At 67.2% G+C, this 56134-nt stretch carries 52 protein-coding genes, 2 tRNA genes and 4 pseudogenes (1 of these 58 running past the window's edge); 37 read left to right on the forward strand and 21 right to left on the reverse strand.

Features of this window, described 5'->3' with window-relative positions:
- The 7 genes from NTY77_03085 to NTY77_03115 all read right to left on the reverse strand — a co-directional run.
- Positions 1–3631, reverse strand: a 3631-nt coding sequence (locus NTY77_03085) for a hypothetical protein (GenBank protein MCX5794468.1), incomplete at its 3' end; no start/stop codon positions are given.
- Between the two features lie 25 nt (positions 3632–3656).
- Positions 3657–4814 carry a PorV/PorQ family protein gene (locus tag NTY77_03090; protein MCX5794469.1) on the reverse strand — a complete coding sequence of 386 codons (1158 nt, stop codon included), beginning with the start codon at positions 4812–4814 and terminating at the stop codon, positions 3657–3659.
- 57 nt (positions 4815–4871) lie between these two features.
- The gene (locus NTY77_03095; protein ID MCX5794470.1) at positions 4872–5198 is read right to left on the reverse strand and encodes a hypothetical protein; all 327 of its coding nucleotides are present in this window, start codon (positions 5196–5198) and stop codon (positions 4872–4874) included.
- Positions 5191–6210 carry a fumarylacetoacetate hydrolase family protein gene (locus NTY77_03100; GenBank protein ID MCX5794471.1) on the reverse strand — a complete coding sequence of 340 codons (1020 nt, stop codon included), beginning with the start codon at positions 6208–6210 and terminating at the stop codon, positions 5191–5193. The genes NTY77_03095 and NTY77_03100 overlap by 8 nt, the downstream gene beginning before the upstream one ends.
- A 1-nt stretch (position 6211) precedes the next feature.
- A complete protein-coding gene (locus NTY77_03105) occupies positions 6212–7360 on the reverse strand; it encodes a branched-chain amino acid ABC transporter substrate-binding protein (protein MCX5794472.1) in 1149 nt (382 codons plus the stop codon).
- A gap of 31 nt (positions 7361–7391) precedes the next feature.
- Positions 7392–8393, reverse strand: a complete 1002-nt coding sequence (locus NTY77_03110) for an A/G-specific adenine glycosylase (GenBank protein ID MCX5794473.1) — start codon at positions 8391–8393, stop codon at positions 7392–7394.
- The gene (locus tag NTY77_03115) at positions 8390–8686 is read right to left on the reverse strand and encodes a BON domain-containing protein (GenBank protein ID MCX5794474.1); all 297 of its coding nucleotides are present in this window, start codon (positions 8684–8686) and stop codon (positions 8390–8392) included. Before NTY77_03115 ends, NTY77_03110 begins: the two co-directional genes overlap by 4 nt.
- A gap of 38 nt (positions 8687–8724) precedes the next feature.
- Between NTY77_03115 and rdgB the strand changes: the two are divergent.
- From rdgB to NTY77_03140, 5 genes and pseudogenes are all read left to right on the forward strand, one after another.
- Positions 8725–9282: pseudogene (gene rdgB, locus NTY77_03120) on the forward strand (RdgB/HAM1 family non-canonical purine NTP pyrophosphatase).
- 120 nt (positions 9283–9402) lie between these two features.
- Positions 9403–11046, forward strand: coding sequence for a tetratricopeptide repeat protein (locus tag NTY77_03125; protein ID MCX5794475.1), 1644 nt, complete (start codon positions 9403–9405; stop codon positions 11044–11046).
- 20 nt (positions 11047–11066) lie between these two features.
- Positions 11067–12443 carry a UDP-N-acetylmuramate--L-alanine ligase gene (gene murC / locus NTY77_03130; GenBank protein MCX5794476.1) on the forward strand — a complete coding sequence of 459 codons (1377 nt, stop codon included), beginning with the start codon at positions 11067–11069 and terminating at the stop codon, positions 12441–12443.
- Positions 12443–13255 carry a 16S rRNA (adenine(1518)-N(6)/adenine(1519)-N(6))-dimethyltransferase RsmA gene (rsmA, locus tag NTY77_03135; protein ID MCX5794477.1) on the forward strand — a complete coding sequence of 271 codons (813 nt, stop codon included), beginning with the start codon at positions 12443–12445 and terminating at the stop codon, positions 13253–13255. The genes murC and rsmA overlap by 1 nt, the downstream gene beginning before the upstream one ends.
- A gap of 45 nt (positions 13256–13300) precedes the next feature.
- Positions 13301–14830 (forward strand): glycosyltransferase family 39 protein, encoded by a 1530-nt coding sequence (locus NTY77_03140; GenBank protein MCX5794478.1) that lies wholly within the window; start codon positions 13301–13303, stop codon positions 14828–14830.
- Here NTY77_03140 and mnmA read toward each other — a convergent pair.
- On the reverse strand, positions 14770–15885 hold the full coding sequence (gene mnmA, locus NTY77_03145; protein ID MCX5794479.1) for a tRNA 2-thiouridine(34) synthase MnmA: 1116 nt from the start codon (positions 15883–15885) through the stop codon (positions 14770–14772). The two genes, NTY77_03140 and mnmA, sit on opposite strands and share 61 nt — an antisense overlap.
- A 45-nt stretch (positions 15886–15930) precedes the next feature.
- Here mnmA and efp point away from each other — a divergent pair, with 45 nt between their 5' ends.
- The 11 genes from efp to NTY77_03200 are packed head-to-tail and all read left to right on the forward strand — an operon-like array spanning position 15931 to position 27332.
- A complete protein-coding gene (efp, locus tag NTY77_03150) occupies positions 15931–16494 on the forward strand; it encodes an elongation factor P (GenBank protein MCX5794480.1) in 564 nt (187 codons plus the stop codon).
- 14 nt (positions 16495–16508) lie between these two features.
- Positions 16509–17195, forward strand: coding sequence for an HAD-IA family hydrolase (locus NTY77_03155; GenBank protein ID MCX5794481.1), 687 nt, complete (start codon positions 16509–16511; stop codon positions 17193–17195).
- Positions 17192–18775, forward strand: coding sequence for a S8 family serine peptidase (locus tag NTY77_03160; GenBank protein ID MCX5794482.1), 1584 nt, complete (start codon positions 17192–17194; stop codon positions 18773–18775). Before NTY77_03155 ends, NTY77_03160 begins: the two co-directional genes overlap by 4 nt.
- Complete coding sequence (locus NTY77_03165; GenBank protein MCX5794483.1) at positions 18776–19129, forward strand: DUF192 domain-containing protein; 354 nt, start codon at positions 18776–18778, stop codon at positions 19127–19129.
- A gap of 12 nt (positions 19130–19141) precedes the next feature.
- Entirely contained in the window at positions 19142–20944 is a 1803-nt protein-coding gene (locus NTY77_03170) for an ATPase, T2SS/T4P/T4SS family (protein ID MCX5794484.1), read from the forward strand.
- A gap of 3 nt (positions 20945–20947) precedes the next feature.
- Positions 20948–22060 carry a GAF domain-containing protein gene (locus tag NTY77_03175; protein ID MCX5794485.1) on the forward strand — a complete coding sequence of 371 codons (1113 nt, stop codon included), beginning with the start codon at positions 20948–20950 and terminating at the stop codon, positions 22058–22060.
- Between the two features lies 1 nt (position 22061).
- Positions 22062–23624 (forward strand): acyl-CoA carboxylase subunit beta, encoded by a 1563-nt coding sequence (locus tag NTY77_03180; protein MCX5794486.1) that lies wholly within the window; start codon positions 22062–22064, stop codon positions 23622–23624.
- Positions 23624–24415, forward strand: a complete 792-nt coding sequence (locus tag NTY77_03185) for a hypothetical protein (GenBank protein ID MCX5794487.1) — start codon at positions 23624–23626, stop codon at positions 24413–24415. Before NTY77_03180 ends, NTY77_03185 begins: the two co-directional genes overlap by 1 nt.
- Complete coding sequence (locus tag NTY77_03190; GenBank protein MCX5794488.1) at positions 24412–25185, forward strand: hypothetical protein; 774 nt, start codon at positions 24412–24414, stop codon at positions 25183–25185. The genes NTY77_03185 and NTY77_03190 overlap by 4 nt, the downstream gene beginning before the upstream one ends.
- 16 nt (positions 25186–25201) lie before the next feature.
- Entirely contained in the window at positions 25202–25690 is a 489-nt protein-coding gene (locus tag NTY77_03195) for a PaaI family thioesterase (protein ID MCX5794489.1), read from the forward strand.
- A complete protein-coding gene (locus tag NTY77_03200; GenBank protein ID MCX5794490.1) occupies positions 25677–27332 on the forward strand; it encodes a hypothetical protein in 1656 nt (551 codons plus the stop codon). Before NTY77_03195 ends, NTY77_03200 begins: the two co-directional genes overlap by 14 nt.
- Here the strand turns inward: NTY77_03200 and smpB are convergent.
- Entirely contained in the window at positions 27329–27817 is a 489-nt protein-coding gene (smpB, locus tag NTY77_03205) for an SsrA-binding protein SmpB (protein MCX5794491.1), read from the reverse strand. The genes NTY77_03200 and smpB overlap by 4 nt on opposite strands.
- Before the next feature lie 60 nt (positions 27818–27877).
- Here smpB and NTY77_03210 point away from each other — a divergent pair.
- From NTY77_03210 to NTY77_03220, 3 genes and pseudogenes are all read left to right on the forward strand, one after another.
- Positions 27878–27964: transfer RNA gene (locus tag NTY77_03210), tRNA-Leu, on the forward strand.
- A gap of 150 nt (positions 27965–28114) precedes the next feature.
- Positions 28115–28240 (forward strand): annotated as a pseudogene (locus NTY77_03215) (prepilin-type N-terminal cleavage/methylation domain-containing protein).
- A 393-nt stretch (positions 28241–28633) separates the two neighbouring features.
- On the forward strand, positions 28634–29416 hold the full coding sequence (locus NTY77_03220) for a prepilin peptidase (protein ID MCX5794492.1): 783 nt from the start codon (positions 28634–28636) through the stop codon (positions 29414–29416).
- A gap of 1396 nt (positions 29417–30812) precedes the next feature.
- Here NTY77_03220 and NTY77_03225 read toward each other — a convergent pair.
- The 7 genes and pseudogenes from NTY77_03225 to NTY77_03255 form a co-directional block, all read right to left on the reverse strand.
- On the reverse strand, positions 30813–32489 hold the full coding sequence (locus NTY77_03225) for a tetratricopeptide repeat protein (protein ID MCX5794493.1): 1677 nt from the start codon (positions 32487–32489) through the stop codon (positions 30813–30815).
- On the reverse strand, positions 32476–33897 hold the full coding sequence (locus NTY77_03230) for a hypothetical protein (protein MCX5794494.1): 1422 nt from the start codon (positions 33895–33897) through the stop codon (positions 32476–32478). The genes NTY77_03225 and NTY77_03230 overlap by 14 nt, the downstream gene beginning before the upstream one ends.
- Before the next feature lie 25 nt (positions 33898–33922).
- Positions 33923–34009: transfer RNA gene (locus NTY77_03235), tRNA-Ser, on the reverse strand.
- A 24-nt stretch (positions 34010–34033) separates the two neighbouring features.
- A pseudogene (locus NTY77_03240) lies at positions 34034–34552 on the reverse strand (DUF4254 domain-containing protein).
- A 1-nt stretch (position 34553) separates the two neighbouring features.
- Positions 34554–35600 carry a glycosyltransferase family 9 protein gene (locus NTY77_03245; protein ID MCX5794495.1) on the reverse strand — a complete coding sequence of 349 codons (1047 nt, stop codon included), beginning with the start codon at positions 35598–35600 and terminating at the stop codon, positions 34554–34556.
- Positions 35597–36595 (reverse strand): GDP-mannose 4,6-dehydratase, encoded by a 999-nt coding sequence (gene gmd, locus NTY77_03250; GenBank protein MCX5794496.1) that lies wholly within the window; start codon positions 36593–36595, stop codon positions 35597–35599. Before gmd ends, NTY77_03245 begins: the two co-directional genes overlap by 4 nt.
- Positions 36596–36612: 17 nt before the next feature.
- Positions 36613–37200, reverse strand: coding sequence for a YbhB/YbcL family Raf kinase inhibitor-like protein (locus NTY77_03255; GenBank protein ID MCX5794497.1), 588 nt, complete (start codon positions 37198–37200; stop codon positions 36613–36615).
- A 176-nt stretch (positions 37201–37376) separates the two neighbouring features.
- Here NTY77_03255 and NTY77_03260 point away from each other — a divergent pair, with 176 nt between their 5' ends.
- From NTY77_03260 to NTY77_03295, 8 genes are all read left to right on the forward strand, one after another.
- Positions 37377–37724 carry a hypothetical protein gene (locus NTY77_03260; protein MCX5794498.1) on the forward strand — a complete coding sequence of 116 codons (348 nt, stop codon included), beginning with the start codon at positions 37377–37379 and terminating at the stop codon, positions 37722–37724.
- 188 nt (positions 37725–37912) lie between these two features.
- A complete protein-coding gene (locus NTY77_03265) occupies positions 37913–38197 on the forward strand; it encodes a BrnT family toxin (protein ID MCX5794499.1) in 285 nt (94 codons plus the stop codon).
- A gap of 4 nt (positions 38198–38201) precedes the next feature.
- The gene (locus NTY77_03270) at positions 38202–38423 is read left to right on the forward strand and encodes an antitoxin (protein ID MCX5794500.1); all 222 of its coding nucleotides are present in this window, start codon (positions 38202–38204) and stop codon (positions 38421–38423) included.
- 139 nt (positions 38424–38562) lie between these two features.
- Entirely contained in the window at positions 38563–38805 is a 243-nt protein-coding gene (locus NTY77_03275; protein MCX5794501.1) for a type II toxin-antitoxin system Phd/YefM family antitoxin, read from the forward strand.
- A complete protein-coding gene (locus NTY77_03280) occupies positions 38802–39065 on the forward strand; it encodes a Txe/YoeB family addiction module toxin (GenBank protein MCX5794502.1) in 264 nt (87 codons plus the stop codon). The genes NTY77_03275 and NTY77_03280 overlap by 4 nt, the downstream gene beginning before the upstream one ends.
- Positions 39066–39328: 263 nt before the next feature.
- Positions 39329–39769 carry a hypothetical protein gene (locus NTY77_03285; protein ID MCX5794503.1) on the forward strand — a complete coding sequence of 147 codons (441 nt, stop codon included), beginning with the start codon at positions 39329–39331 and terminating at the stop codon, positions 39767–39769.
- Between the two features lie 530 nt (positions 39770–40299).
- Positions 40300–40746, forward strand: coding sequence for an SgcJ/EcaC family oxidoreductase (locus NTY77_03290; protein MCX5794504.1), 447 nt, complete (start codon positions 40300–40302; stop codon positions 40744–40746).
- Positions 40733–41137 (forward strand): hypothetical protein, encoded by a 405-nt coding sequence (locus NTY77_03295; GenBank protein ID MCX5794505.1) that lies wholly within the window; start codon positions 40733–40735, stop codon positions 41135–41137. The genes NTY77_03290 and NTY77_03295 overlap by 14 nt, the downstream gene beginning before the upstream one ends.
- On the opposite strand, the gene NTY77_03300 is transcribed toward NTY77_03295, so the two are convergent.
- Positions 41049–42647 (reverse strand): hypothetical protein, encoded by a 1599-nt coding sequence (locus NTY77_03300; GenBank protein MCX5794506.1) that lies wholly within the window; start codon positions 42645–42647, stop codon positions 41049–41051. The two genes, NTY77_03295 and NTY77_03300, sit on opposite strands and share 89 nt — an antisense overlap.
- Position 42648: 1 nt before the next feature.
- Positions 42649–43878 carry a response regulator gene (locus NTY77_03305; protein MCX5794507.1) on the reverse strand — a complete coding sequence of 410 codons (1230 nt, stop codon included), beginning with the start codon at positions 43876–43878 and terminating at the stop codon, positions 42649–42651.
- A 105-nt stretch (positions 43879–43983) separates the two neighbouring features.
- Here NTY77_03305 and NTY77_03310 point away from each other — a divergent pair, with 105 nt between their 5' ends.
- From NTY77_03310 to NTY77_03345, 8 genes and pseudogenes are all read left to right on the forward strand, one after another.
- Positions 43984–45102, forward strand: a complete 1119-nt coding sequence (locus NTY77_03310; protein MCX5794508.1) for a lysylphosphatidylglycerol synthase transmembrane domain-containing protein — start codon at positions 43984–43986, stop codon at positions 45100–45102.
- 4 nt (positions 45103–45106) lie between these two features.
- Positions 45107–46411, forward strand: a complete 1305-nt coding sequence (locus NTY77_03315) for a TolC family protein (protein ID MCX5794509.1) — start codon at positions 45107–45109, stop codon at positions 46409–46411.
- The gene (locus NTY77_03320) at positions 46402–47352 is read left to right on the forward strand and encodes an efflux RND transporter periplasmic adaptor subunit (GenBank protein ID MCX5794510.1); all 951 of its coding nucleotides are present in this window, start codon (positions 46402–46404) and stop codon (positions 47350–47352) included. Before NTY77_03315 ends, NTY77_03320 begins: the two co-directional genes overlap by 10 nt.
- Positions 47349–48011, forward strand: a complete 663-nt coding sequence (locus tag NTY77_03325; protein ID MCX5794511.1) for an ABC transporter ATP-binding protein — start codon at positions 47349–47351, stop codon at positions 48009–48011. The genes NTY77_03320 and NTY77_03325 overlap by 4 nt, the downstream gene beginning before the upstream one ends.
- Entirely contained in the window at positions 48008–49282 is a 1275-nt protein-coding gene (locus NTY77_03330; GenBank protein ID MCX5794512.1) for an ABC transporter permease, read from the forward strand. The genes NTY77_03325 and NTY77_03330 overlap by 4 nt, the downstream gene beginning before the upstream one ends.
- A gap of 4 nt (positions 49283–49286) precedes the next feature.
- Positions 49287–50570 (forward strand): ABC transporter permease, encoded by a 1284-nt coding sequence (locus tag NTY77_03335; protein ID MCX5794513.1) that lies wholly within the window; start codon positions 49287–49289, stop codon positions 50568–50570.
- A gap of 21 nt (positions 50571–50591) precedes the next feature.
- Positions 50592–51041: pseudogene (locus tag NTY77_03340) on the forward strand (Fic family protein).
- Between the two features lie 160 nt (positions 51042–51201).
- Positions 51202–51849 (forward strand): hypothetical protein, encoded by a 648-nt coding sequence (locus NTY77_03345; GenBank protein ID MCX5794514.1) that lies wholly within the window; start codon positions 51202–51204, stop codon positions 51847–51849.
- A 50-nt stretch (positions 51850–51899) separates the two neighbouring features.
- Here the strand turns inward: NTY77_03345 and NTY77_03350 are convergent, their stop codons facing one another.
- Positions 51900–53147: a hypothetical protein gene (locus NTY77_03350; GenBank protein MCX5794515.1), complete on the reverse strand. Its 1248-nt coding sequence runs from the start codon at positions 53145–53147 to the stop codon at positions 51900–51902.
- 128 nt (positions 53148–53275) lie between these two features.
- Between NTY77_03350 and NTY77_03355 the strand changes: the two genes are divergently transcribed.
- Complete coding sequence (locus NTY77_03355) at positions 53276–53989, forward strand: hypothetical protein (protein MCX5794516.1); 714 nt, start codon at positions 53276–53278, stop codon at positions 53987–53989.
- Between the two features lie 5 nt (positions 53990–53994).
- On the opposite strand, the gene NTY77_03360 is transcribed toward NTY77_03355, so the two are convergent.
- Positions 53995–54318: a hypothetical protein gene (locus NTY77_03360; GenBank protein ID MCX5794517.1), complete on the reverse strand. Its 324-nt coding sequence runs from the start codon at positions 54316–54318 to the stop codon at positions 53995–53997.
- A gap of 91 nt (positions 54319–54409) precedes the next feature.
- Positions 54410–55312: a hypothetical protein gene (locus NTY77_03365; protein MCX5794518.1), complete on the reverse strand. Its 903-nt coding sequence runs from the start codon at positions 55310–55312 to the stop codon at positions 54410–54412.
- A 276-nt stretch (positions 55313–55588) separates the two neighbouring features.
- On the opposite strand from NTY77_03365, the gene NTY77_03370 reads away from it, so the two are divergent.
- A protein-coding gene (locus NTY77_03370; GenBank protein MCX5794519.1) for a hypothetical protein crosses the window boundary here: on the forward strand, positions 55589–56134 show its 5' portion. It continues 342 nt past the right edge of the window; 546 of the gene's 888 nt are visible here — the first part of the coding sequence; its start codon is at positions 55589–55591; the stop codon falls past the right edge of the window.

The raw sequence follows: 56134 nt of genomic DNA on the forward strand, positions 1-56134 counted from the left end.
CGTTGGTCGCGTTCAGCCCGCCGCTCGATAAGGAGACGTACGGCGTCGCCGCGAGGGTGTTGGCATCCGACCAATAGGCAAGGTAATTCGCCGTGCCGGTCATGGCAGAGGGCGCGCCGGCGCCGTTGCCCTTGAGCACGCCGGTCAGGGCCGAGGTGGCTACGACGCTGGAGCCGGCCATGTAGAACAAGGCCCCCGGGGCCGCGCCGGCGTTGGTCGTGTTCATCCCGCCGCTCGACAAGGAGACGTACGGCGTCGCCGCGAGGGTGTTGGCATCCGACCAATAGGCGATCTGGTTCGCCGTGCCGGTCATGGCAGAGGGCGCACTGGTGTTGTTGCCCTTGAGCACGCCGGTCAGGGGCGAGCTGGCTACGAGGCTGGAGGCGGCCATGTAGAACACGCCCCCCTGGCCCGCGCCGGAGTTGTCCGCGTTCGTCCCGCCGTTCAATAAGGAGACCTTCGTCGTCGGCGTCGCCGCGAGGGTGTTGGCATCCGCCCAATAGGCAAGGTAATTCGGCGTCCCGGTCATGGCGGAGGGCGCGCCGGTGTTGTTGCCCTTGAGCACGCCGGTGAGGGCCGAGGTGGCTACGATGCTGGAGCCGGCCATGTAGAACAAGGCCCCCGTGGCCGCGACGGAGTTGTCCGCGTTCAGCCCGCCGCTCGATATGGAGACGTACCGCGTCGCCGCGATGGTGCTGTTGGTCACCCAATAGGCGATGTAGTTTGCCGTCCCGGTGTTGGCTGTCGGGCCGTTGGAGTCGGACCGGAGAATGCCGGTCGGAGCTGTGAGGCCTGCGAGGCTCGTCGCGTCCTTTTTGTAGATCAAGCCTCCTATGTCCGCGTTGGAGAGGTCCGCGCCCGTTCCGCCGCTCGATATGGAGACGTACCGCGTCGCCGCGATGGTGCTGTTGGTCACCCAATACGTGATGTACCCTGCCGTCCCGGTGTTGGCTGTCGGGCCGTTGGAGTCCGCCCGGAGAACGCCGGTCAGAGCTCCGGTGCCGGCGAGGCTCGTCGCGTCCTTTTTGTAGATCAGTCCCCCTATGCCCCCAGGACCGGAGAGGTCAGCGCCCGTCCCGCCGCTCGATATGGAGATGACCGATACCCCGCCGATGGTGTTGGCATCCAGCCAATAGGCGATCTGACCCTGGGACCCGCTCATGGTCGAGGGAGTGTTGCTGCCGTTGCCCTTGAGCACGCCGGTCAGGGCCGAGGTGGCCACGATGCTGGAGCCGGCCATGTAGAACAGGGCCCCCGTGGCCGCGGCGGAGTTGTCCGCGCCCGTTCCGCCGCTCGATATGGAGACGGACGGCGTCGCCGCGATGGTGCTGGCGGTCAACCAATAGACGATCTGCCCGGGCGCCCCGGTCATGGGTGTGGGCGGGTTGCTGCCGTTGCCCCTGAGCACGCCGGTCAGGGTCCCGGTGTTCGCGAGCGTCGAGGCATCGACCTTATAGATCAGGCCCCCTATGCCCCCAGGACCGGAGAGGTCCGCGTTCGTCCCGCCGCTCGATATGGCGATGTACGGCACTCCTGCGATGGTGGAGGCATCCGACCAATAGGCGACGTAGCCTGGCGTGCTGGTTATGACCGTGGGCGCGCTGGCGCCGTTGCCCTTGATAACGCCGGTCAGAGCGGCGCCTCCGAGGCTGGTCGCGTCCTTCTTGTAGATCAAGCTCCCTATGGCGACACCATCGAAGAGATTCGTGTTCGTGCCGCCGTCCGCGAACGGCACCGTAGTCCCGCCGACGCGATAGATGTAGCTGCCGCCGATGGTGACGTCGGCAGGGATGTTCCTCCCGATCGATGGCACCGAGGAGATGTCGGTCACCAGGATGCCGTCGCTGATGCTCCCCAGTCCGGTCACCGTGTCATCCGTGATGGAATATAGTATCTGGTTCTTGCTGGTCGAGCCCGGATAGGTGGCCATGGTCCAGGCCGGGTTTACGGCCATCGTGAGCAATTGGCCGGCGGCAGTGCCCGAATCCAGCATCATCGTGGTGTCCATCGCGGATTGATAGGGCAGCGAGCCCTGCTTTCCGCCGACCAGGTTTATGGCTCGGTAAATGGTCGTCCCGTCGGCAAGATTCTTCCAGAAGGGATTTGCGCCAGCCCCGGCGGTCGTCAAGAACCATCCCGCGGTCGCGGTGCTTAGCGCGACCATCATGTGGTTGTTGTTGAAATATGGGATGAAGCCCTGACTGGCTCCGCTCAGGTCCGCGCCCGTGCCGCCGCTGGAGACGGATAGGGTGTTCTTCACCCCATTGGCCAAGTCCACCTGGTCCCATGCCGGGATGGTGCCTGCCCCGCCGGTGTTGGCCAGATATCGTGTGGGCGTGTTGACAAAGGAGAGCGTAGACACGATAGTGTCCAAGGAGCCGTAGAGGAGGTCTCCCTTATACACCGCATCCGGGTACTTCGCGCTGGTCCAGGCTGGGACCTTGCCGTCGGAGCGCAGGAGGCTGCCTGCCCCGCCGATGGTCATCGTGGAGACAATGTTGGCCGCGGAGCCGTAGAGGAGGTCTCCCTTGAACACCACACCGGGGTAGCTCGCGCTGGTCCAGGCCGGGACCGTGCCGCCGCTGACCGTCCAACTGGATTGCAAAAGGCTGCCCGGCACGCCGACGGACATCGTGGAGACGACGTTGTCCGCGGAGCCGTAGAGGAGGTCTCCCCTATACACCAGACTCGGGTAGCTCGCGGTGCTCCAGGCCGGTATCGATCCGTTGGAGGTCAGGAGGCTGCCTGGCCCGCCGATGCTGACCGAGGATATCTTTACCACCGGACTGCCGTCGAAATATAGGATGCTGCCCTTCGCCGCGTCGTGGAAATTCTGGCCCGTGCCGCCGTACTTCAGATCCAGGGGGGCGTTCAATTGCAGCGCACCGTCCGCGGTGAAGCCCGACGTGCTGTTCGCGTTGCCGAACGTCGCGGACGCCTGGACAACGAGGCTGGCCCCGGTGCCGTCGATGAGCATCAGTCCCGAGTCCAGATGCAGGCCGGCGCCGGCGCCGTCGATGGTCAGGGTGCCCCCGCTCACATTGAACAGGGTGGAGGGGTGCGAGGTCCCGATGCCGATGAAGGCCGTGCCGGAGGAGACGTAGAACGCCGCGTTGCTGCTGGCGGCGGGCGCGTTGATGACGAACCCTCCGGTGGAGATGTCGATGGTCCCCTCGATGGTCTTGGCCACGAGCGCGTAAGGCATGGAGTAGAGCTGCTCCCGCGGCTTCATTTTTATGCCGCCTCCCGCACCGAGGCCTCCCTTGAATATCTCCATTTCCAGCCAGCGCTGCCCGCCGCCCACCAAGGTGTTGGTCGTCACCGGAATGTTGACGCTGAACAGCCCTGAGACGATGTCGACGGATGCCGGCATGTCCGCCCCTATCTGCGTCTCGGTGGGGCAGGATGCGGATACCGCTGGATCCGGCCCGCAGTTGTAGATGCGGAAGACGATATCCCATTTGGCGGTCACGGGGACCCCGTTCTGCTGCAGCTGCCCTTGGTAGTTGATGCCTCCCGGCACGCTGCCTGGAGCCGCCGTGCCCTGCGGGCGGAATGTGGCGCCGCGCGCCGGCGCGGCGCACCACGCGCCCGCCAGCAACGCCAGCAGAAGGAAGGGGGATTTCTTCATAAGTTGCCTCGTCGGTCGCTATGGCTCATGGGCGGACCCACTTCTTGTAATCGGGGGATAGGATCATCTCGGAATCCGGCAGCGTCTGCTTCGACTCCGGCTGCGGGGCCCGGGCCGCAGGGGCCTGGCGCGCCCGCTCGAGCTCGCGCTGCCGCAGCGGGCCCGCCTGGTCCCGGGCGCGGCGCCACTCGATGACCGTGCCGCGGCGCTCCTCGCGCAGGGTCTGGCCGAACTTGAGGACGATGCTGGCCCGGTGCGTCTGCGCGAGGTTGCCGGAGTCCATGAAGGAGTAGTCGAAGCCCAGCTCGCAGGGCCTGTGCTCGTCGCGGAAGACGTAGAGGCCCATGCCGACCGTGTAGCCGGCGCCCTCGCCCGGGTCGGTGCGGCCGCCCAGGCGCACGGCCAGGACGCCCTGGTACCACAGCTCGACGCCGCCGGAGACCGCCACCGCCTGGCCTTGGGTCTGGATGCCGTCCAAGGCGAGGGTGAAATAGTGCGGGAAGTCCCTCGGGTCGTAGGGCGTCCATGAGGCCCCGACCCGCGCCGTGATGGGCAAGGGGTAGGTCTCGGAGATGTAGCGCAGGCCGTTGCCGAGGTGGAGCACGGAGGCGCCCAGGCGCACGCCGCGCATCGGGACCCACAGGGTGCCGATGTCCCCCGCCACGGTGGCGGCGTTGTAGGTGTGGAGCCGCGAGGTGATGTACTTGCCTGAGCCGCCCACGGCCCAGGTGTCCGATATGCGCAGGCCGTAGGAGAGCTGGTAGGCCGCGTCCAGGGCCGAGGTCTGGCCGGCGGAATCGTCGGTGGCCGAATAGGCTTCGAAAGGCGCGACGCTGAGCGCGTTGATCGCCAGCCCGTAGGTGCCGAAGCGCAGCGGGTGCACGTAGCCGGTCCACGCGTGGTTGACTCCCGGGGCGTAGGCGTCGAACACCATGCCGACCTCTTGGCGCGCGAGGAAGGCGATCCCCGCCGGGTTGTAGGCCAGGGCATGGACGTCGTCCGCTAACCCGACGAAGGCATCCGCCAGGCCGGCCGGGCGCGCTCCGACGGGTATGCGCAGGAACTCCGCGCTCGTGGTGCCCTGGCCGGAACTGGCGAGGCCTCCCGCGCGGGCGGGCAGAGAGCGGCCCAGGCACAGGAGGGCAGCCAAGCAGACTACGCCTTGGACATGCTTGCGCACCATCAGGAGTATGCAAGAAGGTATTTGCAAGAATATTACAGGAAAAACGCCTTTGTGAAGCTATTGCGAAATCTGACCGGACTGCTGGGCTGGCTGGGGGAGGCTCTGTTTGGCCAGATATGCGCCCAAAAAGGCCATGATGAGGATGACGCAAGCGGCGACAACGGACCATGCCGCATAGCGCAGCCATGGGGGGGCGGCGGGGATCTTGCCGCCGGTGTCGAGGGCGAGGAACTCGGGGGGTATCCCCGTCTTTGGCTCCCCGGCCGGAGCGGGGTTGGCGGCCGGCGCGGCCGCCGGGCGCCCCCGGCGGAAAGGCTCCTTGCAGAGGTCGCACCACTGCGCCGAATCCGGGGACTCGCAGCCGCAGGCCGGGCATCTAACCACGGCCATATTTCAGCCTCGTCTGAGATTTGGGCTTGCCGATCCTGTGGCGCAGGCTGCCCAGCTTGTCCACGCGCAGCTCCACCTCGTCTCCTGGCTTCACCCAGCGCTCCAGGTCCAGGCCGCAGCCCCGGAAGAAGGTGCCTGAGCCCAGCACGTCCCCCGGCTGGAGGGTCTCCTCCTGGGAGACGTGCGAGAGCATCAGCCCCCAGCTCCAGTAGCGGTCCGCGGTGCGGCCTTGGCTCCAGAGCTCGCCGTTGACCCGCACCTGGATCTCCAGATCCTCCTCGGGCCCCACCTCGTCCGCCGTCACCAGGCACGGGCCCAGACCATAGGCGAAGTCCTTGCCCTTGGCCGGCCCCATGCCGCAGGCGAACTCCGACTTCATGACGTCGCGGGCCGAGAAATCGTCGAGGATGGTGAAGCCCGCGATGCGGGCCGGGGCGTCTTCGGGGGAGAGGTCGCGGCCGGGCGCCCCCACCACGCAGGCCACCTCCGCTTCGAAGTCGAAGCGCCGGGTGTAGCTCGGCCAGGGGACCTCCTGGTCCGGGCCGTAGATCTCGCGGGCGTTGCCCTTGAAATAGACCGGATGCTCGTACCAGGCCGCGGGCAGGGGCGCGCCGGCCCGACTCCAGGCCTTCAGGGCGTGGTCCTCGTAGGCGAAGAAGTCGCGCAGGGAGCGGGGCTGCAGGGGCGCGAGCAGGCGCACGTCGCCGAGCTGGTGGACGACGCGCTCGCCCCGGGGCCCGGCCGGGGTCCTGTGCTTCTCGGTCTCGCCGGCGGCGAAATCCAGGGCCTGACGGGCCTCGGCCAGGGCGTCTTGGCCCCGGTCGAGGAAGGCGAGCATGTCGGCAGGCAGCAGCGCGTCGGCCAGACGGCGGGGCTGGGACCGGCCGAGCCGGCCCAGGCGGGCCGCGGCCGCGAGGTTGAGGTCCACCACCTGCTCGCGCCAGAGCGCGCCCAGGCGGGTGAAGGGCCCCAGCAGGGTCGCGACTTCGAAAGAGACGAGCTTCATATCAATAGATGGGCACGAAGCGCTTCTGCTTGGCGTCGGCCCTGGTCATGGTGATGACGCTTTTGAGGGTGTCGCCTTTGGCGTCGAACACGATGGTGCCGAGCATGCCGGAGTGCCGGCTGTTCCGGATGCAGTCGAGCACCGCCGGGCGGTCGGAGCCGTGGTGGCGCAGGCATTCCACGGCGATGAGTCCGGCCTCGTAGGCGTAGTGGTCGAAGACCCGCGGCATGCCGCCGTAGCGCTTGCGGTAGTTCTCCACGAAGTCCGCCGCGCTGGGGATGTCCTCCACGGGCACGCCGCTGACCGCGAGGTAGGCCCCGTCGGCGGCCGGGCCGGCGACGGCGAAGAGCTCCGGAGCCTTGGCCCCGTCTCCCCCCAGGAAAGGCCATGGCACGCCCAGCCCCCGCGCCGCCTTGAGCAGCTGCCCGAACTCCGTGTAGATCCCGCCGAAGAAGAGCCCGTCCGGCCGCAGGGCTTGCAGCTCGGAGAGGAGCGCCGTGAAGTCCCTCTGGCCGCGGGAGACGCTGCGGGAGGGCACGGTCACGCCGCCCTTGGCCTCGAAGCGCCGGCGGAACGCCGCGGTCAGGTCGCGGCCATAGGGAGTCCCGTCTTCGACGACGGCCATGCGGCGCAGATCGAACCGGTCGTAGGCGTAGTCGGCCGCGTAGGCGCCCAGGACCGCGTCGGAGGCCGGTATGCGCAGCGCCACCCGGGGATCGGTCCAGTCCGGGCGGGTCTGCTGCAGGGTCACCTCGGGACTGGTCGCCGACGGGGTGATCATGGTCAGCCCGGCCGCGGCGTAGACCTTGGCCGCGGCGATGGAGCAGCCGGAGGTGATGTGCCCCACCACCACGGCCACCGCGGGGTCCGCGACGATGCGGCCGGCGACCAGGGCCGCCGTCTCCGGTTCGGCACGGTCGTCGTAGGGGGCCACTTCGAACCGCCAGAGCGACTCCCCGCCGGCCTCCGAGTCGGCCACCGCCATCTCCACCGAGCGCTGCATGCCCAGGCCTTCGGGCGCGAGGTCCCCGGTCAGGGGCCCGGTCACGGCGATGCGCACGATGGGCTTGACGCGGTTGCAGGCCGAGGGCCCGGCCCAGGCCAGCACGCCCAGGGCCGCGGCCAGAGCGAGAGAGAGGCGGGACCGCATCCCTTTAGGATAGAAAGAAACGGGCGGCGATTCAATCTTGAATCAGCTTGAGCCAGAGCGAGGAGATCAGGAAGTCCTTGAGGCGCGCGCGTTCCACCCAGCGCGCCTGCGGCGGCCTCGGCCCCAGCAGACGCGCCCGGCGCAGGCAGAGCGCCAGGCGGTAGCGGGTGATGGGATGGCGCAGGGTCTTCAGCCGGGCTCCGACCCGGGCTGGAAAACGTCCCGCCTCGGGCAAGCCCCAGTGGCCCTTGAGCAGGAGTTCCTTCCGGCCGCGCTTCCAGAGCAGGACGCGGCCGCGGCGTTCGATCCATAGGCAGGTCCAGCTCAGGTCTTGCGGCGCGGCCCGCGGGCCGAGGACCGGCAGCCGCGACTGGAGGCCTGCCTTCCGGGCCGCGCACAGCCCGCGCCAAGGGCAGGCTCCGCAGGCGGGGCTCTTCGGAGTGCAGACGACCTCGCCCAATTCCATGACGGCCTGATTCCAATCCCCCGGCCGGCGGGGGTCGAGCAGGCCTTGCGCCAGCGCCGCCAGTCGTGTCCGCGTGGCGGGTCGGCGCGCGTCGGACCGGATCGCGAAGAGCCGGCACAGCACTCTGGCCACATTCCCGTCCAGGACCGCGTGGGCGCGGCCGAAGGCTATGGAGGACACCGCGGCCGCCGTATAGCGGCCGACGCCGGGCAAGGCGAGCCAGGCGTCGTGGTCGCGCGGGAAGTCCCCGCCGGGCCGGGCCGCGATGCGGCGGGCGGCGGCGTGCAGGTTCCGCGCCCGGGCGTAGTAGCCCAGGCCCGCCCAGGCGCGCAGGACGTGGGCTTGGCGGGCGCGGGCCAGGGCGCGCACGTCAGGGAAACGCCGCAGGAAATCCTCATAGCGGGGCTCGACCGCGGCCATGGTGGTCTGCTGGAGCATGGTCTCCGCCACCCAGACGCGGAAGGGGTCGGCGTCGCGGCGCCAAGGCAGGGGCCGGGCCGAGCGCTCGTACCAAGCCAGCAGGCGCCGCCGTACGGTCGCCGCGGCCGGGGGCCGGGTCAGGCTCACTCGGGGATGAAGACGTTGACGAGGACCTGGTCCACGCCCTTGGTCCGGCGCGCCAGGCGCGTGACGAGGTCCTGCTCGCGCCGGTCCTTGAGCACGCCGGATAGGGTCACGACCCCGGTGTCGACGTCGATGGTCAGGTAGCGCAGGTCGAGATTGGGCTGGCTGCGCAAGGCGGTCTCGATGCGGGCCTTGATGGCCGCGTCGCTGAGGTCCACCGGCTCCACGTTGCGCATGCAGCCGCTCAGGGCTGCGGCCAGGACCGCCGCGGTCAGGAGCCGCATCCAAGCCTTCATGGCAATAATGTACAATTTTATCGACGTAGCGGCAATGAATGATGGAAATCCTCCTCGCGACCCGCAACCGGCACAAGGTCACCGAGATCTCGAGCCTTCTGGGAGGAGGACTGCGCGTCCTCTCCCTCGACGAGCGGCCCGACGCTCCCTCCGTCGAGGAGGACGCTCCCACCTTGGAGGGCAACGCGCGCAAGAAGGCGGCCGCGACCGCGGCCGCGACCGGGCTTTGGTGCCTCGCCGACGACACGGGCCTGGAGGTCGCGGCCCTGGGCGGCGCGCCGGGGGTGCTCTCCGCGCGCTACGCCGGAGCCGACTGCGATTACGCGGCCAACAACCGCAAGCTCCTGGAGGCCCTGCGGGACGTGCCTCCGGGGCGGCGCCGGGCCGCCTTCCGTACGGTCATGGCCCTCTGCGACCCCGGCGGCGGGAAAGTCGTCCTGGAAGAGGGGCGGCTCGACGGCGTCATCGCCGCCGAGCCGGCGGGGAGCAACGGCTTCGGCTATGATCCGCTGTTCATCGTGCCGTCCCGGGGCCTGACCCTCGCCCAACTGAGCCTGGAGGAGAAGAACACCTTGAGCCACCGGGCCGCGGCGCTGACGCGCATGCTGCCCCACCTGCGGCGTTTGGCCGCGCTGGCGGTCCTGCTGGCCTGCCTATGGGCGCCCGCGCGGGCCGGCCGGACGGAGCCGGCCGGGCAGACCATCTGGGACCAGATCATGGCCGACCAGGCCGACCGGGGCCTGCGCCAGGGCGCCCGGTATCTCGACCAAAAGCAGTACGACCAGGCGCTCCGCGAGTTCCAGCGCGCGGTGCAGGCCAATCCCAGCGAACCGACCACGCACACCATGCTGGGCGTGGGGTACTACTGGACCGGCCAAGTGGATCGCTCCTTGGAGGAGTACCGCAAGGCCCTGGAGCAGGACCCGCGCAGCGCCCAGGTCTGGCTCCTCATCGGCATCTCCTTGGCCTGGAAGGGGGAGGACAAGGGCGCCTACGAGGCGTTCAAGAAGGCGGCCGAGCTCGACGGCCAGCGCGCGGATGTCCAGATGAATCTCGGCTCCATCGAGGAGTCCCTGGGCCTGATGGAGGAGGCGCTGGAGCATACCCGCAGGGCCGTCGTACTCGACGGCAAGAACCCGCTCTATCACTACCAGCTCGCGCTGCTCTACCGGAGGCTCGGCCGCGACTCGGACTGCATCGACTCCCTGCACCGGGCGCTGGGCTTCTTCCCCGATTTCGAGGACGCGGTCCTGGAACTGGGCGCCGCCGAGGAGCGCACCGGTGACCGCAAGTCCGCCCAGCGCAGCTTCCGCAAGGCCGTGGACCTCAAGGCGCGCGACGCGGTGGCGCGCTTCCGCCTGGCCCGCCTGATGCTTCAGGGCGACGACTCCCGGCGCGCCCGCGCCATGATGAGCGAGGCCTTCCACCTCACTCCCGAGGAGGGCGGCGGGGGGCTGCGGCTGTCCGTCTCCTACGCCGGCGGCCACAAGGCCGCCTCGGGTCCCGGCGCGGCGGGCCAGCCCGAGACGCCGGCGAGCCCGCCCCCCCCGGATAACGACGCCAACGACCCCCTCTCGGTCTTCACCCGCAACCTGGAGCGCATCCCGCTCGATCAGAGCGCGATCATGGAGGTCGACGTGGTCTTCGTGCCCAAGCCCAGGCTGGTCAAGGCCCCTGTCGAGAGCGCCTCGTCTTTGCGCAAGGCCCTGTCCCAGCGGCTCTCGGACACCGACGGCACGCCCAAGGCGACGCGGCGGCAGTATCAACTGCGCGCCGCCAAGCCCGAGGAGCGCGCCGCGCAGGTCCGCCAGGTCATGGAGGACCTCAGAGCGCTGCTCAAGACAGCGCCCGAGGGGGCCGACACGCGCCTGGGGATGAACCTGACCTTCACCCGCCTCGCCGACGCGGGACCCTCCCGCAGCGACGCGGAGAACCCTCCCAAGGTCTCCTACGAGCCCAGGCAGGTGGGCAACGACCTGGGCCTCTGGGTGATCGGCACCGGCTGGATGGGATTGGTGGAGGAGGTCCTGCCGGAGGCCGGGGAGTCCCCGCCCCAGCCGGACCAGAGCGATTGGTGGGTGGCCACGGGACTGGGCTACGCCATCCTGGGAGACGGCCAAAGGGCCCTGTCCGCCTTCGTGCGCGCGGGGCAGCTCGATGCCGCGAGCGTGCCCGCCCAACTCGGCCGCAGCGTGGCCTCGGTCATGACCGGCGACGAGGCCGGCGCCATCAAGGCTCTCCTCGAGGCGCGCCGCATCGACCCCGGCAACCGCGCGGCCAAGGAAGGCCTCAAGTGGCTCAACCGCCAGGCCGCGCCCAAGCAATCGCCGCAGGGGGCCGGGACCAAGGGGAAAAGCTGATGTCCCTCGACCTCGGTCACATGCGCGCCTTCGTCCGGCGCGTGCATTTCGTCGGCGTCGGCGGCGTGGGCATGAGCGGCATCGCCGAGGTCCTCGTCAATCTCGGCTACCGGGTCTCTGGGTCCGACCTCAAGGCGAGCGCGATCACCCGGCGCCTCAAGGCCGCGGGCGTGCGCGTGTCCGTGGGCCATGCCGCCGCCAATGTCGGCGACGCGCAGGTCGTGGTGGTGAGCTCCGCCGTGCGGCCCGACAACCCCGAGGTCCGGGCCGCCCGGCGCGCGGGAGTGCCGGTCGTGCTGCGCGCGCAGATGCTCGCGGAGCTGGGGCGCATGAAGAAGACCGTGACCGTGGCCGGCTCGCACGGCAAGACCACGACCACGGCCATGGCGGCCATGGCCCTGGCCGCGGCCGGGGCCGAGCCCACCATGATCGTGGGCGGGCAGATCAAGAACATCGATTCCAACGCCCGCCTGGGCCTGGGCGACTATCTGGTGACCGAGGCCGACGAATCGGACGGCTCGTTCGTGCACCTGGCGCCCCTGGTGGCCGTGGTCACCAACATCGACAACGACCACCTCGACCACCACAAGACCATGGCCAATCTGCGGGCCGCGTTCGTGGACCATCTCTCGCGCCTGCCTTTCTACGGCGCCGCCGTGCTCTGCGCCGACGACCCGGAGCTGGCCCGTCTGCGCCCCTGCCTGCGCGCGCGGGTCATCTCCTACGGGATATCGCGGCGGGCCGACTGGCAAGCGCGCGGGCTCCGGTTGGACAAGGACGGTTCGAGCTACGAGGCCTTTCATCTCGGCCGGCGCGCGGCCCGCATCCGTCTGCGGGTCCCCGGCCGGCACAACGTGCTCAACTCGCTGGCGGCCCTCGCCGCGGGGCGATTCCTGGGTTTTCCTCTGAGCGGACTGGGACGCGGGTTGGCGGCGTTCCGGGGCGTGGGACGCCGGCTCGACCGTCTGGGCGCGGCCCGCGGAGTCGAGTTCGTAGACGACTACGGCCATCACCCCACCGAGGTCCGGGCTGCGGTGGAGGCGGTGGCGACGCTGTGGGGAGGCCGGCGGACGATGGTCGTCTTCCAGCCGCATCGCTATTCCCGGACCAAGCTCCTGGCCCGCGAGTTCGGCCCCGCCTTCGCGCGCGCCGACCAAGTCTTCGTCATGCCCATCTACCCCGCGGGGGAGGCGCCGCTGCCGGGCGTGAGTTCCGCGCTGATCCTGGATTCCCTGCGCCGCTCCGGGGTCGCCTGCGCTCCTTTCAGCGGCAGCCTGGACGTGCTGCGCCAGCTGCGCCCCGGCGACGTGGTGCTGACCTTGGGCGCGGGCGACGTCTGGAAGACGGGCATGGACCTCATGCGCCGGTTGGCCGCCGATCTGGCGAGCCCGGTCTGATGGGCGCGCGTCTCGATCAGCACTATCTCGTGGACACCGCGGTGCGCGACGCCATCGCGGCCGCCGCTGAGATCGCGCCCGGCGACAGCGTTCTTGAGATCGGCCCGGGGCGCGGCATCCTCACTGCCGCGCTCCTGCCCCGCGCGCGCACGGTCGTGGCCGTGGAGCTCGACGAGCTGCTGGCGGCGCAGCTCGCCGCCGCCCTGGACCGTCCTGCCAATCTGCGCGTGGTCAACGCGGATTTTTTGGAGTTCGAACTGGGGTCGCTCGGGCCGGGGCCCTGGAAGGTCGCGGCCAATCTCCCTTACGCGGTGGCCACGCCGATCCTCCAGCGCCTCCTGCCCTGGCCGCATTGGAGCACCGCCGTGCTCATGTTCCAGAAGGAGGTGGCCGAGCGCATCGCGGCGGGGCCGGGCGGCGCGGATTACGGCTTGCTGACCCTCTCCGTGGCGATCCACGCTTCGGCCGAGCTCCTGCTCGAGGCGTCGCGTGATTGCTTCCGACCGCGGCCCAAGGTGGCCTCGGCCGTGGTGCTGCTTCGGCGTCGTCCCGAACCCTTGGTGCCCGCCTCCGAGGAGGCGGCCTTCTTCCGCGTGGCCAAGATCGCCTTCGGCCAACGGCGCAAGATGGCTCTGGGTGTGCTGGCCCGGGGCCTGAGCCTCGACCGGGAGAAGGTGGCCGCAGCCTTCGCGGAGCTCGGGATCGCTCCTGCCGCGCGGGCCGAAGAGATCCCGTTCGCGCTCTGGCGCGGCCTGGCCCGGAGTTTGGGGACACAATACTTATCTCCCGCTCCGTCAGACGAGAAAGCCTGATCCAGCATGGTGTCCTCGAAACGGCGTAAGCCTGAATTAAGTATTGTGTCCCCGAATCTGGCGCGGGCGGGCTGCCTAGCGGGCCTGGCGCTGCTCTACCTGCTCTGTTTGCGGGCCTATTATGTGGGCTTCTTCAACGACGACGCCTTCTATCTCCTAGGCGCGCGTTCCTTGCTGTCCGGCGGCTTCCGGGAACTGAGCGCTCCTGGGGCTCCGCCCATGACCATCTACATGCCCGGCTATCCGCTGGTCCTGGCCCAGTGGAGCTGGCTGGCGGGCTCTTCGCCGCTGGCGGCGCAGCTGCTCTCCGTGGCGCTGACCACGGCGGCCATGGGCCTGATGTGGGCGTGCTTCGCCTCCGAGTTGCCGCCCGCCGCGGCTTTCGCCGCCGTCGCGGTGACGGCCTTCAACCCGCTCACGGCGAGCATCTCGGGGACCGTGCTCTCGGATATCCCGTTCTTGGTCATGACGCTGCTGGTCTTCCTGGCGGCGCGGCCGATCTGGGAGAAGGGGTCGGACCGGGCCTGGGCCGGCCTGGGCGCCATGACCGGGGCCGCCTTCCTCATCCGGCCCACAGGCGCGGCCCTCACCCTGGCTTTGGTCCTGTCCTTGCTGGGGGAGAGGCGTTGGGGGCGGGCGGCTTGGGCCGCGGCCGGGGCCGCTCTGGTCGCGGCGCCCTGGCTGGGGCGCAACGCCCTGATCGGCGGCTCGGCTTTGCCCTACGCTGCGCAGCTGGCCGCGCCTTGGAGCGCCTCGTCGGCCTTCAGCGACTTCCTGATCCGGCTGGCCCGCAACGCCGGGTTCTATGGTCCCGAGCTCTTCGGACGGACCTGGTTCCGTTGGCCGGCAGCGCCGGGCCTCCAGGCCTTGCGCTGGGCCACCGTCCTGCTGGGCTTGGCCGCGCTGGCCGTCGGCCTGCGCGAGTGGGGAGGCCGGGGTTGGCGCAAGCTTCTGAGCGTGTATCTGCTGCTCTATGCGGCGCTGCACCTGGGACTCCACCTCCAGTCAGGCCGTTATATTTTCACCGCCTTGCCCATGGCCGCCCCCCTGTTCTTCCTGGGCCTGTCCGCGGTCGACCGGAGGCTGCGCATGCGGGACAGACTGGTCTTAGGCGCGGCGGCCTTGAGCTTGGCCTTGAGCCTCGCGCCCGTGGCCAACGTCGTGAGGACTTCGCTTTGGCGGCACACTCCGCTCAACACGCCGCCCCTGAAGACATTGGCCTGGATCCAGGGCGCGACCTCGCCGGCGGACGTCTTCGCGGCGGATCTTGACGGGAGGTGGTTCTTGCTCACGGGCCGCCAGACGGTGCGCCTGCGCAAGCTCTATGAGCCCGGCGCTTTCGCAGCCTGGCTCAAGGCCGCGCGCGTGGACTACGTCCTGACCGAGCCCAATGAGCATTTCATGACCACGGCTTCAGGCGGGACCACGCATGACCCCATGCCTCTGGACCGACTGCGGGACCTGCTCTCCGGCGGCCGGCGCGTCTTCGCCGACGCGGAGGAAAGGACCGAGATCTACCGGGTCGGTTCGGCGGCCGACGAGATGGTCCCCGCGCCGACGACGACCTCTCCCTGATAGAAGACCGCGGTCTGTCCGGGCGTCACCGAGAGCTGGGGCTCGGCGCAATCGACTTGGATCGTGCCCGGCTCATCGCCTGGCGAGACCTCGGCGACGGCCGGCCGGTGCTGCTGGCGGACTTGGACTTCGACTTGGACGGGCTGCGCCGGGGGGCCGCTGAGGCTGATCCAAGTGGCTTCGCGCACCGTGAAGCGCGCGCAGTACAAGGCTTCCTTGGGCCCGACGATGACCGTGCGGGAGGCGGCGTCGATGCGTGCCACGTAGAGCGGCCGGCCCGCTCCGCTCAAACCGACGCCTTTGCGCTGGCCCACGGTGTAGTGGACGATGCCTTTGTGCCGGGCGATGACCCGGCCGGAGAGGTCCTGGATGGGCCCCGGACGGGAATCGGACTCGTCGAAGAGCACGCCGTAATCGGGGCTTTCGATGAAGTCCTGACTCTCGGACTTGTCCGCGACGTCGTGCCAGCCGAGGCCTCGGGCCAGTTCCTTGACCCGGGCCTTGGTCAATGCGCCCAGCGGCAGGACCAGCGCCGCCAACTGCTCTTGGCTCAGGCGCGCCAGGAAATAGGACTGGTCTTTGCGGCGGTCCGCGCCGCGCTTCAAGAGGATGCGTCCGTCCGCGGTCCGGGCCTCGACGCGCGCGTAATGGCCGGTGGCGAAGCCGGAGAAGCGGATGCCGGATTCGCGGGCTTTCTTGAGGAGCAGACCGAACTTGATGGCCTGGTTGCAGCGCACGCAGGGGTTGGGCGTGCGGCCGCAACGGTACTCCCCGCGGAAATAATCCAGGACCAGGGTCTTGAACTCCGCCGCCAGGGGGATGGTGTGATGGGGGATCCCCAGGCGCCGGGCCACTTCGCGGGCGGCCGCCAGATCGCGAGCCTCGCCGGGGCCGTAGCAGCCGGAGCGGCCGCGGTCCGGGATGGGCAGGGACCCGTCCCAGGTCTGCATGGTCAGGCCCACGACCGCGAAACCTCGCTCCTGGAGGATGCGCGCCGCGACGGCGGAGTCCACCCCGCCGCTCAAGCCCACGGCGACCGTTTTCCCGTTGGCCATCGAGAATATTGTAACATTATCAACCGATAGCATTAGGAGGTGCGCATGATCAGCACTGCTGATTTCCACAATGGCCTGGTCTTCGAGGACGAGGGACAGTTCTGGGAGATCCTCAGCTACCAGCATCATCGCAAGTCCCAGTCCGCGGCCGTCTACCGCACCACCTTGCGTTCCCTGTCCACGGGCTCCGTCTGCGAGCGGTCCTACTCCTCGGGCAGCAAGTTCCGCGAGGTCCCGGTGACCAAGCGCGAGAAGCATTACAGCTACGACGAGGGCGACATGGCCGTGTTCATCGACTCGGAGACCTACGAGCAGGTCTCCTTCCCTAAGGCCAAGCTCGGGCCGCAGGCCAGGTTCCTGTGCGAGAACATGGAGGTCCTGGCGGTCTACGTCGACGACAAGCTGACCAACATCGAGCTGCCGCCCAACGTGGTGCTCACCGTCTCCTCGACCGTCCCCGGAGTCAAGGGCGACTCGGTCTCCAACATGGTCAAGCCCGCCACCTTGGAGACGGGCCTGGAGATCTCGGTGCCGCTCTTCATCAAGGAGGGCGACAAGATCCGGGTGGACACCCGCACCTGCGGCTACGTGGAGCGGGTCAAGGAATAGCCGGCGGGCGCGGCATGATCAGGGCGGTCATCTTCGACGTCGACAACACCCTCACCGACTTCATGAAGATGAAGCGGGCGGCGGTGGACTCGGCCGTGGAGAGCATGATCGACGCGGGCCTCCAGGTGCGCAAGGAGGCCATGGTCGAGAAGATCTTCGAGACCTACTGGAAAGAGGGCGTGGAGGACCAGAAGATCTTCGACAAGGTGCTCAAGGCGGAGTTCGGCGGCGTCGACTACAAGCTGCTGGCCGCGGGCATCGTGGGCTACCGCCGCTCCAAAGCCGGGACCATGGCGCTCTATCCGCACGTGCACCTGACCCTTTTGGAGCTCATGCGGCTCGGCGTCAAGAGCGCGGCCCTCTCCGACGCCCCGAAGCTCGAGGTGTGGCTGCGCATCGTGGGCCTGGGCCTGCATCACTACTTCGACCACGTCGTGACTTCGGCGGACCTCGGGGTGCATAAGCCCGCGCCGGAGCCCTTCCGCAAGGCGCTGGAGGTCCTGGGCACCAAGCCCGGGGAGACGGTCATGGTGGGCGACTGGGCCGAGCGGGACGTCGCGGGAGCCAAGAACCTGGGCATCCGCACCGCCTGGGCCAAGTACGGCGACACGCACGAGACCAAGGACTCGGGCGCCGAGTTCGTGCTGACGGATATCTCCGAGCTGGTGGATATCATCCGCAAGGAGAACGGGATCCCATGAAGAGGGCGGCGTGCCTCGCCGCGCTGTTGGCCCTGTCCCGAGGGGGCTTGGCGGCCTCGTTCGCCGACAGGGTGAAGGTCCTCGATGCGAAGGGCGCGGTCCGAGGCGAGGCGCTGTCGGACCGTCTCATTGTCCGGTTTCGGGAGGGCTTGGACGCCGCGCAGAGGAATTCCGTGCATCAGGCCGTGGGGACGACGGAACTGCGCAGTCTGGGAGCCCCGGGCCTCTTCGAAGTCTCGGTTGGCATCGGAGCGGATGTGCGGCAGGTCCTCCGCCTCATCCAGGCCCGACCGGAGGTTTCCCAGGCGGATTACGTCTTTTCTCACCATCTGGACCTGACCTCCAACGACCCCCTGGCGCCACAGCAATACTCCTTGTCCCAGATGGATGCGTTCGGCGCATGGGAATTCGAGGTCGGTACATCCAACAACGTCACCATCGCCGTCTTGGACAGCGGCGTGGACGACTCGCATCCTGATTTCGCCGGCAAGATCGACACCGCCAACCGCAAGGATTTCTGCCCGCCGGCCCAGCCCGGCTGCTCCGGCGTGTGCGGGGCTGCTTTCTCGGACGATTTCGGGCATGGCACCAGGGTCGCTGGGGTCGCCGCCGCTTCGGGAAACAACGGCCTGGGCATTGCGGGTATCTCTTGGGGTGCCCGTATCCTCCCGATCAAGGTCATCGACAACACGGGTTGCAGCGATGATGCGACTCTGGTCGCTGCTCTGAATTACGTGGCCGGCCTCGAACCCGGTCTGGGCAAAGCGGTCATCAATATGAGTCTGGGTGGAGTCGAGTCCCCCTGCAATGCGGCGTTGATCACCGCGGTCGACAACGCCTTGGCTAAAGACGTAGTCGTGGTCGCCGCGGCCGGCAACTATGATTTCCTGGATAATCCGGGCAAGGTCGTTGAGTGTCCGGCCAAGATCCCCGGTGTCATTGCGGCCGGGGCTACGGATTCGAGCAACAATATCGCGGTATTCTCCGCGGTCGGGCCCGAGATGGCCACCAACGGCGTCGTGGCTCCGGGGGTCGATATCCTCAGCACGATGATCGGCGGCGGCTATGGGACGGAGAGCGGGACATCCTTCTCGGCTCCCAATGTTTCTGGAGTGGCCGCTCTGGTACGAGCGGCCAAGCCCGCGAAGACCCCGACAGACGTCTTTAACATCATCCGCGGAAGCGCCGACTCTATCGGTGTGGCTTCAGCGGGCGCAGGCGCGGGATTGCGGCCGGCTGGAAGCAGCTCCGGCGCCGGTCGCGTCAACGCCTTTCGCGCCATGCGCCTGGCCGTCAACGGGACTGCCGCTTTCGACGGCGACCAGAAGGCCATCGCTTATCCTAACCCCTTCCGCACCTCTCAGACGGGCGCCGTCTCCTTCTCGATCCCGACCAGCCTGCAGGGCGCCAATGCCGCCATCAAGATCTACACGATCGGCGGCGAGTACGTGCGGACGGTCACGGGCCTGACCTGGGACGGCCGCAACGCCGCCGGCAGCCCCGTGGTTACCGGCACCTACATCTTCGTCGTCTCCACCGACAACGGCACCACGCGGGGCCGTGTGGCGGTCATCCGTTGAATGGCAGAGCGTATTTTAGTAGCGTTTAACCGTACGCGCGAGCGCGAGATAGCCTCCCGCGTCGCCGTCGCAGACGATTCCGTGTCGCGTTCGCGCGGCCTGCTCGGCCGGACCGCGCTGGCGCCGGAGGAAGGCCTTTGGATCGTGCCGTGCCCGATGATCCACACCTTTTTCATGAAGTTCGTCATTGACGTCGTGTTCCTGGACCGGCAGCTGCGCGTCGTGCGCGTTCTGGAAAGGCTCAAACCCTGGCGCCTCTCGCCGTGGGTCTTCGGGGCGCACAGCGTCCTGGAACTTGCCGGAGGCAGGCTCCAGGGTTCGGTCCGGGTCGGCGACTGTCTGGAATTGCGTTAAGCGGAGAAGATCATGGCTCTCAAAGGTCTGCAGCGGCGCAAGACGGTGACGGAGATCCTCGGCGAAAGCAAGCTCTTGAGCGAAGAGCAGCTCAAGACCGCCGAGGCCGACGCCAAGAAGAACAACAAGATCCTCCAGCAGTCCATCATCGACCTCAAGCTCATGAGCAACGGACAGCTCCTCAAGTGCCTTTCCGGGGAATGGCAAGTCAAAGCCGTGGACTTAGGGCAGATCGGTATCGACAATGAGATCGCCAAGATCATCCCCGAGGCCGTGTCCCGGCGCCACCATGCCATCCCTTTCGCCAAGGAGGAGAGCGCCCTCTTCGTGGCCATGGCCGACCCGCGGGACTTCTTCGTCGTTGAAGACATCCAGCTGCGCACGGGGATGGCGGTCGAGCCCTACCTGGCCATGCCCCAGGACATCATGGCGGCCTTGGACAACGCCTACGGCAAGGGCGAGGGCGCGGTCATGAACCGGCTCGTCGCGGACATGGCCAAGAAGGAGGCCGAGGGGACCCAGGTGGGCGAAGGCATGCAAGTGGTCAAGGACGAGGCCAAGTCCGACATCGCCGAGGTCGACGCCTCCGCCCCCGAGGTCGAGAAGCTCGTCAACGCCATCATCCTGGGCGCCCTGAGCATGAAGGCCTCGGACATCCACATCGAGCCCTTCGAGGACGCCACGGGCAAGAACTCCAAGCTCCTGCTGCGCTACCGCGTCGACGGGCGCCTGCTGCCCGGTCCCTTCATCGTGCCCTGGGGCTACCGGGCCGCGGTCGCGGCCAAGATCAAGATCATGACCGGCTCCATGAACATCACGGAGCGGCGCATCCCCCAGTCCGGCCGCATCCAGATCCTGGCCGGAGGCAACCCCATCGAGTTCCGCGTGGAGATGGTCCCCACGGTCTACGGCGAGTCCTGCGTCATGCGTATCCTGGACCGCAAGTCCGTGCAGGTGGACATCATGAAGATGGGCTTCATGCCCGACACCTTGGACAAGTTCCTGGGGCTCCTCAAGGGCATCGGCGGCAAGAAGAACTTCGGCCTCATCGTGGTCTGCGGCCCCACGGGCTCGGGCAAATCCACCACTCTCTACGCCGCCTTGAACCACGTCAACCGCCCGGACATCAAGATCCTCACCGCCGAGAACCCGGTCGAGTACAACCTCGAGGGCATCGTCCAGGTGCCCGTCAACCCGGACTTGAAGCTCGGCGAGAACAAGAAGTTCGATTTCGCCACGGCCCTGCGTTCCTTCCTGCGCCTCGACCCAGACGTCATCATGGTCGGTGAGATCCGCGACGAGGAGACCGCGCACATCGCCATGGAGGCCGCCATGACCGGCCATCTGGTGTTCTCCACAATCCACACCAACGACGCTTCTTCCACCATCTCGCGCCTGACCGACATGGGCCTGCCCTCGTTCATGGTGGCCGGCACGATCAAGGCGATCCTGGCCCAGCGCCTCTCGCGCCGGCTGTGCTCCGAATGCAAGGCCCCCCACGACCCCACGCCGGAGGAAGTGAAAATTTTCCAAGAGAACGCGGTGGACCTGCCCGCGGGCACCAAGCTCTGCGGCCCTCCGCCGGGCGGCGGGTGCGACACCTGCAAGAACCTCGGCTACAAGGGCCGCGTCGGCATGCACGAATTGCTCGTGATGACCGACACCCTGCGCACCTTTTGCCTGAAGGATGTCGCCGCCGATCCGGTGAAGCGCGAGGCCATGAAGGAAGGTATGCGCCTCATCGTGCAGGACGGCCTGGAGAAGGTCAAGATGGGGTTGACCACGGTCCGGGAAGTCCTGGGAGGAACGGAGTGAGCCATGGCTGACAACGACAAGACCACTTTGGCCGCGGGAACGGCCGCCGGCATGGACGTCAACACCGCCCTGGAGCTCTTCTCCATCGCGGGCAGCCTCAATTCCACCATCGACCTGGACTTCCTCCTGCAGAAGATCGGCGCCGCGGCCGAGCGTCTGCTCGATTCCGAGGCCAGCGCCATCATGCTGGTGACCGACGACCGCAAACAACTCTACTTCAAGGTGGCTTCCGGGGAGAAGGCGCAGACCCTGAAGACCATGACTTTGCCTGTCGGCCAGGGCATCGGCGGCTGGGTGGCGCTGCACCGCAAGCCCGTGGTGGTCAATGACACCCGAACGGATCCCCGTTTCGCCGGCAAGTTCGACAAGGCCTCCGGCTTCGTGACCAACTCGCTCTTGTGCGTGCCCATGGAGTACCGGAGCGAACTCGTGGGCGTCGTGGAGGTGCTCAACAAGCGCTCCGGGGGCTACTCCCAGGAGCACATCGGACTGCTCTCCAGCCTGGCCAGCCTGGCCTCGGTGGCCATCACCAACGCCAAGGTCATCTCCGAGCAGAAGAACTTCTTCTCTCACGTCATGGAGCTGCTGGTGGGAGTCATCGAGACGACCAAGCCCAATATGACCGAGCATCCCGTACGCTCGGCCCAGCTCGCCTGCGCCATCGGCCGGGCCCTGGGCGTCGAAGACTACGAGTACCGCATGCTCTACTACGCCGGCATCCTGCATGACATGGGCTATGTGGCTTTTAAGAACCAGCGCCTGCTCGCGGACCTGGGGATCACGAGCGCTTCAGAGGAGATGCACCCCATGCTCTCGGTCAAGATGCTCGAGGGCATCAAGATGGTGGAAGGCGCGCTGCCTTTCATCGGGCACCACCATGAGCGCTATGACGGCACCGGCTATCCGGGCAAGCTGAAGGGCGAGGCCATACCGCTGGGCGCGCGCATCCTGGGCCTGGTCGAGTCCATGGAGGAGCTTCGCCTCATCGGCCTGCACGGAGAGGAGCTCGAGAAGCGCGCACTGCAGGAAGCCGCGGAGGGCAAGGGCACGCGCTTCGACCCCGCGGTCGTGGAGGCCTTCGTCGCGGTGCTCTCCGCCAAGGGCGGGCCCTGGTAGCATGAGCGAGACCAAGAGGCCCAAGCACCAGCACCCGCCCACGGGCAAGCTCGAGGAGATGCGGGCGCGGGCGCAGAGCGCCCGGGCCGGGGGCGGTCCCGAGGCCGCGGCGCGCCAGCACGCCGCCGGCAAGCTCACGGCGCGCGAAAGGCTCGACCTCCTCCTCGACGAGGACAGCTTCGAGGAGACCGACCTCCTGGTCCACGGACGGGAGGGGGGGAGATTCGCCGGCGACGGGGTCGTGGCCGGGTTCGGCCGCGTGGCCGGCCGGCCCCTGTGCGTCTATGCCCACGACTACACGGTGTGGAGCGGGACCATGGGCCAGGCCCAGTCCCGCAAGATCTGCAAGGTGCTTGACCTGGCCTTCGAGTCCGGCATCCCGGTGGTGGCCCTGTGCGACTCGGCTGGCGCTCGCCTCGAGGAAGGGGTGGATTCGCTGGGCGGCTACGGGGAGATATTCCAGCGGCATGTGGCCGCCTCCGGCTACGTGCCCCAGATCACCGCCATCCTCGGGCCCTGCGCGGGCGGGGCGGTCTACGCCCCGGCGCTGACCGACTTCGTCTTCATGGTGGACGGCACCAGCCACATGTACCTGACCGCGCCGGAGCTGGTGGCCGGGATCGGAGGGGAGGCCTGCGACCCCGAGTCGCTCGGGGGGGCGCACCTGCACAGCAGCCGTTCGGGGGTCTGCCATTTCCTGGCCCGCTCCGAGCCGGACTGCTTCCGCCAGATGCGCGAACTCCTGGACTACCTGCCGCAGAACTGGCGCGAGCGCGCCAAGCCCGTCATGCCTTCCGACGACCCTCGGCGCACCAGCGAGGTCCTGGGCGCGGTCGCCGATATGGATACGAAGAAACCCTATCGGATCCATGAGGTCATCTGGGAGATCGCCGACGGCCATCAATTCCTGGAGGTCCACAAGGAGTTCGCGCGCAACATCGTGACGGGCTTCGTCCGGCTCAACGGCGAGAGCGTGGGGGTCGTGGCCAACAATCCCGCCTATCTATCCGGGGCGCTCGACATCAGCGCCAGCGAGAAGGCCGCCCGGTTCGTGCGCTTCTGCGATTGCTTCAACATCCCCCTGCTGACCTTGGTCGACGTCCCCGGCTACTGGCCGGGCCTGGAACAGGAGTTCAACGGGCTCATCCGTAAGGGCGCCAAACTGGTCTACGCCTACTGCCAGGCCAGCGTCCCCAAGGTGACGGTGGTCCTGCGCAAGGCCTACGGCGGGGCCTACGAGGTGATGGGCTCCAAGCATATCCGCGGGGACGTCAACTTCGCGTGGCCCAGCGCGGAGATCGCGGTGATGGGCCCGGCCCGGGCCGTGGACATCCTCTACGCGGACCGCCTGCAGGCCTCGGCCGACCGGGAGGCGGACCGCCAGGCGCTCATCGGCGACTACGTGCGGGATTGCGCGTCTCCCTACCAGGCCGCGCGGCACGGCTACATCGACGAGGTCATCGACGCGCGCGAGACCCGGCCCAAGGTCATCCGCGCCCTGCAGTTCCTGCGCCACAAGAGGACGGAGCGCATCCCCAAGAAGCACGGCAACATCCCCTTCTGATGCCCAAGAGAGTGGTCGTCTTGGCCGTAGCACGGGCGCCGGCGCTGCGGCTGGCCGGAGTCGAGGTCACGCTCATCGACCCCAGCCGGGCCGACGCCCTGCCGCCCTGTGACGTCCTGGTCCTGCTGGGCGACCCGGCGGCCCAAGGGGGACATGAGGATCTGCTGCGTCGCAACGTCGACTGGGTCCGAGCCGCAGCTGCCGCCGCGGCTCGGCGCTGTCCGGGCTGCGCGCTGGTGGTCGCGGTCAGGCCCGTCCATCTCCTGGCCTTGGCCGCCTTGCGCGCTGCGGGCCTGCCGCGCACTCGCGTCCTGGGGGTGGCGGGACTGACGGACGAGCGGCGCCTGGCTCGCCTCATCGGGGGAGCCCTCGGCGTGGGATCTTCTGACGTGCGGGCCGCGGTCCTGGGCGGCTGCGGCGAGTCCTTGGTCGCCCTGCCGCGCCTGTGGTCCGTGGGGGGGATCCCGGCCGAGGAGCTGTTCTCCCGCCAGGACCTCGACCGCCTGGCGGCGGGGGCGTGCACGGCGTCCGCGCCCGAGGAGCTCGTCGGCGCCGCGGCGGAACTGGCCGGGGCGCTGCTGGACGGCGGCCGGAGGCTGTGCCCCTGTTCGGTCCTTCTGGACGGGGAGTACGGCGTGCAGGGGATATTCCTCACGGTCCCGGTCGTGCTGGGGCCGGCCGGGCTGGAGCGCATCGTGCAGTTGAATCTCAAGATCGAAGAACGCATGGCATTGCAGAAGGCGGCGGCCGTCGGCCGCGCGTTGCGCGCGAATCTAGAGGTGGTCCAATGAAAAGGCTGGTTCTCTGCGTGTTGGCGATGCTCGCGGCCGCTCCCGTCCGGGCGGACATCTATGACGGGTTCGAGAGGTTCGCGGATTCAGGTTCCCTCAAGCCCTTCGCTCGCGACTTGGGCGGCATCCTGGGCTCGGCCACCTTCCACAGCGCCCGGCCTCTGGGGTTCTCCGGCTTCGACGTGGGCGGGCACGCCGGGGCGCAGTTCTATCCGTCCCGGGGCGACACGATCCTGCGCAACAAGGGGGTGCGGGCTTTCGGCCTGCCCTGGATACAGGCCGAGATCGGCATGCCCTACCGCATCGACGGCTTCATCCGCGGCATGAGCTACGAGGGCCTCACCGTCGCCGGAGGCGGCCTGCGCTACGGCCTGCTCAAGACTTCGGACAAGCCCTGGGCGCCGCAATTGCTGGTCTGCGGCGTGGCCCATGCCGTGGTGTATCAGTCCTTCTCGGCCAGCCACGCCGGGGGTAGCCTGGTCTTCTCCATGGGCAACTCCGTCTTCAATCCGTATCTGGGCGCGGGCTTGGACCATGTGCGCCTGGTCGTTCGTTCCGCTCCTTTGGCCCCGACCCTCAATGGCACCGCCTTCAACACCGTGGAGAGCCGGTTCACCGCCGGCGTCCAGCTGCGGCCGTGGAACTACAGCGTCGCGGGCGCGGGCGAGAGCGTCCGGACGCGGCCCTTGTCCTTCGTCTACCTCAACGCCGCCTACATCCTGGTCCACGGCCAGAGCGGCGCCGAGGCCGGTCTGGGCATGCGGTTCTGACCGTGGCGGGGGCCTTATGACCGGCGCAAAGACCCTGCCTTGGACGCGGGCCTGCTTCGTCTGCGGGCAGGACAACCCCCACGGCCTGCGCCTGCGCTGCCGGCTTGAGGCCGGCCTTGCCGTCTTGGAGCACACGGCGCGCGAGGCGGACCTGGGCTGGAAGACCTTCGTCCACGGCGGCATCACCATGGCCTTGATGGACGAGGTCATGGCTTGGGCGGCCATGGTCTCGGCCCGGAGGCCCTGCGTCACGGCGGAGATGACCACGCGGCTGCGCCGGCCGGCCCGGCTAGGGATGCGGCTGCGCGCCGAGGGGCAGGTCAACGAGACGAAGGCCAGGATGGTCCTCACCGCGGCGCGGGTGATCGACGAGCAGGGCCAGGAGCTCGCCACGGCCTCGGGCAAATTCGTGCCCATGAATCCCGAGTCGGCCGGGGCTTGGCTGGAGGATCTGATCTTTGAAGGCGGGACCCTCCGGCCCGACGAATTGTTTGCCATCAAGTAAACGACTTCCTTCCGGTACTGCGTGGGCCGCCCTGCTGGTCGCCTCGGCGACCCTTCTGGCATTCCTGCCCGCGCTCGGCAACGGCTGGGTCAATTGGGACGACGGCGTCTTCCTGCTCGATAACCCTCACTTCCGAGGGCTGACCCCCAGCCACCTGCGCTGGATGTTCACGGCCTGCTTGTCGGGCATCTATCAACCCCTCACCTGGATGACTTACGCAGCAGACTACTGGCTGTGGGGGCTCGCTCCCGCCGGCTACCACTTTACGAGCCTGCTCATCCATGCCGCCAACGCCGTGCTCTTTTTCCTGGTGGCGCGGCTGATCTTCTCGCTGTGCCGGACGCCGGCCGCCCCTTCCCAATCGTTCTCCCTGGAAGCCGCGGCGGCGGCGGCGGCCCTGGCCTTCGCCGTACATCCCCTGCGCGTCGAATCCGTGGCTTGGGCCACCGAACGCAGGGATGTGGTGTGCGGGGCGTTCTTCCTGGGAGCGGTCCTTTCTTACCTGCGCGCGCATAGCGAGGGCCGCCGCCCGGTCGCGTCCTTGGCATTGTTCATCGGCGCGCTGCTCTCTAAAGGCCTGGCCGTCACCTTGCCCCTGGTCCTGCTCATCCTCGATGCCTATCCCCTGCGGCGGCTGCCCTGCGATCCGCGACGCTGGCTCGAGCCTCAAGCCCGATCCGTCTGGCTTGAGAAGATTCCCTATTTCCTGTTGGCCGCCGGCATAGGTCTTTTCACCTTGACCATCGTGGTGCAAAGCCGTGGGCTCGGGAACATGGTCCAGTATGGGCTGGGCAACTGTCTCAGGAAAGGTGCTTATGGCGCGATCTTCTATCTCTCCAAGACCGTCCTTCCCATCGGCCTATCCCCGAGCTATGACTCGCCTGCCGATCTGGGCGCCCTGGGAGCCATCCCCTGGCTGGCAGCAGGCGGGATCGCGTTGATCACCATTCTGGCTTGGAGACTCCGACGCGACTGCCCTGGCCTGAGCGCCTCCTGGCTGGCCTATCTGGCGATCCTCGCGCCCGTTTCAGGCATACTCGGTTCCGGAGTGGTGCTCGTGGCCGACCGCTACAGCTACCTCTCCTGCCTGAGTTGGGCCTTGCTCGCCGGCGCCTGCCTGCGGCGCGGACTCGAGAGCGGCTTGCGCAGGCCTGCGGCGGCGACGACCGCGGCTGTGCTGCTGGTCTTGGGGGGCCTTTCGTGGCGCCAGACCGGCGTCTGGAAGGATTCCTTGACCCTTTGGGCGCACGCGCTCAAGCTCGATCCCCAGAGCGCGATCGCCAATGAGAGCATGGGCTCCGCGCTGGCCCAAGCTGGCCGGACCGCCGAGGCGGCGGATTGTTTCGCGCGGGCTCTGAGCGCCAATCCCGCCTGTATCCCGGCCGAGGACGCGCTCATGCGGGCCGCCATGGCCAACGAAGTCCCCGCAGACGCCTCCCGCCTCCGGAGCATCATCGAAACCAATCCCGTCTGCCGGAAAGCCCGCGCGGACTGGTTCACGGCCCGGGCCGCCCTGGGCGACGAGCGCGGCGCCATCGCGTACTTCGAGGGGCTTGCCCGCTTGCAGCTGCTCGATGCGGGCGGGCGGGCCAACCTCGCGCGCGCGCGCCGCCAAGCCAGAGCGCGCGCTCGCCGGGGCTAGCCCCGGTACTTGCCCTTGAATGACTTCTGCGCTTCCCGCATGACCGCTTTCTTCTTCAAGTCATCGCGGCGATCCGGGCTCTTCTTGCCGCGCGCCAGGGCCAGGGCCACCTTGGCCCACCCTCGGCGGAAATAGACTTCGAGCGGGACCATGGTGAGGCCCTTGGTCTGGAGGCTGCGGGCGATGCGGTCTATCTGGGCTCGGCTCATGAGCAGCTTGCGGGTGCGGCGCGAGTCCAAGGGCAGGGAGGCGGTGTTGAATCTGTAGGGGGGGATGTAGAAATTGAAGAGGAACAGCTCCCGCCCTTCGTGCCGGCCGAAGCAGCCGTCCAAAGAGGCCCGTCCGTCGCGCAGGGACTTAACTTCCGGTCCGGTCAGGCAGAGCCCGGCCTCGAAGACCTCCAAGACCTCGTAGAAGTGCCGGGCCTTGCGGTTCGTGGCGACGGTCTGCTTGGCCTCGGCTTCTTTTTTATCGCTCTTGCCCATGTCGCTATTTTTGCTAGAATGCTGATCGTATCACTGGCTCCTTGAGTTTACCATAATGACGCGCAGGTGGCGGAACTGGCAGACGCGTACGGCTCAGGACCGTATGGCCGCAAGGCCTTGGGGGTTCAAGTCCCCCCCTGCGCACCATTTTAGAATGTGCCTAAGGTCACACCTTTTACCTGTTGACAAAGACGGGCGCATGCCATATACTATGTCTGAAGTTCATGGCTATATTGACACTGCCGATACCAATTATTTACCCTTATCATAATCCTAACGGCAGTAAGGGGGTATAGCATGAACAAGACGAAAAGATGGGGCGCTTCGGGCTTCACGCTCATCGAGTTGATGATCGTGGTTGCTATCATTGGTATATTGGCGGCTATCGCCATACCGAAGTTCGCCTCGCTCATCCGTAAGTCAAGTGAAGGTGCGTCCAAGGGCAACCTGGGTGCGATCCGCTCCGCGCTGAGCATCTACTACGGCGACATGGAGGGGCAGTACCCGTCGTTGCTCGAGTCGTTGACCGTCAACGGCAAGTACCTGTCGGCGATCCCGATGGCCAAGGCTCCGAACTACCATCCGGATAGTTCGTCGATCACCAACGGGGTCGTCCCTCCCGACACGAACGGGGGGTGGAACTACAACAACTCGGCTACCGACCCGAACCTGGGCACGGTGCTGGTCAACTGCACGCACACGGACACCAAGGGCTCCATCTGGACGGCTTACTGAGCCGCCTAGACTGACGGACGAATAGGGAGGCCTTCCCCCGGCTAAGGGGGGAGGCCTCCTTCTTTTTTGTATGATGGTGGCATGGCAAGGCTGCTGGCTTTTTGGCTGGGCGCGTGCCTGGGCAGCTTCATCAACGTCGTCGCCTACCGCCTGCCCCGCGAGGAGTCCTTGGTCCTGCCGGGTTCGCACTGCCCGCGCTGCGGCCGGCCCATCGCGCCCTACGACAACATCCCCATCCTGAGTTGGCTGCTCCTGCGCGGCCGCTGCCGTCGCTGCGGCAAGTCCATCTCGGCCCGATATCTGCTCGTGGAGCTCCTGATGGCATTCTTGAGCCTGGCGGTCTGGCTGCGCTGGCAGAGCCATCCGGGATGGGCTGTCCCGGTCGTCCTGGCCGTGGGAGACCTCTTGGCCCTCTCCTTGATAGATTGGGATACCGGGTTCATCCCGGACGCGCTCTCCTTCAGCTTGATCGCGGGCGGACTGCTTTGCGCGCCCATCAATCCGCTTCTGACGCGGGCCTCTTGGTACTGGTCCGTCGCCGCCAGCGCCCAGGGCGCCACGGTGGGATTCCTCATTTGCTGGGGCATCGCGGAGCTGGGCAAGCGTCTCTTCGGCAAGGAGGCCATGGGCTGGGGCGACGTCATCCTGCTGGCTGGCGTGGGGGCTTGGGCCGGCGGCACCGGCGCCTATGACTGCCTGCTGGTGGGGTCTCTTTTGGGGACGATCTACGGCGTCGGCCGGGTGCTGAAGGGGGAGCTGCGTATGGCGGACCCCGTCCCGTTCGGCCCCTTCTTGGCGGCAGGAGCGGTGTTCAATTTTTTCTGCCTGCTCCCGCTGGGATTCCCTTTCATCCCGATCCGATAGATCCCCGCGCCCGGCGCTCCGGCCTCCTGCAGATCGTAGCCGCGGAAGAAATCCCCCCAGCCGTTCGCGCGCAGGACGGCGTCGGTGACGAAGACCGGCGAGCCGAGAGCGGACAGCTCCCGCAGCCGCAGCGCCAGGGCCTCGGGCCGTCCCTCGAAATAGCGCAGGTTGAGAGGCTTGCGCCCGGCGAAGTACGGGATGTAGACCTGGTCCGAGGCCATGACCACCACCCAGGCTGGCTCGGGGGTGTCCCGCGCGATCCGGAGGGCCTCCTGATAGGCAGCGTTGCGCGCGGGATCGGTCTGGGGCAGGATGAGGAAAATGCCGTTGAACAGGCCCAAGGCCAGGGCGCTGCCGGCAAGGGCTCGCCGCCGCCATGGCGCGGCCTCGGCCCAGAGCGCGGCGAGCAGCCATAAGGCCATGAGATCCGTGATTCGATAGTATATGCTGTGGGGCTGCCAGGAAAGGAAAAGCAGAGCATAGCCGCCCAGCCACACCAAGGCCGCCTTGGCGTCGCGCGTCCAGCGCCGCAGGCCGGCCGCCGCCGCCGCCAAGGGCAGCGCGCTAAGGACCCAGCCCAGCCCGGACCAGGGCCGTGAAAGGCCCACCGGGTCGGCGAAGATGCGCAAAGTCACGCCGAGCCAGGATGCCATGCTCTGCCCGATCCTGGAGTCCGAATGCCAGGCAAAGGAGCGGTCCGGTGAGAGCACCGCGCTCCCTAGCAGCCAAACGCGCCAATCCTCGACGCTGCGGGGCTGGACGCACCAGAGCGCGGCGGCGGCGTAGGAGGTCAGGAGGGTGAGGGCGAAAGCGGCGCCACAACTCAGCCAGAGCCGGCGTGTGCGTCCTGGCCGGCGCAGGAGATAGAGCGCGCAGAACAGGAACATGGCGTTGCCGACATGGCCCAGGGCCGCCGCCGCGATATAGAATCCGGTCAGTCGGGGTTCCGGCTCCTGGGCCCAAGCCGCATCCGCAGCCAGGGCCAGGAAGACCGCCCCCAGGATGTAGACCTGGGCTTCCAGACTCCAGAACCACCAGGCATAGGACAGCGCCAGGCCCGCGGATGCCACGACCGCAACGCCGGGAGATGACTTCAACCGGCGCAGCAGGAAGCGGCAGAAAAGGCCGGCGCCCAAGCCACCCAAGAGGCTGTCCAGGACCTGCAGGCACAGCAGGGCTGGCCCCGTGAAACCCAGCAGACGCCAGACTTCGGTCCAAGCCCAGCCCAGCAGGCCATAGGCCAGGTGATTGCCGTGGGCCAGATGCCGGAAGTCGCCCAGCTCCACCGCGATGGCGCAGGCCACCCCGTCGAAGTTGTAGAACGTGGTGTGGAAGCAGAGGTAAAGGAGGGTGACGCACAGGCCCACGCACCAAGGGACCAGGGCGGGATGCTTCTTCATGGCGCTGCCAGCGCTCTGGCTTGGGGAGCGTCCGGATCATCGGGTGCCAGCTGCGCGAACCGGGCGAAGAGGGGCCGCGCCAGCGCCGGGCGGCCGCGCAGCAGCTCCAGTCGCCCCAGGTTGAAGAGGGCTTCCGTGTGCCAGGGCATGGCGGCCAGCACGTTCTCCAGCAGTTGAGCCGCCGGGGCGAATTGACCTCGCCGCTCCAGGCAGAGGGCGAGCAGGACCTTGGCGTCCGAGGCGGAGGCGTCGAGCTCCAGCGTCCTCTGCGAGAACCGTTGCGCTCGATCCAAATCGCCGCGCTCCCATGCCAATCGGCCTAGGTTGTAGTAGGACTGCGGCAGGCGCGGGTCCAGAGCCACGGCGGCGAGCAGATCCGCCTCGCCCTGTTCCAGATCGCCCTTCTCGATCCGGGACGTTCCCAAGGCGGCGCGGGATCTGGCCGAGACGGGATTGCAGCTCACCGCGGCTTGGTAATAGGCCAGCTCCGAGAGCCAGGCCCGGTTGCGCGCGATCGTGGCGCCCGCGTACCAGAGCGCGGCCATGGCTAGGACCGACTGCCCCAGCAGCGGGCTCCTCTCCTGCAATCGATGGCAGGCGCCGCCCAGCAGCGCGGCCAAGCCCACGGTGGGCAGGTAGAGCAAGCGTTCTGCGCCCAGCGTGTCGAGGGGGAAGAGGAGGTGGCAGGTCGGCAGGAGGAAGAGCGCCGGCCCGAGCACCCAGAAGCCCCAGGCCCGGCGCCGCGCCACGGCGCGCGCCGCAGTCGCGCCCAACGCGACCCAGACCGCCGGCGCCAGCCACGCGCTCCAGGCCTCGGGCCGGGCGTCCGGCACCAGGGGGCGGCTGAAGTCCGCGCAGAGGCCGGTGCCGCTCAGACTCGGCCAGAGGTAATGGGCCAAGGCGAAGCGGGAGAAGGTCAGCCAGGCCGTGGTCCGGTCTGGGAAATAGGGCACGCCGCCGTGGAGCGGATGCGAGAGGACGAGCCGCCGGAGCAGGAGGTAGGCCGCGGCGCAGACGGCCAGAGCGAGGTGGACGCGCAAGCGGCCGGCGCGCCAGGGCGTCTGCCCGTGGAAGGTCCAGTCGCCGAGCGCCAGGAAGACCGGAAATACGATGGCGTGCTCCTTGCTGAGCAGGCCCACGCAGAAAAGCGCGGTGCCGGCGGCCAGCCTCAGGCCGTGGGTCTCGCGCTCCAGCAGGAGCCAGGCTCCCAGCACGCAGACGGCCACGAGCAGCTCCGAGCGGCTGGTGATATAGGAAACGACTTCGGCATGGACCGGCATGACGGCGAAGAGCAGCGCTGCGGCCAAGGCCGCGGCCGCGGTCATGCGGCGGCGCAGGGCCGCCAGGAGCAGACAGCAGGCCGTCGCGTGCAGCAGGATGTTGACGGCGTGCATGGGCCAGGGTGTCGCGCCCGTGGTGAGGAAGTGCAGGAGGAAAGTGAGGGTCAGCAGCGGCCGGTACTCCTGGATGGGTGCCTGGGAGCCCATCACCATCTCGACATAGCCGCTGCTCAGGATATGGGTCACGCCGCCGAGGCCTTGGGACAGGAGGTGATTGCCTGCGATGAGCCAGCGGTCGTCCCGGATGAAGCCCTGGGTCCACAGGGTCATGAGGTAGACTCCCGCGGCAGCGGCTGCCACCAGGACCAGATGGCTCCTCCTAACGGAGCTCATAGACGCGGGCGCGCTCCTCGGGATTCTCGTAGGCGAGCCGGAAGCGACGGCCGTCCTTCAAATAGGTCCGGACCTGCTCCAGCTTGCGTTCCATGGTGGAGCCTCGGCGGGCCGAAAGGCCGACATCGATGCCGTCTTGCCATAGGACCCAGCGGACGCGGAAGCGCCGCAGGACCCCGGCGAATCCTTCCGGCTCTTGCGCGTCAGGCAGAGGCAGGCTGGGGCGCGAGCAGAAGAATCCGTCGCGCACGTTGAGGGCGCTGGCCAGTCCGTCGGCGGCGCCGGCGTGCCCGCGCAGCCAGGCGTAGGTCTGGAGCAGCTCCGGCTGCCTCCAGGCCTCGACTCCGGCGAGCCAGCGCGCGGAGTGGCAGGTCAATTGCAGCGCCAGCAGGAAGCCGAGCAGCCAGCGGGCGCGGCGGCCGGCGCCCGCGGCGACCAGCCAGAGCAGCCAGGGCAGCAGGGGGATGAGGTAGCGGTCGTATTGCCAGGGCCAGAAGGCGTGCATGAGAGCGGCGCCGCAGAGCATCAGGATGGCCGGTCGGGCCTGCTCATCGCTGCGCAGGCGCCAGGCGCCGCGCAGGGCCAGGGCGGCCAGCGCCGCGCCGGCCAGCCCCGCCGCCCGGCTCCAGCGCAAGGGCAGGAAGCTGCCGCCGCATGAGGCGAGATAATAGCGGCCGTTGTCGAAGGCCACGGCCAGGACCCGGAGCCAGTGGTGGCCTTGGTAGGAGTCCTTCAGCTCCAGCATGTGGAACTCCCCGGCGCCCCGGGACGCGCTGTGGGACCAAGCGTACCACAGCAGGCCGGCCAGAGCCGCGGGCAGCGCCGACCAGCAGGCGGCCCGCCAGTCCTTTCGGCGCCAAGGGCCGCAGAGGGCGGCGAGCAGCAAAGAGCAGCCGGCCAGACGCAGCTGGGTCAGGGCCAGCAGCAGGGCTCCCGCGGCCGGCCAGCGCCGGGACTCGAGCGCGGCCAGGAAGAGCACCGCCAAAGCGGCGTAGGAGCCTTCGCTCATCACCGCGCCCGATTGGCACAGGACGAGCGGGCTGGTAGCGAAGAGCAGCGCGATGAGCACGGACTCGAGCTCGCCCAGGCGCCTGCGGCACCACCACCAAAGCAGCCACGGCAGGCAGGCCAGGATCAAGGCGCAGAAGATCTGGTAGGCCCCGGTCCAGCCCCCGCAGAGCCAGGTCACGGGAAGCAGCAGGATCGGCAGGCCGGGGACGACCGCGACCATGGGCGGCTGGACGATGCAGGTGGATAGACGGTAGCTCCCTTGGGCCAAGGATTGCGAGCCGATGATGTAAAGGAGGTCGTCCTGCTGGCGGCCGAGGTACTGGGCGGGAGCCGCGTAAAGGATGGCGGCGCTGGCTGCGGTCAGCGCCGCCAGGACCCAGACTAGGCGGCGGGGCATGGGCTTTTCTAGGGGGGAAATCGTGCGGAAAGGGGGGGATTCGAACCCCCGAGGGCTTTTAGACCCTACACGATTTCCAGTCGTGCGGTTTCAACCGCTCACCCACCTTTCCAGCAGGGGGCATTATAGCGAATTTTCAGGCTTTGGAGTCTTTCTTGATGAGGAAGCGGGGGTCGTTGTACATCTTGAACTGGCGGTAGATCTTGAGCTTGGTCTTGCCGCTGACCACGTCGGCATACAGGGCGCTGAGCTCCTCGCGGAGGTCGTCGCGCTGCCGGCGCAGGACCTCCAAGCGCCTTTGGCAGAGCTCCTTATGCTCGGGGCCCACGTCCTTGCGTTCGAGCTGCTCGAGCGTGTGATAGATCTTGAGCTCCGATATGGTGATCTTGTCCACCAGCCAGCCGACGGTCTCAGCCATGGCCGGGCCTCAGGCGCCCTTGCGGGCCGCGGCTTCCATGGCCCGCAGGGCGGTCTCGTCGATCTTCTCGATGAGGTCGTTGCGCTGCTGATTGAGCTTGTCGATGCTGCGCTTGGCCTTGACCACCGCGCTGTCGTCCTGCAGGCGCGCGATGTCCTCCTGGTGCCACAGCTCGATGTTGGTGCGGGCCAGTTCGCTGACGAGGTGGCCCAGGTCGAATGTCGGTTTCTGCGTCATATCAAGCTCCTTGCGCTGCTGGTGCCGAGGCCGGGGCCGGGCGGGAGAGCAGACGCTCGATCTCCCGCAGGACTGAGTCCGGGGTGATGTTCTCCATGCACTCGTGGTGAGAGGGACAGGCGTTGAGCTCGCAGCCGAGGCAGCCCAAGGACTCGTCTCTGAGCACCACGTGGGACGGGTCGCTCAAGGGGTTGAACGAGCCGGGGTTGTTGGGGCCCACGATGTTGACGGTGGGCACGCCGAGGGCCACGGCGAGGTTCTTGGGGCCGTTCTCGACGGTCAAAACCAAGGCGGACGACCGGATGAGCGCGGCCAAGCGCAGCAAGGGCGTGTCGGGTGGGATGACCTTTCGGCCGGGCCCGGCATCGCCGGCCCGGCGCGCGATGTCTTCGATGTACTCCTTCTCCCCGGGTCCCCAGAGGAATAGCACGTCGCGGCCCCGGCTTAACAGGCCTTGGGCGACCTCCGCGAAGCGCGCGGGCAGCCAGCGCCGGGTCTCGCGCCGCGAAGCCGGGGCCAGCGCGACCAAGGCCCGCGCCGAGCCCACGCTCTGCTCCTTCAGGAAATCCTCCGCCCATTTCGTGTCGGCCGCGGGCAGGCGGATGTCCCAGCCCCAGGAGCCGACCTGGAGGCCGAGGGAGCGCAGGATGTCGAGCTTCTGTTCCACGAGGTAGGCGTTGGGCGTGGCGCGGGCCAGGTGGTTGTAGACCAGGCTGCGCCTCCAGGGCCCCGTGAAGGCGGCCTTGCTCCGGGCGCCGGAGCAGAAGGCGATCGGCCAGGTGCGGCCGTTGGCCAGGAAGTCCAGGACCAGGTCGTAGCGCCGCGCGCGGACCTCGCGCAGCCAATGGACGGGGCGCCTCTTGTCGTAGACCAACGTCTCGTTCAAGGCGGGGTCGAGGCGGACGAGCTGGTCCGAGGGCTGCTCCACCAGGAAGTCGATCTGGGCTCTGGGGAAGTTCTCGCGCAGGACCTTGATGAGGGGGAGGGTGAAGATGACGTCTCCGATGCGGCGCAGCTGGATGATGAGGATGCGCCGCGGATGGGTCATTTCTGGGCGACGGCAGCGGCCGTGCCGTTGTTCAGGCTCTTGAGGTCGGCGTCGACCATCATCTCCACGAGCTGGCGGAAGCGCACGGTCTCCTCCCAGCCGAGCACGCGCTTGGCCTTGGCGGCGTCTCCGGTCAAAGTCTGCACCTCGGCGGGGCGGTAGAAGTTCTCGTCGACCTTGACGTAGTCCTTCCACTTGAGGCCGACGTGGGCGAAGGCGGCGTCGACGAACTCGCGCACGTCGTGGGTCTCGCCCGTGGCCACCACGTAGTCGTCCGGGGCGTCCTGCTGGAGCATGAGCCACATGGCTCTGACGTAGTCCTTGGCGTAGCCCCAGTCGCGCTTGGCGTCGAGGTTGCCCAGGCGCAGCTCCTTCTCCAGGCCGAGCTTGATGCGGGCCGCGGCGTTGGTGATCTTGCGGGTGACGAACTCGTAGCCGCGGCGGGGGGATTCGTGGTTGAAGAGGATTCCGCTGGAGGCGTGGAGTCCGTAGGCTTCGCGGTAGTTGCGGGTGAGGTCGAAGCCGGCGACCTTGGAGATGCCGTAGGGCGAGCGGGGATGGAAGGGGGTCTTCTCGGTCTGGGGGGTCTCGGCCACTTTGCCGAACATCTCGCTGGAGGCGGCGAAGTAGAAGCGGCACTGGGGGACCACGTGCTTGAGGGCGGAGAGCACGAAGTGGGTCCCGTTGATGTTGGTGTTGATGGTGGAGAACTCGTCCTCGAAGGAGTAGCTCACGAAGCTCTGGGCCGCGAGGTGGTAGCATTCGTCGGGCTTGATCTTCTGGAGCACGTCGAAGACGCTGGCGTAGCTCTCCAAGGAGGCCGAATGCAGATGGAGGTCTTTGACGAGATGGCTGACGCGCATGAGCCGGTGCTGGGGGTCTTCGAGGGCCACGCGGCGGACCATGCCGTGGACTTCGTAGCCTTTCTCAAGCAGGAGCTCGGCGAGATAGGAGCCGTCCTGGCCGGTGATGCCGGTGATGAGGGCCCGTTTCATGGGTGGTCTCCTTGGTCTCAGCGCTCGTAGATGCCGATGAGCTGGGCCTCGCCGAGGATGTGTCCCTTCATGGCCCTGAGGATGTCGTTCTTGTCGGCCTTGGCGGGAAGGCCGAGCTTCTGATCGAGGGCGTAGAGCTTGAAGACGTAGCGGTGGGGCTTGCCGGGGGGCGGCATGGGGCCGTAGTAGCCGGCGCGTTCGTAGCCCATCTTCTCGGTGCCCCAGCATTTGCCGTGCTTGGAGCCGTCGGGGAGGCTTTCCTTCTTGGTCACGCCTTCGGGCAGGCCTTTGAGACCGGCCGGGATGTCGAAAAGGACCCAATGGAGCCAGAGTCCGACGGGGGCGTCGGGGTCGTCCATGACGAGGGCGAAGCTCTCGGTCCCCGCCGGGACATCGGCCCAGGCCAGGGCGGGGGAGGCGTCCTCGCCTTCCCCGGTGTGCTTCTGGGGGATGCGTTCGTTGTTCTTGAAAGCGGGGCTGGTGAGCTCGAAAGCCATCTTCTTGGTCCTCTCTTTGACGGGTTTGTCTGTTTGCCGGGGGGCGCCATTGGCGAGCGTCGGCACGAGGGCGAGGGCCAGGGGCGCGGCCAGCAAGGTCCGTCTCATGCTGAAGAGTGATTGTAGCAAACAATGGGCGGGTGGGAACTTTTGGCGGGGCATCTCGTATGTTTTGTAGGGAGATATGTGCGATGGACACCTTGACACCTTGTCATCTATAGATTACACTGTCATCGTGAGCGTGGGCGGCGATGACGCACTGCTGTTGTTGGGAGGCGACAAGGATGGCCAAGACAGGGATATCGCACAAGCGCGCGGAATTCTGGAGAGGGACGGAGGTTCGGCTCAGACCAGGAGCGCGGGTCCGCGTCCATGATCCGACCATCACACTCCGGGACCCGGACTTCATCCGGGCGGCGATCTTGGAGGCTTTGGATGAGGGGGATTACGAGGGGGTCATCGAGATTTACCGCGCGCATCTGCGGGTTTTGAACCGGACGCGGACGGCTGAGGCACTGAAGGTGTCGCGGCAGTATGTACATAAGATGCTCAAGCATTCGTCGAATATCCCGTCCTTGCGGACGTTCACGGCGTTCATGGGGCTGTTGCGGCAGGAGGCTGCGGCGAGGTGAGGGCGGCGGGATAGGCCGACTTGTATGCCGCATATCATGAGACCGGAAATTTTATTGATAAGGGCAGGTGGATGAAGTAGAATCCGCGTTACAGTATGCCTGTCGACCAAGCTATGCAGTTTCCGTGCAATCTGAGTTAGGCACACTTAGATATTGACAATAGCCAGCATGGGCTGTACACTGTACATATGAGCGAATTGCGGTTCGAATGGGACGAAACCAAGAACAGGGAGAACATTAAGAAGCATGGAGTTTCGTTTGAGGAAGCCCACACCGTTTTCCTCGATGAAAATGCCCTGAGGTTTTTCGACCCGGATCACTCTCAGGACGAGGACCGCTTCATTATGCTTGGCATGAGCGCCAAGCTCCGCATCCTCGTCGTGTGCCATTGCTTTAGGCTAGACGACACCGCCATTCGAATCATCTCGGCCAGAAAAGCACTCAAACGTGAGTCGAAGAGTTACGGGAGCTAATTCTATGAGAAAATCATACGACTTCTCCAAAATGAAGAGCCAAAAGAATCCCTACATTGGCATGCTCAAACAGCCGATTACCATCCGGCTGGACCGTGGAACAGTGACCTATTTCAAGGGTCTGGCAGGTGAAATCGGCATGCCTTATCAGAGCCTGATCAATCTCTACCTTCGGGATTGTGCGATACATCACAAGAAAATCGCCCTCAGGTGGATGGGTGCCTAGACATTCGCACGAGCCGCCCGCTCAAGCGGTCGGCCCATGCGCCCGGCGGCGGCTCAGCGTTTCGTTGGGCGCAACCAGAAACCAAAAATAGCCCTTGACAAAGCGTACGACATCCGGTACGCTTAATAGAGAGGCCCATATGACCACCATGACTGCAAGCACGGCCAGGGCAAGGCTTTATAAGCTCTTGGACCAAACCGCCGCATCGCATGACCCAGTCCAAATTACAGGTAAGCGCTCTAGCGCCGTGCTTGTCTCGGAGGAAGACTGGCGCTCCATTCAAGAAACGCTATATTTGCTCTCAATCCCGGGAATGCGAGAATCCATTCGGGAAGGCCTAAAGACCCCTGTTGGCAAGTGCGCCAAGAGAATCGCCTGGTGACCTGGCAACTCATCTTCACAAAGCAAGCGCTGAAGGATGCCAAGAAACTAAGCGCCTCAGGCCTCAGGACAAAAGCAGAAACACTTCTAGGAATCATCCAAAAGAACCCCTTCCAGAGCCCGCCACCATTTGAAAAATTGGTTGGGGATTTGGCGGGCGCCTACTCGCGGCGAATCAACATCCAGCACCGACTTGTCTATCAAGTCCTTTCCGACGCCAGGACAGTCAAAGTAATCCGTTTCTGGACCCACTACGAATAGAGAGGTGCGTCTAACATCGGGTTCTATCGGCGCGCTTTCAGGCCGATGGAACTGGGCCATGGGTCCACCGCCGCCGCGCGCTGCCGCGCGCGCGGTAGACCCATGCGTTGACAATATGGGAATAGGGGCAAGAGCAATGCGCCACAAGCGTTGTCATCGACTCCCACTCATCACACAAATTCGCAATCGCAGGCCGAGTGCTCCTGGCCTGCGGACAGAGCTCTTGGGAATCTGATGAAATCCTCCTCCATGGGAGTTCGAAAATGAAAGTCACGATGCTGCTCGCTGATTTCGCCCAAGCCGTGAACGGGAAGCTCTATATCATGGGCGGTGGCTGGTCTCTCACCGGGCCGGTGCCAAATCCATCCGCCATCGCCATCAAGATCGAAGTCCCATGGAATGAGACGAATCGAAAGCACGCCTTGAAGCTGGAATTGGTCGATTCCGATTATCATCCGGTGATGGTTGCGACGCCCGCTGGGAATGCCCCCCTGGCCATCACCGCCGACTTCGAGGTCGGCCGCCCCGCAGGGATGATTCAAGGCACTCCGATCGACGTGCCCATCGCCTTCAATCTGGCACCTATCCCCCTGGAGCCAGGGAAGCGGTTCGTCTGGAAATTGTCGATAGACGGCAAAGCCGAAGACGGATGGCAGGTGGCATTCTCGACCAGGCAGGCCGGCCAAACCCCTCCGAGCCCATAGGCGATGCCTTCGCTTATGCAGCAAGCATCTGAGGTGACCAGCACATGAAAATGGTGGCAATCGGACTTTTGAGCACGCTCTTGGGAGGATTCGCCCTGCGCTGCGACGCCGGCGGCGCCGCCGCTGTCCCGCCGGACTACCTTGCCGCGGTCCACCGCCAGCAGGAGAACAGGTTCGGCGAGAACGACATCAAGAGCTTCGTCCATCATGTGTTCGCTCTATATGACAAGCATGTCGAAGTCGGCAAGCTCCTCCCGCTGCTTGCGGACGAAGGACTGGAGATGAGATTCCCGGATGCCACGCTCCGCTCGCACCAGGATTTCAAGCGCTGGTACGCGGCGATCGGGGAGAATATCAGATCCAACACGCATCAAGTCGAGCGAATAGACGTCAATTCCCTAGGCCAGGGCAAATATCAAGCCGACCTGATCGTCTTCTGGCAAGCTGTGACCAAGGAGAATCAATTCATCTCCATGCGCGCGCACCAGGTGTGGACCTTGGACGACCGGAAGAAGGGCACGTGGCCGCGGATACTCTCCTACGTCGTGCAGGAAGCGCCCCAGGCCGCGCGCTCAGAGGCCTGCAGAGCGACCGATGAGCGGGAGATCGCGGCCCTGTTCGACCGCTGGGATCGCTCGCTGCAGACCGGCGACCCGCACCAAGTCGCCGCCAACTACGCGCAGGGCTCCATCCTCCTGCCCACCTTGTCGAACCAGCCGCGATTGACGCAGGCCGAGAAGGAGGACTACTTCCAGCACTTCCTGCAGAACAAGCCCAAGGGCAAGATCGACCTGAGGACCATAGAGATCGGCTGCAACACCGCGGTGGATTCCGGGCTCTATACGTTCACCTACGGCACCACGGGCGCTCAGGTCAAAGCCCGCTACACGTACACCTACAAGTGGGACGGGAAACAGTGGCTGATCACCAGCCACCATTCTTCAGCGCTGCCGGAGAAGAACGATGGACAACGATAAGCCGACCTTCGACCTCCAAGACGCCATCATCCTTTACGCCGCCATCAGCGCGGGCGAGAAAGGCATCACCAGCCAAGGCCTCGTGCTCTTGAGCGACTACGTGGGAGGCGCCCGCGCCACCGACCAGGAGATCGACAGGAGCCTGGACCGCCTCCAGGAGACCGGCCAGCTCAGACGCCGCGGCCAGGCCTACTTCGCCTCACGCACCGCGGCCGAGGACTGCGGGCCCAAGATCGCCCAGCAGCCGGACCATCGCGCCGCGATCGCCGAGGTCCTCAAGTACCTCTTGGCCCAAGGGCCGCTTACGGCCGACGCTTGGCGTCGAACTCGGCCAGCTCGCGTTCATGGCGCTCGTCTTCCTTGGCGAGGGCCGAAGCCGGGACTTCCTTGAGCCGGAGCGCCTCCAGCAGCGCGGCGCCGTCGTTCGGCCGCGCATAGCGATACTCGTGGGCGGCCAGCCACCCCGAGGGCACCGCCTGGCGGTCCACGAAGAGCAGCGCCTTGGGGTCCCAGTACACCAAAGCCCAGCGCTCCCGCGGGAAATAGAAGACATACCAAGGCCGCGGAAAATCCTTGAGCGAGCCGTCAGGGGAGAGCTTGCGCGCCGGCGTCATCCGGGGCAGGTTCAGCATCACCGCCCCGTCCGCGCGCCCCGCGGCCAGGAAGCGCTGCCAATCCTCCGGCCCCCGGATGGCCCGGTCCGCCGCGGCCAGCTCCCCCTGGAAGATGTAGCGCCCGTCCCAGAAGACCCGGTACCAAGGGCGCAGACGCCAGCCCAGATAGCCGCCCCATTCCCACTGGTTGTAGAGCCGCAGAGGCTCCAGCACCCCGCGCTGCCCGGCCATGAACTCGGCCGCGGCGCGGGGCACGAACTTGTAGTTGAAGCGCGCGGTCCAGGCCACCCGCGGCGCCAGCCAGCCCAGGAAAAGGAGGCACGCCGCGGCCCAGACCGCCGCGGTCCGCCTCACCCAGACCGAATCCTCCAGGCCCAGGTCTTTGGCCAGGAGCGGCAGCCAAGCCGCCGCGCACGCCGTGAAATACGGACAGAGACGCTCGTGGCGCAAAGTGGCCAGACCCAAGACCACGGTGGCCGCCAGCAGCGGCCAGGAAGTCCGGCGTCTCGCCGAGACCAGACCGGCCACCGCCGCCGCGGTCAGGCCGAGCAGGCCCCATACGGGCCAGTACATCGGATTGGAGAAGCCCAGAGCCTTCCATTCCAGGATGACGCGGGACAAGTCGCGGCTCTGGCTGGAATGCAGCAGCACCACGCGCCAGGGGCCGGTCCCGTAGGGATTGAGCAAAGTGGCCGGCACCGAGGAGCCTCCAGCGACCGCGTAGCAGAAGAGTAGGAACCAGCCCAGGGGGAAGCCCCCGTGCAGGTCGGGCCATAAGGCGAAGAGCGCGGCGACAACCGCGAGGACCCCGGGGGAAGGCTTGCGCAGCCAGCCGCCCTCCCCGGCGTAGACCAAAGCGCCGACGAACAGCAGGGAGAACAGGTCGGGCCGGATGTCCGAGTCGGTGAGCATTCCCGCCGACCACAGGGCCAGGGCCGCGGCCCTCAGCGCCGGGCCGCAGCCGCGCCGGGCCAAAGTGCGCTCCAGCAGGGCGCCGGACCCGGCCAGCAGCAGGGCCTTGCACAGCCACAGCGCGGTCATGCCCCCGAGCGCGTGCGCGGCCGCGAAGAGCAGCTGGCTGAGCCACTCGAAGTCCACCCACGGCCTTCCCGCCGCGGTGAAGGAGAGGAAGTCCGCCCGCGGCAGGGCGCGGTGCTCCAGGATCCAGCGGCCGGCGCTCAGGTGCCAGAACAGGTCCGGGTTGACGATCGGCCAGAGCAGAGGCGCGGCGGCCAGCAGAGCCGCCGCCGCCCAGGACGCCGCGAGGCCGAGCCGGGGGGGACGCAAGTCAGAAGTGCAGGGCCATGCCTTCCTGGGCCCCGAAGCAGTCGAGCCGATAGCCCCGGCTGCGGATGAGCTCTTGGCAGCCGGCCACGAAACCGTCCATCATCTCGTCGGTGTGCTCCGGGTCGTGGTGGAACAGGGCCAACTGCTTGACCTCGGCCTTGGCGGCCAGTCCGATGACGTCGGCGAAGGTGGAGTGCCCCCAGCTCCGCTTGGTCTTGTACTCCTCGTCCGTGTACTGGGCCTCGCAGATGAGCAGGGACGCGCCACGCACGAAGCCCGCCACCGCGTCGTCCTCCTTGGCGCTGAACTCGCCCTTGGCGTTGAGCCGGCCGTAGGGCTCGTGGTCGCTCAAGTAGCAGACCGTCGCGGCCGGCGTCTCGACGCGGAAGCCCACGGCGATGCCCGGGTGGTTGAGGTAGTGGTAGTAGACCTTGGCCTCGCCCAACTGCACCGGCCCGTCGAGCTCCACGATGGACGGGTTGGAGCCCATGGCCTTCATGTCCACCGGGAAGTACTGGTGGCTCATCTGGCCGCGCAGCACGTCCGCGAAGCCTTGCGTGGTCCCGTGGACTCCGTGGATGGTGAAACGGTTCTGCGGCAGGTAGATGGGCGTGAAGAAGGGCAGGCCCTGGATGTGGTCCCAGTGGGTGTGGCTGATGAAGAGGTCGGCCGAGATGGGCTTGGCCTGGAACTCCTTGAGCAGCGCCCGGCCCAGCTCCCGGATGCCGGAGCCGGCGTCTATGATGAGGAGCCGGCCGCCCACGCGCAGCTCCACGCAAGGGGTGTTGCCCCCATAGCGCTCGGTGCGCGGGCCCGGGGTGGGGATGGAGCCGCGCGTGCCCCAGAAACGCAAAGAGACGGGGGACTTGGCTTCGCCCACGAGGTCCTGGATCTTCCCCAGCAGGGCCCCGACATCGTAGGGCTTGGTGATGTAATCATCGGCGCCGGCCTGGCGCGCGGTGGTCTGGTCGGCCGCGTAGGATTTCGAGGAGCAGATGAGCACCTTGAGGTCCCGCAGCCCCTCGTCCTGGCGGATGCGCTGGATGACCTCGTAGCCGTGCATCCGGGGCATGAGCAGGTCCAGGATGACGAGGTCCGGCCTCTCGGCCTTGGCCGCCGCCAGCCCGGCCACGCCGTCCTCGGCCGTGCGCACATCGAAGTCGGGGCGCAGGAGGTCTTCCAGGAGCTGGCGCACCTCGGGATCGTCATCGACGACCAGGATCTTCTTCATCAGGTCCGGCGCCGGCCGGGAAGGTAGTTGTACCATGGCTGGGGGGGTTCGTCAATACCCCCTTCGGGGCCATGTCGGCAGGCTAACTTGATATAATACCCGCTCATGACCCGCCGCTTCGTCATCGCCGGGGGCTTCCTGGCCTCGCTGGGCCTGCTGGCCTACCTTATCGGGGGCCATATCACCGCCCTGCTGCGCATCGGCACGCAACTGGAATGGTCGTACGTGGCCGCGGCGGTGCTCTGCGCGCTGGCCAGCTATCTCATGGTGGGGCTGGCCCTGCGCGAGGTCCTGGCCTTGCTCGGGCACTCCCTGTCTTTCCCCGTGCTGCTGGGCATCGCCTTGGTCTCCACCTCGGTCAACTACCTCGTCTCCAGCGCCGGGGTCAGCGGCTTCGCGCTCAAGGCGCACTTGCTGCGCAAAAGGCAGGTCCCCTACGCCACCACCGTGATGGCGGCCGTGGTCAGCTCGGCCATCCTCTACTTCGTCCTGGCGGTCATCCTGGGCCAGGGGCTGGTCTACTTGGTCATGCACCTGCGGGGCGCGCGCATCGCCATCATGGAAGGGGCCGTGGGCCTGGGACTATTGCTGGCGACCTCGGTGGTCCTCATGATCTTCGCCTTCAACCACAAGCTGCGCGGCCGCCTGACGCGCGCGGCCTTCCACCGCTTCAACCGGGTGGTCTTCTCCTTCTCCAAGCGGGAGATCCCCCGCGAGGAGTTCGAGGAGTTCGAGCATCAGCTGGCCGCGGGACTGGGCACCATCCACCACCACAAAGGCCGGCTCACCAAGACCATCGCCTACACCGGGCTCGACTGGGTCATGGCCATGCTCACGCTGAATTTCTGCCTGCGCGCGGTGGGAGTGACGCATCTGCCCATCGGCCACCTCATCGCGGGCTTCACCGCCGGCCAGGCCACGACCCTCATCCCGGCCCTGCCCGGCGGCCTGGGCGCCATGGAAGGCTCCATGGCCGCGACCTTCAGCGGCCTCGGACTGGTGGATTGGGACGACGCGCTCATGGCCGTCCTGCTCTACCGCGTCGCCTACTACCTCATCCCCGGCATCCTGAGCATCTTCGTGCTCTGGGGCTTGAAGATGTCCGAGCCGGACCTCATGGCCCAGACGGCGCTGGAGGCCATCCCGGAGGAGCTCAAGCGCAAGGCGCGGGAGCTCGAGCACAGCCACCCCTGGCCGCACGCGCATCAGGCGGGGGGGAAATGAGCGCATGAAGCGCTGGGCATTCCTGCTGCTGCTGGGAGCGGCCGCCGCGCCGGCCGCGGCGGTGGACGTTTCCACCTTCACGGCCCAAGGCTACGTCCAGTCCGTCCTCGCCGCCGCCCCCGAGGTGCAGCAGGCGGCCGCGCAATTCGCCGCGGCGCGCGCGGCCTGGAAGTCCCAGACCGCGTCGGCCTGGCTGCCCACGGTCGGCTTCACCGGCTTGGCCTACCCGTACGGACACGATATCAACGAGTCCTATCGCTTCCAGCACTGGAACCTGGCCCGCGCCGACACGAGCCTGGCCACGACCGTCAACCTCAACCTGTTCAACAGCTTCTCCGACTACTTCAAGGTGCGCCAGGCCGCCCTGTCCCGGGACTCCGCGGAGCAGGGCCTGGCCCTCTCGCAGCAGGCCCGGGCCTTCGCGGCGGCGCAGGCCTTCTACGACCTGGGGCTCAAGGAGCGCCTGGTGGCCGTGTCCTCGGAGAACCTGAAGATCCAGAAGGACAACTACGACCTGACCCGCGACCATTACCAGAACGGGATGAGGAGCCTCGCGGACCTGCTCAAGAGCGAGACGGACTGGCATTCCAGCGAGCTCAACATCACCCAGGCCGAGGCCAACCGCAAGCAGTCCCTGCTCCAGTTCAACCTGCTCGTGGGCCGGCCGGCCGACGCGCCGGCGGCCCTGGCCGACGAGCTCGACGCCGGCACCACGTCCTTGCCTGGGCTGGCCGCCGACCTCGACGCCGCTCTGAGCCGCCGGCCCGCGATGGTCTCGGCGCGCCTGGCCCTGGAGGCCAGCGAGGTGGCGGCGAGCCAGGCCGTGCGCGACGGGGCGCCGCAGCTGAGCCTCGACGCCTCCTACAACCGCACCGACAACGGCCGCAACATCGGAAACGTCAGCCCCGACCCCAACTACCAGCTGGCCTTGTCGCTGTCCTTGCCCTCCGGCTTCAACGGCGCCTCCCAGTGGCTCAGCGTCTCAGCGGCGCGGGCCCGGGCCGCGGCCTCCCGGCAGAGCCTCGCGGTGGCGACCCGGCAGGTGCGCAGCGACGTCCATTCCGCCTACATCGCGCTGGAGTCGGCGCTGGCCACCTACCGCATCGCGTCCATCACGGAGGACATCGCGCGGCGCAGCTTCGAGCTGGTCAACGAGCAGTACAAGCAGAACTCGGCCGACGCCATCCGTCTGTCCCAGGCCCAGCTCGACTTCCTGACCGCGCGCACCTCGCGGGCCCAGGCCCTCTTCGGAGCCCTGTTGATCCGCTACCAGTACCGCTTGGCTATAGGAGAACCCTTATGGAAGTGAGACGCTTCTTCACCTGGCGCCGCGCCGTGGTCGCGGCCCTGATCCTGGCGGCCGGAGGCGGCGGCGTTTGGGCCTATCGGCGGCACAAGAGAGCCCAGGCCAAGCCCGAAGCCGCGGCCGACACGGCCAAGGTCTCCCGCGGGGACCTGGAGCTGCATTTCTCGGACTCCGGGGAGCTCGCCCCCAAGAATTACGTGGACGTGGCCTCCAAGGTGAGCGGCCGGGTCACCGAGCTGCTGGTGGTCGAGGGCCGCCGCGTGGCCAAGGGCGACAAGATCGCGGTCATCCAGCCCGGACGCACCGAGGCGGAGCGCTATCTGCCTTTCACGGTGACGTCGCCTATCGGCGGGATCGTGATGCGCTACCAGAAGCAGGGCAGCTACCAGGAGGAGAGCCGCATCGTGCGCCTGGGCGACTACGTGACGGGCCTCATCGACTCCGTCACCCCGACCTACCTCATGACCATCGCGGACCTCTCCACCTTGGTGGTGAAGATGAAGATCAGCGAGATGGACATCCTCAAGCTCAAGCAGGGCATGGACGTGAAGGTCACCATCGACGCCCTGCCCGGCATGAGCATCCCCTCGCGGGTCTCCTTGGTGTCGCCCCAGGCGGACAAGGACAACAACAACCTCAAGACCTTCAAGGTCGAGGTGACCTTGGGCAAGACCGACTCGCGCCTCAAGCCTGGCATGACCGCGCGCGTTGACGGCCTGCTGGACTCCCACAAGAACGTGCTCAAGATCCCGCTGGCCGCGGTGTTCGAGGAGGCGGGCGCGGAATACGCCTACATCAAGGCCAAGGAGAAGAAAGCCAAGCCCGGCCACGTCAAGCTCAAATTGGGGCTGCGCAACGAGACGGACGTGGAGGTGGTCGAGGGGGTCAAGGAGGGCGACGAGCTCCTGACCGAGAAGCCTCCGGCCGAGGAGAAGAAGGGTTGATCGAGTGCCGGGAGGTCGTGCGCGTCTACGGCAGCGAGAAGAAGGGCTACCAGGCCCTGCGCGGGGTGAGCTTCGCCATCGCCAAGGGCGAGTTCGCGGCCATCATGGGCCCCTCCGGCTGCGGCAAATCCACTCTGCTCAACATCCTCGGCCTGCTGGACCGGCCGACCTCCGGGCATTTCCTGCTCCAGGGCGCCGACGCCGCGCGGCTCGACGATGCCGAGCGCACCATGCTGCGCCGCCGGACCATGGGCTTCGTGTTCCAGGCTTTCAACCTCCTGCCGCGCCTCTCCGCCCTGGAGAACGTCTGCCTGCCCATGACCTACGCCGGATTCCACCGCCCTGAGCGCGAGGCGCGCGCCAAGGAACTGCTGGAGCTTGTCGGGCTGGGCGCCAAGGCCCTGCGTCCGCCGCTGGAACTCTCCGGAGGCGAGCGCCAGAGGGTGGGCATAGCCCGGGCTCTGGCCAACCGCCCGCTCGTGCTCCTGGCCGACGAGCCCACCGGCAACCTCGACTCCAAGTCCAGCGCGGACATCCTGGCCATGCTCCAGGACCTGCACCGGGAGGGCATGACCATCGTGCTGGTGACCCATGACCCCAACATCGCCAAAGGCGCCCAGCGCACCCTGAGGCTCAAGGACGGCGAGCTCGAGCCATGAAGCTCGCCGAAGCGTTCCGCACCGGCGCGCGCGAGATCCGGCTGCACAAGGCGCGCTCGGCCTTGAGCTTCTCCGCGGTGGCCATCGGCGTGGCTTCCTTGCTCTACACCTTCGCCCAGACCCACGGCATGAGCGAGCAGGAGGCCAAGTCCATCGCGCTCATCGGCCCGGGGCGCATGAGCATCGAGGCCAAGAACGACTATGTGTCCAAGGGGCTGTCCCCGGGCCTGACCTCGGACGACGCCGAGGACATCCGCCGGGACATGCCCGAGCTCTTCATGGTCTACCCCAAGGCCGGGCGCTGGGGCCAGAGGATGCGGGCGGGCGGCCTGAAGTTCGACAACGTCTACGTCTTCGGCACCACGCCGGAGATGTCCCAGCGCGACTGGGTCTACACCCGCCGGGGCCGCTGGCTGACCGACGAGGACCTGCGCCAGTCGGCCCGGGTCTGCGTGCTGGTCGAGCCCGGGGGCTGGGTCGAGAAGCCGCCCTGGGCCAGCTTCTGGGGGGAGAACCCCTTCGAGCTCTACGTGATGCGCCACGACCTGCTGGGCCAGGACGTCCTGCTCGGGGACCATTCCTTCCGGGTGGTGGGGGTCATCCGCGAGCCGGCCCGGGACAAGGACCCGCGCTGGAACCGGCCCTTCTGGGGCGACGGCGTGGTCATCGTGCCCCTGACCACGGTGCAGGCGGTCATGCCCGGCAACGGGGACAACCCCCGCTCCGTTGACACCATCGAGGTGGACACGGGCGACGAGAAGTCCCTGCCTGCGGCCAAGCGCCGCATCGAGGCCATCCTCAAGCGCCGCCACAAGGGCGAAGCGGACTACGAGATCAAGGACATGCGCGAGGAGATCGAAGGCGAGCTCAAGGAGACGGCCAAGTACACTTTGGCCGCCACGGTCATGGGCGCGGTGGCCATGCTCGCGGGCGGCATCGGCATCCTCAACGTGACCTTGGCCGCGCTCTTCGCTCGCGTCAAGGAGATCGGCATCCGCCGCGCCGTGGGCGCGACGCGCATGGACATCCTCTCCCAGTTCGTGGCCGAGGCCGTGCTGCTGGGCCTCTGCGGCGGGGTGGCCGGCATCGCCCTGGGCCTGGGCGGCATCGACTACCTCAAGAGCCACACGGACCGCGACCTGGCCTCCTTGACCTGGTACCATTTCGTGGCCACGCTGGCCATCGCCGGGGGCACCGGGCTGCTCTTCTCCCTCTACCCGGCCTGGAAGGCCGCGACCTTGGACCCGGTCGACGCCCTGCGCAGCGAATGAGCCTATGAGAGTCGCGGAGGCCATGCGCACGGGCTGGCTCGAGATCGCCTCGCACAAGGTGCGCTCGGCCTTGACCTGCCTGGCCACCGCCATCGGCGTGGCGGCCATGGTCTACACCTTCTCGCAGATCGCGGGCCTGCAGGAGCGCTTCCGCAAGGCCATCGAGCTCGCCGGGCCCGGGCGTCTGGAGATCGAGCGCAAGGAGGGCTACGTCTCCAAGGGGCTGTCCCGGGGCCTGACCTGGCAGGACGCGGAGCATATCCGCCGGGCCTTCCCCGAGCTCTACATGGTCTATCCCATCGCGCGCCGCGGCGGGGCGCGCATGCGCTTCGACGAGTTCAAGAACGACAACATCGGTGTGCGCGGGACCACGCCGGAATGGCGGCGCCGGGACTGGGTCTACAAGCTGCGCGGCCGCTTCCTCAACGACGAGGACCTGCGCACCGCCGCCCGGGTCTGCGTTCTGGACCAGCCGGGGGGCTGGGTCAAGAAGCCCTTCTGGGCGCGCTGGTTCCCGGAGCAGGCCATGGAGAAGGTGCTCAAGCACAGAGACCTCCTGGACCGGCAGATCAGGCTCGACGAGCATCTCTTCACCGTCGTGGGCATCCTGCAGGAGCCGCCGCGCGACCGCGACCCGCGCTGGTTCCGGCGGGAATGGGGCGGCGGGGGCGGCATCCTGTTCGTGCCCATCAACACCTACCGGCAGACCCTGCTGCGTTCCTGGAGCAAATCGAATCCCGACCAGGTGGACGGCATCGAGGTGGACACGGGCGACGGGGAGACCGCCTCGCGTTACAAGAAGCGCATCACCCTCCTGCTCAAGAATCTGCACCGCGGCGAGGAGGACTTCAAGGTCCGCGACTACCGGGAGATCATCCAGGGAATCGTCTCGCGCATCAAGGAGTACGCCATCGCCATCGCGATCATCGGCATCGTGGCCATCCTGGCCGGCGGCATCGGCATCATGAACGTGACCTTGGCCACCATCTTCTCGCGCATCCGCGAGATCGGCATCCGGCGCGCTTTGGGCGCGACCCGGACCGACATCGTGACCCAGTTCCTAGTCGAGGCCACGATGCTCGGGAGTCTCGGCGGAGTGGCCGGGGCCGGCCTGGGCATCGCGGCCGTGACGTATCTCGCGCCGCGCGAGGACCGCATGCAGCAGATATCTTCGGTGCACGTGGCCGCGGCCATGGGCATCGCCGCGCTGGTGGCCTTCTTCTTCGCGCTCTATCCCGCCTACCAGGCCGCGAAGCTCGACCCGATCGAGTCCCTGCACTACGAGTGAGGCGCTTCGGGAGGGGGGACCGGCCGAACCTCGCGGCTTCTCTCCACTCTCTGCCTCTACCGCAAGGGCTACGACTTCAAGCGCCTCTTCACGATCAGCGAATACTACGACCGCGACCGGACCTCTTTCTACAAGGCCATCCAGGCCGTCCGGGAAAAGGGCATGGACATGACCGGCTGGCTGGAGTACTTCACAGACGGCTTGGCCACCCAGATGCGGGAGGTCCAGGAGCATGGCGAGCGGATTATCAAGGCCGACCTGTTGACGCGCCAGCATGACCTCAATGTCCGGCAGCGAGTGGCGCTCCAGCAAGTCATGGAGAAGGGTAGCCTCACCATCCATGAACTCGAAGGCATGTGCAAAGGAGTGACTCGCCGGACGCTGCAGAGGGAACTCAAGGAGCTTGTAACCGCTGGCCTATTGGTTCCGGAAGGCGCCACCAATCAACTTAAGTATCTGTTTAAAAAATAATGCTAAACTCGCGACAAACTTGCGACACAACTTGCGACAATCTCGCGCCAGAACTTGCGCCATCGGACCGCTTGTCGCTGTGACATGCTCGGACATCAGCTGTGACATGCGGCTGGAAGCCTAGCGCGCTATGCGACGCCATCAGCCCCCAAAGAAAACCTTGCTGGCGGAACTCGTAGACTTGATTTCGACTCCCGGCTTCATGCGTCTGCCCGCGACCGAACAGGACCGCCTCTTCCATGCGCATCTGGGACAGGATCGCCCGCGCATCGCCCCGAAGGACGAGCCGGAATTGCGCCGTAAATTATTCGAGCCTGTCACAGGACCAGGCGCTCAACTCTCAGCGACTATCACCGATTGCCTTTTTGCCTTGCAGGTCGAAGGCGTATTGAGCAAGCCTGCCGGGAAATGTCGCCTCTTGCGCAAGGGGAGGCCATGCGAGTGGGGCTCGAATGGACGGCCCACCATATGCATCATGGCGGACTTCGGCATGGGGCCATATGGCTGGCTGCGGAAAACCGGTGAACCGCCCCCGGCCGTCGGCCCTAATATCGCGGATTCGGTCGGCGGATTCCCGGCTGAATTCCTGGTGCCCAAAGAGCTGGATGCTGATTTCGCCAAATGGGCGGCAGCGTTCGAGTCCGGTTACGACAAGGACGCATTCGACTGGCTCAAATGGAACGCTCAGGGGATTGAACTCGCGGCCAGGCTCAAGCGGGTCGTCGGTGAGCGCTATGGCGTCGAGTACCACTATCCCTATGAAGATCCCAGGAAAGAATTGCAAGACACCATCCTGGTCATCGACTGAGCCGTCCGTACCCTATCGAGTCACTGCGCTACGAATAGGTCCGCGGCCGGTCAGGGCGCGGCGGGCTCGGCTGGGATCTCGGCCGGAGGCACAGGCAGGCCGGTCTTCTCGTCTATCGGTCCGTAGCGATCCAGTATCTCCAAGGTGTTGTGAGCCTGCTCATAGGCCTTGACCACCTTGTCCTTCCAGGTCGGGGCGTAGCCGCTGAACTCCAGTGCCGCCTTAAGGAGTTTGTCCGCCTGGGCGCGGTCATGGCCTCCCGCGGCCTGCTGGGCCTGTTCCAACAGCCCCGGGATGAATTGCCGGGCCAACAGTTGGGCTCCGCCCAAGAGCTGCTCGAGGAAGCGCGAGCCGTCTTGATAGTTCAGCCGCTTGCGGGCCTCCTGGCGGGCCTGATCGATCCTCTTAAGGGCCAGGAACGGGTCCTCTTCGCGCATCGCGTCGCGCAGCAGCCGCTCCATGTAGGCGCGCGGCTGGCGCACCGGGTCAGGCATGGGCTCGGAAGGCTTTGTGGTCTCGGCCTTCGGCTGCGCCGGGACCTCGACCGCGATGGCCGGCAGCTTGGCCATCAATTCCGCCATGCGCATGTTGATGCCGCCCTCTGAACGGTCCAGAGCCTTGGCCTGCTCCAGGCGCTTGGCCAGGATCCCCGCCTGGGGCGAGGAGGGCTTCGACACGAAATCCCCGGAGAGAGGAACCACGACGGGCGCAGCTGTCGCGTCGTTGGCGCAGAGCACGGTCAGGCTGGCCGCGTCCTTCATCACGATGACCGGCCCCTTCTCCAAAGCCGGAAGGGCGGCCAAGAGGATGTTGGCCTGGGCTTGCGGCGAGGAGACTTCGGCCTGCTTGGACAGCCAGCTGTAGAAACCGTAGGCCCCGTTGATCATCTCCACAGCGCCGCCGCTCAGGCCCGGCATGTCCGCGGGCGCGGCAAGACCGTCGAAGACTCTTCCTAGGGCGGCAGACTGCTCCGCCAAGGGGGCCCTGGGATCGATGGCCGCGGCCAAGGACTTCTCGTTGAGGATGGGGCGCAGCAAGCCCGGGACTGCCGGGGCGGCTGCCAAGACCGCGGGTTGGACCACGGGTACGGCCGGTGCCGCGGGAGTCAGGGCCAAGAGTCGGGGGGCCAGGAGCCCGGCGGCAGGAAGCAGGCTGGCCCGCAGAGGGGCCGCGTTGAGCGCCGGAGCCAGGCGGATGACCGGGACGGCTGTCCCCGCCTGCGTGCTGAGCCTGAACTGGGCGCAGGCCGGGCCGGCCAGGGCCGCGGACAAGGACAAAGCCAGGAAAGCGGTTTTCATGAAGATATCATAGCCAGGGGGCCTCGGCTCGGCCTCGGTCCCATGGGGCAAGTCCGGCCCGCATTCCGGCCCATCCCCGCACAGGTCTTTCGGACCACCATCCGGCCTCGGTTTGATATCATGGCAGGATGGCGGCCAGGGTCTGCGGGACCGCGGCGCTGCTGCTGGGCCTGATTTCCGCTCAGGCCTCGGCGGCCCCGTCCGAGCCTCAAGTCGCGGCCTCGACGAGCACGCGCGCGCCGCGCCGGGAGATCCCTTTGTCTCTGACCTTCATCCAGAATAGGCAGGACCGGCGACTGGAGCTCGGCTACAGCCTGCGGTGGGACTTCGACGACCTCAAGGACGCCGGCCCCGGGATGCTCCGCACGCTGCTCGATCCGGGCGCTTTCTGGGAGGGTCAGACCTGGGACTTCAGGGACCGCACCCGCTTCATCCTATACGGAGTGAGGGTCGATCCCTGGAAGGCATTCTTCGAGCCGGCTGCGCCGGTCGCGGTCACGGCCAGCAGCGGGACCTCGGCCGGCGCTGCGCGAAGAGCGCCGCAGCGTCGGCGCTGGCGCCCCTCGGTCTGGCCGGTCATCAAGGACATCAACGATCACATCGAGAGCGATATCCGCAACGAAGTGCTGCGCGAGTCGCTGCGCCGGCTTCCTGCCGAAGCGCAGAAGAGGACGGTCGAGGATGAGAGGGAACTCCTGCGCGATCTCGTGCGGTGGCAGCGGGAGGTGGAGACCCCGGGTCTGGCCGGAGCCGCAGACGGGATCGATTACCTTGTCCCGCAGCGCAAGCGCGACGGCGCTTGGCACGAGGGCATCCACCTCTCCACCGCGAGCGCGCGCTGAGCGGGTCAGTCGACTTCGCAGGTCGTCTCGGTGTGGCCCCAGCCGTTGTCGACGCGGTTGCGGACCACGATGTGATGGGCGCCCGGCGCCGGGCGCCAGTCGTACCAGAAGTACCCCGCGTCGCGCCGGCAGCTGTGCCAGCCGCCTCCGTCGATGGCGACATGGCATTCCCCGGCGGGTGCGGAGATGCGGACGGCGTAGTGGCCGCGCTGCACCTTCTCGCCCGATCGCGGATAGTCGATGCGCGGGATCTTGTCGCCCGGGCTGGTCTGCGCGACGAGTCTCCTGAGGTTGGGCAGCACCGTCGAGAGCAGGCTTTTTCCTCGCACGAATCCTCCCTGCGGAGATACTGGATGAACCGGTACTGCTATTATAGGAAGCTTCCCGCGATTGTCAACTGATTTTTCCGGTCTCCAGCGGCTAAAGCGGGCCGGTGCGATAGGTCCGCACCCGCGCGCGCCAGCCGGACAGCCAGCGCTCCTCGTGGCGTTCGGGAGGCGCGTTGGCCACGCGCCGGGTGAGGACCCGGTCCGCGGAGAGGCTGTATTCGTCGAGCGCGTCCTGGCCCGGAGCCGTGCCGCTCATCCCCTGCAGGACCTGCAGCAGGCCCCAGCCTTCGCCTTTATAGCGTTCGCTGGTCGAGATGCCTTCACCCTTGAAGTTCACGTAATCCACCAGGCCATAGACTCCCAAGGGCTCGGCCGCGGCCCGGTAGAACTGCCGGCGCACGGGCTCTTGCTCGGCCGGCGGCAGGGACGCCAGGATCTTGGGCAGGGCCGCTTCCATGCGGTCCACGATGAAGCGCGTCTGCAGGGCCACGGTCGCGGCCAGCAGGTCCCGCAGCTGTCTCATGCGCGGGGACTCGATGTCTTTAAGGAAAGCCTCCCGGTCCGGCCATGGACAGACGGGCCGGCCGGCGAGCCAGTCCGGCAAGGCCACGCCGTTCTTGGAGAGGAACTCCAGCAGCGGGGGGAAGCTTTCCTGGAAAGGCCCCGGCGGGCCGGCCGGGTACCAGATGAAATGGCCGATGCCCAGGGAGGCGAAAGCCTCGCCCTGGTTCCAGGAGGTCAGCCCGGCCACGGTCCCTCCGCATTCGTTCTGCCAGATGCGGCGGCCGATGCGCTGCACGTCGTCGGCCGGGATGTCGATGGCCGCGATGACGAACGGCGGGGGGGCCAGCCTGGGCGCGAGCTTGGGCAACAGCGGCAGGAACTGGCCGACCGGGTCGCGGTTCCAATCCAGGGGTGCCGGGCTCGCCGCCCCGGACGGCGGGGGAACCCAGAGCATGAGCGCGAGCGCCAGCCCGCCCTGCCGAAGGTCCATAGGCACGATTATAGCCCATGCCGGCCGCCGGCGACTAGGCCTTTGGGCCCAGCTCAGTATAGGCCTTTGGCCTCTTTCCGCATAGGCCCCGGGGCCCTATGATATTGCCCGATGGTCCCAGATCCGCGCCGAGCCTTTCTCAATCCAAACCCTGGAGGTACGCCGATGCGCCGTCTCTTCGGTCTATGCTGTGCCGCACTGCTGTGCAGTCTTCTCGTCGCTGCCCGTCCGCACCGGATCCTCACCGTGTGCCCGGGCTTTTTGCCTGAGAACGATATGAAGATCCCCGTGGGCATCAGATCCGTCGGGGGAATCTCTCAGGCGCAGTACAACCAAGTCATGGACCGCCTGCAGGCGATCTATGGCCCTATCGTCCAGGCCAAGGGCGGGGTGCTCCAGATCAACCGCCTCTGGGAGGACGCCACGGTCAATTCCTCGGCCCAGCGCCAGGGGAACAAATACATCCTCAACATGTACGGCGGACTGGCCCGGCATCCCTCCATCACCCAGGACGGCGAGACCTTGGTCGCCTGCCACGAGCTGAGCCATCATCTGGGCGGAGCGCCCAAGAGCTCGGGCTGGTTCGGCTCCTGGGCCAGCAACGAGGGGCAGTCCGACTATGCCGCGAACCTCAAGTGCATGCGCCGCATGTTCTCCGATGCGGGCAGCGCACAGTTCACGCGCATGGCGGCCGCGGACCCGGTGGCGCAGAAGGCCTGCAAGCAGGCCTATAAGGATTCGCGGCAGGCGGCCCTGTGCCTGCGCGTCGCGACCGCGGGACTCTCGGTCACGGGCCTGTTCAAGGCCATGCACCACGAGACC

The sequence above is a fragment of the Elusimicrobiota bacterium genome (genome assembly GCA_026388095.1).
Classification (GTDB): domain Bacteria; phylum Elusimicrobiota; class Elusimicrobia; order UBA1565; family UBA9628; genus UBA9628.

What these genes read in the sequence shown, in the direction of transcription:
- NTY77_03190 (MCX5794488.1), top strand. Translation starts at nt 24,412, where the DNA reads ATGAAAAGGCTGGTTCTCTGCGTGTTGGCGATGCTCGCGGCCGCTCCC.
- NTY77_03270 (MCX5794500.1), top strand. Translation starts at nt 38,202, where the DNA reads ATGAGAAAATCATACGACTTCTCCAAAATGAAGAGCCAAAAGAATCCC.
- NTY77_03310 (MCX5794508.1), top strand. Translation starts at nt 43,984, where the DNA reads ATGACCCGCCGCTTCGTCATCGCCGGGGGCTTCCTGGCCTCGCTGGGC.
- murC (MCX5794476.1), top strand. Translation starts at nt 11,067, where the DNA reads ATGCGCGCCTTCGTCCGGCGCGTGCATTTCGTCGGCGTCGGCGGCGTG.
- NTY77_03365 (MCX5794518.1), bottom strand. Translation starts at nt 55,312, where the DNA reads ATGGACCTTCGGCAGGGCGGGCTGGCGCTCGCGCTCATGCTCTGGGTT.
- gmd (MCX5794496.1), bottom strand. Translation starts at nt 36,595, where the DNA reads ATGAAACGGGCCCTCATCACCGGCATCACCGGCCAGGACGGCTCCTAT.
- NTY77_03195 (MCX5794489.1), top strand. Translation starts at nt 25,202, where the DNA reads ATGACCGGCGCAAAGACCCTGCCTTGGACGCGGGCCTGCTTCGTCTGC.
- smpB (MCX5794491.1), bottom strand. Translation starts at nt 27,817, where the DNA reads ATGGGCAAGAGCGATAAAAAAGAAGCCGAGGCCAAGCAGACCGTCGCC.
- NTY77_03350 (MCX5794515.1), bottom strand. Translation starts at nt 53,147, where the DNA reads ATGAAAACCGCTTTCCTGGCTTTGTCCTTGTCCGCGGCCCTGGCCGGC.
- mnmA (MCX5794479.1), bottom strand. Translation starts at nt 15,885, where the DNA reads ATGGCCAACGGGAAAACGGTCGCCGTGGGCTTGAGCGGCGGGGTGGAC.
- NTY77_03175 (MCX5794485.1), top strand. Translation starts at nt 20,948, where the DNA reads ATGGCTGACAACGACAAGACCACTTTGGCCGCGGGAACGGCCGCCGGC.
- rsmA (MCX5794477.1), top strand. Translation starts at nt 12,443, where the DNA reads ATGGGCGCGCGTCTCGATCAGCACTATCTCGTGGACACCGCGGTGCGC.
- NTY77_03165 (MCX5794483.1), top strand. Translation starts at nt 18,776, where the DNA reads ATGGCAGAGCGTATTTTAGTAGCGTTTAACCGTACGCGCGAGCGCGAG.
- NTY77_03265 (MCX5794499.1), top strand. Translation starts at nt 37,913, where the DNA reads ATGAGCGAATTGCGGTTCGAATGGGACGAAACCAAGAACAGGGAGAAC.
- NTY77_03245 (MCX5794495.1), bottom strand. Translation starts at nt 35,600, where the DNA reads ATGACCCATCCGCGGCGCATCCTCATCATCCAGCTGCGCCGCATCGGA.
- NTY77_03255 (MCX5794497.1), bottom strand. Translation starts at nt 37,200, where the DNA reads ATGAGACGGACCTTGCTGGCCGCGCCCCTGGCCCTCGCCCTCGTGCCG.
- NTY77_03315 (MCX5794509.1), top strand. Translation starts at nt 45,107, where the DNA reads ATGAAGCGCTGGGCATTCCTGCTGCTGCTGGGAGCGGCCGCCGCGCCG.
- NTY77_03220 (MCX5794492.1), top strand. Translation starts at nt 28,634, where the DNA reads ATGGCAAGGCTGCTGGCTTTTTGGCTGGGCGCGTGCCTGGGCAGCTTC.
- NTY77_03295 (MCX5794505.1), top strand. Translation starts at nt 40,733, where the DNA reads ATGGACAACGATAAGCCGACCTTCGACCTCCAAGACGCCATCATCCTT.
- NTY77_03155 (MCX5794481.1), top strand. Translation starts at nt 16,509, where the DNA reads ATGATCAGGGCGGTCATCTTCGACGTCGACAACACCCTCACCGACTTC.
- NTY77_03355 (MCX5794516.1), top strand. Translation starts at nt 53,276, where the DNA reads ATGGCGGCCAGGGTCTGCGGGACCGCGGCGCTGCTGCTGGGCCTGATT.
- NTY77_03225 (MCX5794493.1), bottom strand. Translation starts at nt 32,489, where the DNA reads ATGAGCTCCGTTAGGAGGAGCCATCTGGTCCTGGTGGCAGCCGCTGCC.
- NTY77_03115 (MCX5794474.1), bottom strand. Translation starts at nt 8,686, where the DNA reads ATGAAGGCTTGGATGCGGCTCCTGACCGCGGCGGTCCTGGCCGCAGCC.
- NTY77_03230 (MCX5794494.1), bottom strand. Translation starts at nt 33,897, where the DNA reads ATGCCCCGCCGCCTAGTCTGGGTCCTGGCGGCGCTGACCGCAGCCAGC.
- NTY77_03305 (MCX5794507.1), bottom strand. Translation starts at nt 43,878, where the DNA reads ATGAAGAAGATCCTGGTCGTCGATGACGATCCCGAGGTGCGCCAGCTC.
- NTY77_03180 (MCX5794486.1), top strand. Translation starts at nt 22,062, where the DNA reads ATGAGCGAGACCAAGAGGCCCAAGCACCAGCACCCGCCCACGGGCAAG.
- NTY77_03090 (MCX5794469.1), bottom strand. Translation starts at nt 4,814, where the DNA reads ATGGTGCGCAAGCATGTCCAAGGCGTAGTCTGCTTGGCTGCCCTCCTG.
- NTY77_03160 (MCX5794482.1), top strand. Translation starts at nt 17,192, where the DNA reads ATGAAGAGGGCGGCGTGCCTCGCCGCGCTGTTGGCCCTGTCCCGAGGG.
- NTY77_03330 (MCX5794512.1), top strand. Translation starts at nt 48,008, where the DNA reads ATGAAGCTCGCCGAAGCGTTCCGCACCGGCGCGCGCGAGATCCGGCTG.
- NTY77_03320 (MCX5794510.1), top strand. Translation starts at nt 46,402, where the DNA reads ATGGAAGTGAGACGCTTCTTCACCTGGCGCCGCGCCGTGGTCGCGGCC.
- NTY77_03100 (MCX5794471.1), bottom strand. Translation starts at nt 6,210, where the DNA reads ATGAAGCTCGTCTCTTTCGAAGTCGCGACCCTGCTGGGGCCCTTCACC.
- NTY77_03260 (MCX5794498.1), top strand. Translation starts at nt 37,377, where the DNA reads ATGGCCAAGACAGGGATATCGCACAAGCGCGCGGAATTCTGGAGAGGG.
- NTY77_03170 (MCX5794484.1), top strand. Translation starts at nt 19,142, where the DNA reads ATGGCTCTCAAAGGTCTGCAGCGGCGCAAGACGGTGACGGAGATCCTC.
- NTY77_03125 (MCX5794475.1), top strand. Translation starts at nt 9,403, where the DNA reads ATGGCCGACCAGGCCGACCGGGGCCTGCGCCAGGGCGCCCGGTATCTC.
- NTY77_03275 (MCX5794501.1), top strand. Translation starts at nt 38,563, where the DNA reads ATGACCACCATGACTGCAAGCACGGCCAGGGCAAGGCTTTATAAGCTC.
- efp (MCX5794480.1), top strand. Translation starts at nt 15,931, where the DNA reads ATGATCAGCACTGCTGATTTCCACAATGGCCTGGTCTTCGAGGACGAG.
- NTY77_03105 (MCX5794472.1), bottom strand. Translation starts at nt 7,360, where the DNA reads ATGCGGTCCCGCCTCTCTCTCGCTCTGGCCGCGGCCCTGGGCGTGCTG.
- NTY77_03285 (MCX5794503.1), top strand. Translation starts at nt 39,329, where the DNA reads ATGAAAGTCACGATGCTGCTCGCTGATTTCGCCCAAGCCGTGAACGGG.
- NTY77_03185 (MCX5794487.1), top strand. Translation starts at nt 23,624, where the DNA reads ATGCCCAAGAGAGTGGTCGTCTTGGCCGTAGCACGGGCGCCGGCGCTG.
- NTY77_03335 (MCX5794513.1), top strand. Translation starts at nt 49,287, where the DNA reads ATGAGAGTCGCGGAGGCCATGCGCACGGGCTGGCTCGAGATCGCCTCG.